The 57257-nt window shown below is 71.6% G+C and carries 46 protein-coding genes, 2 tRNA genes and 2 pseudogenes (2 of these 50 cut by a window edge); 20 read left to right on the top strand and 30 right to left on the bottom strand.

Annotated features, from left to right (window positions below; genetic code table 11):
• Positions 1–229, bottom strand: the start of a protein-coding gene (locus ACFQ7Q_RS09760; protein WP_383551816.1) for an ABC transporter permease. The gene continues 1397 nt to the left of window position 1, outside the view; the window shows 229 of its 1626 coding nt (coding positions 1–229); it begins with the start codon at positions 227–229; its stop codon lies off the left edge, out of view.
• A 1-nt stretch (position 230) separates the two neighbouring features.
• Positions 231–1250: an iron ABC transporter substrate-binding protein gene (locus ACFQ7Q_RS09755; protein WP_383551814.1), complete on the bottom strand. Its 1020-nt coding sequence runs from the start codon at positions 1248–1250 to the stop codon at positions 231–233.
• A gap of 225 nt (positions 1251–1475) precedes the next feature.
• Between ACFQ7Q_RS09755 and ACFQ7Q_RS09750 the strand changes: the two genes are divergently transcribed.
• Positions 1476–4064, top strand: a complete 2589-nt coding sequence (locus tag ACFQ7Q_RS09750) for a non-ribosomal peptide synthetase (protein WP_383551812.1) — start codon at positions 1476–1478, stop codon at positions 4062–4064.
• 228 nt (positions 4065–4292) lie between these two features.
• On the opposite strand, the gene ACFQ7Q_RS09745 is transcribed toward ACFQ7Q_RS09750, so the two are convergent.
• Positions 4293–4366, bottom strand: a tRNA-Pro gene (locus tag ACFQ7Q_RS09745).
• A 140-nt stretch (positions 4367–4506) separates the two neighbouring features.
• Between ACFQ7Q_RS09745 and ACFQ7Q_RS09740 the strand changes: the two genes are divergently transcribed.
• A complete protein-coding gene (locus tag ACFQ7Q_RS09740) occupies positions 4507–4977 on the top strand; it encodes a DUF309 domain-containing protein (RefSeq protein WP_383551810.1) in 471 nt (156 codons plus the stop codon).
• 15 nt (positions 4978–4992) lie between these two features.
• On the opposite strand, the gene ACFQ7Q_RS09735 is transcribed toward ACFQ7Q_RS09740, so the two are convergent.
• The 3 genes from ACFQ7Q_RS09735 to ACFQ7Q_RS09725 all read right to left on the bottom strand — a co-directional run bounded on the left by ACFQ7Q_RS09735 (position 4993) and on the right by ACFQ7Q_RS09725 (position 7335).
• Positions 4993–6243, bottom strand: a complete 1251-nt coding sequence (locus tag ACFQ7Q_RS09735; protein ID WP_383551808.1) for a cytochrome P450 — start codon at positions 6241–6243, stop codon at positions 4993–4995.
• Positions 6244–6316: 73 nt separating this feature from the next.
• A complete protein-coding gene (locus ACFQ7Q_RS09730) occupies positions 6317–6691 on the bottom strand; it encodes a DUF488 domain-containing protein (protein WP_383551806.1) in 375 nt (124 codons plus the stop codon).
• A 29-nt stretch (positions 6692–6720) separates the two neighbouring features.
• On the bottom strand, positions 6721–7335 hold the full coding sequence (locus ACFQ7Q_RS09725; RefSeq protein WP_383551804.1) for a TetR/AcrR family transcriptional regulator: 615 nt from the start codon (positions 7333–7335) through the stop codon (positions 6721–6723).
• A 149-nt stretch (positions 7336–7484) separates the two neighbouring features.
• On the opposite strand from ACFQ7Q_RS09725, the gene ACFQ7Q_RS09720 reads away from it, so the two are divergent.
• Together ACFQ7Q_RS09720 and ACFQ7Q_RS09715 are read left to right on the top strand one after the other, a co-directional pair.
• Entirely contained in the window at positions 7485–8453 is a 969-nt protein-coding gene (locus tag ACFQ7Q_RS09720; RefSeq protein ID WP_383551802.1) for a phosphatase PAP2 family protein, read from the top strand.
• Positions 8450–9667, top strand: a complete 1218-nt coding sequence (locus tag ACFQ7Q_RS09715; RefSeq protein WP_383551800.1) for a DMT family transporter — start codon at positions 8450–8452, stop codon at positions 9665–9667. The genes ACFQ7Q_RS09720 and ACFQ7Q_RS09715 overlap by 4 nt, the downstream gene beginning before the upstream one ends.
• A 7-nt stretch (positions 9668–9674) precedes the next feature.
• Here the strand turns inward: ACFQ7Q_RS09715 and ACFQ7Q_RS09710 are convergent, their stop codons facing one another.
• The gene (locus ACFQ7Q_RS09710; protein WP_383551798.1) at positions 9675–10292 is read right to left on the bottom strand and encodes a monooxygenase family protein; all 618 of its coding nucleotides are present in this window, start codon (positions 10290–10292) and stop codon (positions 9675–9677) included.
• 100 nt (positions 10293–10392) lie between these two features.
• On the opposite strand from ACFQ7Q_RS09710, the gene ACFQ7Q_RS09705 reads away from it, so the two are divergent.
• The 6 genes from ACFQ7Q_RS09705 to ACFQ7Q_RS09680 all read left to right on the top strand — a co-directional run bounded on the left by ACFQ7Q_RS09705 (position 10393) and on the right by ACFQ7Q_RS09680 (position 16243).
• Entirely contained in the window at positions 10393–11064 is a 672-nt protein-coding gene (locus tag ACFQ7Q_RS09705; protein WP_383551796.1) for a MerR family transcriptional regulator, read from the top strand.
• A gap of 53 nt (positions 11065–11117) precedes the next feature.
• Positions 11118–12125: an SPFH domain-containing protein gene (locus ACFQ7Q_RS09700; RefSeq protein ID WP_383551794.1), complete on the top strand. Its 1008-nt coding sequence runs from the start codon at positions 11118–11120 to the stop codon at positions 12123–12125.
• On the top strand, positions 12122–13015 hold the full coding sequence (locus ACFQ7Q_RS09695; RefSeq protein ID WP_383551792.1) for a hypothetical protein: 894 nt from the start codon (positions 12122–12124) through the stop codon (positions 13013–13015). The genes ACFQ7Q_RS09700 and ACFQ7Q_RS09695 overlap by 4 nt, the downstream gene beginning before the upstream one ends.
• A gap of 181 nt (positions 13016–13196) precedes the next feature.
• Positions 13197–14096 (top strand): GNAT family N-acetyltransferase, encoded by a 900-nt coding sequence (locus tag ACFQ7Q_RS09690; RefSeq protein WP_383551790.1) that lies wholly within the window; start codon positions 13197–13199, stop codon positions 14094–14096.
• A 166-nt stretch (positions 14097–14262) separates the two neighbouring features.
• Complete coding sequence (locus ACFQ7Q_RS09685; RefSeq protein ID WP_383551788.1) at positions 14263–15090, top strand: helix-turn-helix transcriptional regulator; 828 nt, start codon at positions 14263–14265, stop codon at positions 15088–15090.
• Between the two features lie 88 nt (positions 15091–15178).
• Positions 15179–16243 (top strand): methyltransferase, encoded by a 1065-nt coding sequence (locus ACFQ7Q_RS09680; protein ID WP_383551786.1) that lies wholly within the window; start codon positions 15179–15181, stop codon positions 16241–16243.
• A gap of 66 nt (positions 16244–16309) precedes the next feature.
• Here ACFQ7Q_RS09680 and ACFQ7Q_RS09675 read toward each other — a convergent pair.
• Positions 16310–16456 (bottom strand): annotated as a pseudogene (locus ACFQ7Q_RS09675) (IS5/IS1182 family transposase); the annotation flags it as partial.
• 576 nt (positions 16457–17032) lie between these two features.
• Here ACFQ7Q_RS09675 and ACFQ7Q_RS09670 point away from each other — a divergent pair.
• Positions 17033–18730, top strand: a complete 1698-nt coding sequence (locus ACFQ7Q_RS09670) for a S8 family serine peptidase (protein WP_383551841.1) — start codon at positions 17033–17035, stop codon at positions 18728–18730.
• A 204-nt stretch (positions 18731–18934) separates the two neighbouring features.
• Positions 18935–21940 carry an AAA family ATPase gene (locus tag ACFQ7Q_RS09665; protein WP_383551784.1) on the top strand — a complete coding sequence of 1002 codons (3006 nt, stop codon included), beginning with the start codon at positions 18935–18937 and terminating at the stop codon, positions 21938–21940.
• Between the two features lie 21 nt (positions 21941–21961).
• On the opposite strand, the gene ACFQ7Q_RS09660 is transcribed toward ACFQ7Q_RS09665, so the two are convergent.
• The gene (locus ACFQ7Q_RS09660) at positions 21962–22774 is read right to left on the bottom strand and encodes a caspase domain-containing protein (RefSeq protein ID WP_383551782.1); all 813 of its coding nucleotides are present in this window, start codon (positions 22772–22774) and stop codon (positions 21962–21964) included.
• A 106-nt stretch (positions 22775–22880) separates the two neighbouring features.
• Here ACFQ7Q_RS09660 and ACFQ7Q_RS09655 point away from each other — a divergent pair, with 106 nt between their 5' ends.
• The 4 genes from ACFQ7Q_RS09655 (at position 22881) to ACFQ7Q_RS09640 (ending at position 31627) form a co-directional block, all read left to right on the top strand.
• On the top strand, positions 22881–23777 hold the full coding sequence (locus tag ACFQ7Q_RS09655) for a DNA/RNA non-specific endonuclease (protein WP_383551780.1): 897 nt from the start codon (positions 22881–22883) through the stop codon (positions 23775–23777).
• 133 nt (positions 23778–23910) lie between these two features.
• Positions 23911–29520, top strand: a complete 5610-nt coding sequence (locus ACFQ7Q_RS09650) for a trypsin-like peptidase domain-containing protein (protein ID WP_383551778.1) — start codon at positions 23911–23913, stop codon at positions 29518–29520.
• A gap of 53 nt (positions 29521–29573) precedes the next feature.
• A complete protein-coding gene (locus tag ACFQ7Q_RS09645) occupies positions 29574–30635 on the top strand; it encodes a trypsin-like serine peptidase (protein ID WP_383551776.1) in 1062 nt (353 codons plus the stop codon).
• Between the two features lie 200 nt (positions 30636–30835).
• Complete coding sequence (locus ACFQ7Q_RS09640) at positions 30836–31627, top strand: hypothetical protein (RefSeq protein ID WP_383551774.1); 792 nt, start codon at positions 30836–30838, stop codon at positions 31625–31627.
• A gap of 22 nt (positions 31628–31649) precedes the next feature.
• Here ACFQ7Q_RS09640 and ACFQ7Q_RS09635 read toward each other — a convergent pair whose 3' ends face one another.
• The 11 genes and pseudogenes from ACFQ7Q_RS09635 to ACFQ7Q_RS09585 all read right to left on the bottom strand — a co-directional run bounded on the left by ACFQ7Q_RS09635 (position 31650) and on the right by ACFQ7Q_RS09585 (position 43711).
• Positions 31650–33470, bottom strand: coding sequence for an ABC transporter ATP-binding protein (locus ACFQ7Q_RS09635; RefSeq protein WP_383551772.1), 1821 nt, complete (start codon positions 33468–33470; stop codon positions 31650–31652).
• 79 nt (positions 33471–33549) lie between these two features.
• On the bottom strand, positions 33550–34872 hold the full coding sequence (locus tag ACFQ7Q_RS09630) for a cytochrome P450 (RefSeq protein ID WP_383551770.1): 1323 nt from the start codon (positions 34870–34872) through the stop codon (positions 33550–33552).
• 172 nt (positions 34873–35044) lie between these two features.
• A complete protein-coding gene (locus ACFQ7Q_RS09625) occupies positions 35045–35929 on the bottom strand; it encodes a geranyl diphosphate 2-C-methyltransferase (protein WP_383551768.1) in 885 nt (294 codons plus the stop codon).
• Between the two features lie 14 nt (positions 35930–35943).
• Positions 35944–37215, bottom strand: coding sequence for a family 2 encapsulin nanocompartment cargo protein terpene cyclase (locus ACFQ7Q_RS09620; protein ID WP_383551766.1), 1272 nt, complete (start codon positions 37213–37215; stop codon positions 35944–35946).
• A gap of 101 nt (positions 37216–37316) precedes the next feature.
• The gene (locus ACFQ7Q_RS09615) at positions 37317–38726 is read right to left on the bottom strand and encodes a family 2B encapsulin nanocompartment shell protein (RefSeq protein ID WP_383551764.1); all 1410 of its coding nucleotides are present in this window, start codon (positions 38724–38726) and stop codon (positions 37317–37319) included.
• A 257-nt stretch (positions 38727–38983) separates the two neighbouring features.
• Positions 38984–39400, bottom strand: a complete 417-nt coding sequence (locus tag ACFQ7Q_RS09610) for a universal stress protein (RefSeq protein ID WP_383551762.1) — start codon at positions 39398–39400, stop codon at positions 38984–38986.
• Between the two features lies 1 nt (position 39401).
• Complete coding sequence (locus tag ACFQ7Q_RS09605) at positions 39402–40910, bottom strand: APC family permease (protein WP_383551760.1); 1509 nt, start codon at positions 40908–40910, stop codon at positions 39402–39404.
• A gap of 97 nt (positions 40911–41007) precedes the next feature.
• The gene (locus ACFQ7Q_RS09600) at positions 41008–42228 is read right to left on the bottom strand and encodes a saccharopine dehydrogenase family protein (RefSeq protein WP_383551758.1); all 1221 of its coding nucleotides are present in this window, start codon (positions 42226–42228) and stop codon (positions 41008–41010) included.
• Positions 42229–42433: 205 nt separating this feature from the next.
• A pseudogene (locus tag ACFQ7Q_RS09595) lies at positions 42434–42655 on the bottom strand (LysR family transcriptional regulator); the annotation flags it as partial.
• A 69-nt stretch (positions 42656–42724) separates the two neighbouring features.
• Positions 42725–43543 carry a TSUP family transporter gene (locus ACFQ7Q_RS09590; RefSeq protein ID WP_383551756.1) on the bottom strand — a complete coding sequence of 273 codons (819 nt, stop codon included), beginning with the start codon at positions 43541–43543 and terminating at the stop codon, positions 42725–42727.
• A 94-nt stretch (positions 43544–43637) separates the two neighbouring features.
• Positions 43638–43711, bottom strand: a tRNA-Pro gene (locus ACFQ7Q_RS09585).
• 128 nt (positions 43712–43839) lie between these two features.
• Here ACFQ7Q_RS09585 and ACFQ7Q_RS09580 point away from each other — a divergent pair.
• The gene (locus tag ACFQ7Q_RS09580) at positions 43840–44526 is read left to right on the top strand and encodes a transketolase (RefSeq protein ID WP_383551754.1); all 687 of its coding nucleotides are present in this window, start codon (positions 43840–43842) and stop codon (positions 44524–44526) included.
• 19 nt (positions 44527–44545) lie between these two features.
• On the top strand, positions 44546–45439 hold the full coding sequence (locus ACFQ7Q_RS09575; protein WP_383551752.1) for a transketolase family protein: 894 nt from the start codon (positions 44546–44548) through the stop codon (positions 45437–45439).
• A 28-nt stretch (positions 45440–45467) separates the two neighbouring features.
• Here ACFQ7Q_RS09575 and ACFQ7Q_RS09570 read toward each other — a convergent pair whose 3' ends face one another.
• Positions 45468–45839: an MmcQ/YjbR family DNA-binding protein gene (locus ACFQ7Q_RS09570; RefSeq protein WP_383551750.1), complete on the bottom strand. Its 372-nt coding sequence runs from the start codon at positions 45837–45839 to the stop codon at positions 45468–45470.
• A gap of 537 nt (positions 45840–46376) precedes the next feature.
• Here ACFQ7Q_RS09570 and ACFQ7Q_RS09565 point away from each other — a divergent pair.
• Positions 46377–47576 (top strand): acyl-CoA dehydrogenase family protein, encoded by a 1200-nt coding sequence (locus tag ACFQ7Q_RS09565; protein WP_383551748.1) that lies wholly within the window; start codon positions 46377–46379, stop codon positions 47574–47576.
• Between the two features lie 79 nt (positions 47577–47655).
• Here ACFQ7Q_RS09565 and ACFQ7Q_RS09560 read toward each other — a convergent pair whose 3' ends face one another.
• The 5 genes from ACFQ7Q_RS09560 to ACFQ7Q_RS09540 are packed head-to-tail and all read right to left on the bottom strand — an operon-like array spanning position 47656 to position 51522.
• Entirely contained in the window at positions 47656–48225 is a 570-nt protein-coding gene (locus ACFQ7Q_RS09560) for a GAF domain-containing protein (RefSeq protein WP_383551746.1), read from the bottom strand.
• Positions 48222–48845 (bottom strand): ATP/GTP-binding protein, encoded by a 624-nt coding sequence (locus ACFQ7Q_RS09555; RefSeq protein WP_383551744.1) that lies wholly within the window; start codon positions 48843–48845, stop codon positions 48222–48224. The genes ACFQ7Q_RS09560 and ACFQ7Q_RS09555 overlap by 4 nt, the downstream gene beginning before the upstream one ends.
• On the bottom strand, positions 48823–49194 hold the full coding sequence (locus ACFQ7Q_RS09550) for a DUF742 domain-containing protein (RefSeq protein WP_383551839.1): 372 nt from the start codon (positions 49192–49194) through the stop codon (positions 48823–48825). The genes ACFQ7Q_RS09555 and ACFQ7Q_RS09550 overlap by 23 nt, the downstream gene beginning before the upstream one ends.
• A 2-nt stretch (positions 49195–49196) precedes the next feature.
• Positions 49197–49631, bottom strand: a complete 435-nt coding sequence (locus ACFQ7Q_RS09545) for a roadblock/LC7 domain-containing protein (protein WP_383551742.1) — start codon at positions 49629–49631, stop codon at positions 49197–49199.
• Between the two features lie 7 nt (positions 49632–49638).
• Entirely contained in the window at positions 49639–51522 is a 1884-nt protein-coding gene (locus ACFQ7Q_RS09540; RefSeq protein ID WP_383551740.1) for an ATP-binding protein, read from the bottom strand.
• Positions 51523–52140: 618 nt separating this feature from the next.
• Between ACFQ7Q_RS09540 and ACFQ7Q_RS09535 the strand changes: the two genes are divergently transcribed.
• Positions 52141–53472, top strand: a complete 1332-nt coding sequence (locus ACFQ7Q_RS09535; protein WP_383551738.1) for a flavin-containing monooxygenase — start codon at positions 52141–52143, stop codon at positions 53470–53472.
• Between the two features lie 127 nt (positions 53473–53599).
• Here ACFQ7Q_RS09535 and ACFQ7Q_RS09530 read toward each other — a convergent pair whose 3' ends face one another.
• From ACFQ7Q_RS09530 to ACFQ7Q_RS09515, 4 genes are all read right to left on the bottom strand, one after another.
• Entirely contained in the window at positions 53600–54751 is a 1152-nt protein-coding gene (locus ACFQ7Q_RS09530) for a tryptophan dimethylallyltransferase family protein (RefSeq protein ID WP_383551736.1), read from the bottom strand.
• 220 nt (positions 54752–54971) lie between these two features.
• Positions 54972–56327, bottom strand: a complete 1356-nt coding sequence (locus tag ACFQ7Q_RS09525) for a cytochrome P450 (protein ID WP_383551734.1) — start codon at positions 56325–56327, stop codon at positions 54972–54974.
• 9 nt (positions 56328–56336) lie between these two features.
• On the bottom strand, positions 56337–56930 hold the full coding sequence (locus ACFQ7Q_RS09520; protein ID WP_383551732.1) for an ATP/GTP-binding protein: 594 nt from the start codon (positions 56928–56930) through the stop codon (positions 56337–56339).
• On the bottom strand, positions 56905–57257 hold the 3' portion of the coding sequence (locus ACFQ7Q_RS09515; RefSeq protein ID WP_383551731.1) for a DUF742 domain-containing protein. 25 nt of this gene lie beyond the right edge of the window; the window shows 353 of its 378 coding nt (coding positions 26–378); the start codon falls outside the window, past its right edge; it ends in the stop codon at positions 56905–56907. The genes ACFQ7Q_RS09520 and ACFQ7Q_RS09515 overlap by 26 nt, the downstream gene beginning before the upstream one ends.

Here is a 57257-nt window from a genome sequence, read left to right as displayed (position 1 = left end):
AGGTGGGGCCGCGTTCGAGGGCGCGCACGGCGAGGTAGCCGAGGGGCAGGACGGCGAGGGCAGCCGCCAGGCAGGCGGGGACGAGCAGGACCCACGAGGGTCTCGCGGCGTTGTCGATGCGGCCTTCGGCCTGCTTCCGTTCGTTGGCGCGCTTCCGCCCGGCGGGCGCGGGGGCGCTCGCCGAGCGGGTGTCGTGACGCTTCCGGACGGGGGAATCCGGTGAGGTCACGTCAGACCAGTCCGGCTTCCTGGAGCATGGCCAGGGTTTCCTTCAGCGAGTCGAGCTTACCGAGGTCGATCTTCGGCGGCTGGAGTGTCTCCAGCGGCGGCACGCCCGCGGCGGTCTTCACCCCGGCGGCCAGCGGGTACTCCTTGGTCTCCTGCGCGAAGTACGTCTGGGATTCGGCGGAGAGGAGGAAGTCGACGGCCTTCTGCGCGTACGCGGCCTGCTTCTCGTCGGCGCCCTTGAGGATGCCGACGCCGGCGACGTTGACGAGGCCGCCCGGGTCGCCCTCGGGCAGGTAGTGGATCTTGGCCTTCATCTTGTCGGCGCCCTTCTCGGCCACCTGCTCGTACCAGTAGTAGTGGTTGAGCAGGCCGAGGGAGACCTCGCCCTTGTCGACGGCTTCGAGGACCTTGAGGTTGCCCTCGTACACCTTGGGCTCGTTCGCCTTGAGGCCCTTCAGCCAGGTGCGGGTTGCCTCGTCGCCCTCCAGGACGCGCATGCCGGTGACGAACGCCTGGAAGGAGGCATTGGTCGGTACGAAACCGATCTTGCCCTTCCACTCGGGCTTCACGAGCTCGTGGACGCTGTTCGGCGGCGTCGGGACCTGGCTGGGGTCGTACCCGAGGACACGCACGCGCCCGCTGACGCCGGTCCAGTCGCCGGCCGAACCGCGGTAGGCGGTGTCGACCTTGTCCAGAGTGGCCTTCGGCAGCGGCGCAAGGCGCTGCTCCTTGGAGAGCGCGCCGAGGGCGCCGGCGTCCTGGGAGAGGAAGAGACCGGCCTCGGTCTTCTCGCCCTCCTCCAGGAGCTGGGCGGAGAGCTCGGCGCTGTCGCCGTAGCGGACCTCGACGTTGGTACCGAGGTGCTTCTCGAGCTTCTCGATGAGCGGCTTCACGAGGTTCTCGTTGCGGCCGGAGTAGATGACCAGTCCGGCCGGTTCGTCGCTTCCGCAGCTCGCGAGCGCGGGGACGAGGAGGGCTGCCGCGGTGAGCGCGGTGAGCGTGCGAGCCAAGGGGCGGCGCATGGTGAGGTGATGCCTTCCTGCCGTGCCGGTCGCGGCCGTCGCGTAGGGCGACGGGTCTCGCGACGAGCGACGAAGTGCTACCGGGAGAACCTGTGAATACGGCATTGATAAGGTAAAGCTAACCTAATGGTCAAGGCAGGCTTTGGTAACGGCCCGGTCGCGAATGGGCATCCGATACCAACACCCCCCCTTCTCGATTAGGAAAGCCTTACCTACGATGCGCCCGTGACGCTCCTCCCTGCCCCGCCCGCCGGTGGCCACACCCTCCCCCTCGCCGACGGCCTCGCGCTGCACGGCGACCGCACCGCCCTGGTCACCGCGGAGGGCGTGGTCTCCTACGGCGAGCTGGCCCGGCGGGTCGCCGTTACCGCCCAACGGCTCGGCCCGGGGCGCCGCCTCGTGCTCCTGCCCGGCGCCAACACGGTCGGCGCGGTCGTCGTCCACCTGGCCGCGCTCTCGGCGGGGCACCCGGTCCTGCTCGTACCCGGCGACCATCCGGAGGCCGTGGAGGCCCTGACCGCCGCTTACGATCCCGACATCGTCGTCCACCCGGGCTCCGGCTCCGGCGAGTGGCGGATCGAGGAGCGGCGGACCGGCTCCGCACACGACCACCACCCCGATCTCGCCCTGCTGCTGAGCACCTCCGGCTCGACAGGCTCCCCCAAACTCGTCCGGCTCTCCTACGAGAACCTCCAGGCGAACGCCGAGTCGATCGCCACGTACCTGGGCATCCGTGACACCGACCGGGCCGCGACGACCCTGCCCATGCACTACTGCTACGGCCTGTCCGTCATCCACAGCCACCTGCTGCGCGGCGCCGGACTCGTCCTCACCGAACTCTCGGTCGCCGACACCTGCTTCTGGGACCTCTTCCGCACCGCCCGCGGCACCACCCTCGCCGGAGTCCCGTACACCTTCGATCTGCTCGACCGGGTCGGCTTCGCCGAGATGGAGCTGCCGCACCTGCGGTACGTCACCCAGGCCGGCGGCCGCCTTGCCCCCGAACGCGTCACCCACTACGCCGAACTGGGGCAGCGACGCGGCTGGGACCTCTTCGTCATGTACGGCCAGACCGAGGCGACCGCCCGCATGGCCTACCTGCCACCGGAGCTCGCGACCGCGCATCCGGCAGCGATCGGCGTTCCGGTTCCCGGCGGTTCGTTCTCCCTCGAAGCCGTCGACGAGACCTCCGGGGCCGAGGAGGGCGTCGGCGAACTCGTGTACTCCGGACCGAACGTCATGCTGGGATACGCGCACACACCCGACGACCTCGCTCTCGGGCGCACCGTCGATACCCTGCGCACGGGCGACTTGGCCCGACGCACCGACGAGGGCCTGTACGAGATCGTCGGCCGCCGCAGCCGGTTCCTGAAGATCCTCGGCCTGCGGATCGACCCCCAGCAGGTCGAGACTACGCTCGCGGAGCGCCACGACCTCAGCGCGCTGTGCGCGGGGGACGACGAGGGGCTCGCTCTCGCCGTCGTGCGCAAGGCAGGGTGGGACGAGCGGCGGATCCGAAGACGCGTCGCGGACGAGTTCGGCCTGCCGTCGCGCGCGATACGCGTCCACCTGCTGCCCGAACTTCCCCGCCTGCCCACAGGAAAGCCCGACTACCAGGCCGTCCGCACCGCGGGCCGGCAGGACGACGCCGGAGTCCTGCCCGGTGGCGCGGGCGCCGACGACCTGTGCGCTCTCTACGCCCGGATCCTGGACCGTACGGATGTGACACCCGACAGCACCTTCGTGGGACTCGGCGGCGACTCCCTGTCCTACGTCGAGATGTCACTCCACCTCGAGGAACGCCTCGGCCATCTGCCCACGAGCTGGCACACCACACCGATCAGCGAGCTGCGGGGCCCCGAGCGGAAGACCTGGGGCCTCGGCAGGTCCCTGGAGACCAGCGTCGCCCTGCGCGCGGTCGCGATCGTGTGCATCGTCTGCTCGCATGTGCGGCTCTTCGAGCTCCGCGGCGGTGCTCATCTGCTGCTCGCGGTGGCCGGTTTCAATTTCGCCCGTTTCCTGCTCTCCTCCGCCGAGCGACGCGAACGCGTCCGCCGCACCGGACGGAGCATCGCACGCATCGCACTGCCATGCATGGCCTGGACCGCCTTCGCGATCCTGATCGGCGCCGACTACGACCTGAGCAACCTCCTCCTGCTGCACAACGCTCTCTTCCCGCAGGACATGGGGCCGGGTCTGCACCTGTGGTTCGTGGAAGCACTCGTGTACATCCTGCTCGCGACGCTCGCACTCCTCGCCCTGCCCGCCGTCGACCGGGCGGAACGACGCTTCCCGTACGGCCTTCCCCTCACCCTCGCCGCACTCGGCCTGCTCACGCGCTACGAGCTGGTCGGCCTCCCCGAGCGGTCCCAGATCACCGACGCGGTGACCGTCTTCTGGCTGTTCGCCCTCGGCTGGGCGGCCGCGAAGGCCCACACGACGCCCCATCGACTGCTCGTCACCCTCGGCGCACTCGCCACCGTCCCCGGCTTCTTCCCCGGCGAACCCCGACGCGAGGCGTTCGTCCTCATCGGGTTCGTACTGCTGGTGTGGTTCCCTACCCTTCCCAGCCACCACCTGGTCAACCGGGCGGCGGGGCTCCTCGCCGCCGCCTCGCTCTCCATCTATCTGACGCACTGGCAGATCTACCCGATCCTGGACGACGTCTCCGAACCCCTGTCGCTGGTCACGGCCCTCCTCTTCGGCATCGCCTACGCCAAGGGTGCGGACCATCTCACCCGGAAGCTGCCTGCGCTGCCCCGCCTGGCAATGTTGCGCACGCGATGGTCCGGCTTCCCCCGGAAGCGCTCCTGACTCCCCCAGCGGAACCTGCACTCCTCCGTGCCCAAGATCACCGCCGTGGGCGCGGCCCTCTCGGCTTACCTCAGCGTGCTCCGCGCGCCGCGCTCCCTGCCCAGTCCGATCCTGGTCGCCCGCTGAAGCGGTCAAGGCGAGCACTGGTCGCCGAATGGTCCCCGGGAATGATCAAGGGGCCGTTTCAGATGACTCTGAAACGGCCCCTCTATCTACGACTCTCACGAGTCGGGACGACAGGATTTGAACCTGCGACCCCTTGACCCCCAGTCAAGTGCGCTACCAAGCTGCGCCACGTCCCGGTGCCCGTCCGGCCTCCGGTTTCTCCCCGGTGGCGGCGTGCAAGAGAACATTACCTCACTTCGCGAGTCCGGTGGACGCGGCCGCGCCCGATGGTCGGTGGCATACCCGCAGGCCGGGCCGCCGGAGGGAGAATGGGCGGGTGGACAGGACGCCGAGGGACCGGGACGAGGAAGGGCGGGCGCGCAGTGCGCGGCCGCGGGACGGCCTGGGGCGGCCGTTGCCCTACGAGGTCGAGGGGGTGCCGCGGCAGCCCGAAGGGGTGGTACGGACGCCCGCGCAGACGCTCCGTGAGGCGCAGCGACTGCTGGACGCGGGGATGCCCTTCCACGCCCACGAGGTCTTCGAGGACGCCTGGAAGACCGGCCCCGCCGAGGAGCGGGACCTGTGGCAGGGGCTCGCCCAGCTGGCCGTGGGGCTGACCCATTCCGCGCGGGGCAACGGGTCAGGCGGGGCTCGGCTGTTGCTGCGCGGCGCCGACCGGATCTCCGGGCAGCCCGATCCGTACGGCATCGGCATCGGTGGACTCGTGCGGTGGGCGCGGGAGTTGGCGGAACGGGCGGACGACGTGACCGATGCGGCGGCCGAGGCGCCGCGCCTTCTTGCCGAGTAGCGCGGCGCCCGGTCGTCACCAGGTGAGGTGCAGCTCCAGGGGTGAGCGGTGGATCAGCGTCGGCCGCATCTCCACGTCCTGGTCCTTCGCCAGCCGCAGTCCGGGGAAGCGGCGGACGAAGAGCTCCAGGGTGAGGCGGAGTTGGGTGCGGGCGAGCTGGGAGCCCGGGCAGCCGTGGGCCCCGTGTCCGAAGCCGACGTGGCGGGTGGGTGCCGCCGGGCGGGTGATGTCGAAGACGTCGGCGTCCTCGTGGCGTGCCTCGTCGCGGTTGGCGGAGCCGTAGGCGACGAAGACGGTGGCACCCGCGGGGAGTTCGGTGCCGGCCAGGATGACGGGCCGGGTCGTCGTGCGGCGGAACCCCTGGACGGCGGTGTCGAAGCGGGCGGCCTCCTCCACCGCGCCGGGTATGAGTTCGGGCCGGGCGCGGAGCAGCTCCCACTGGTCGCGCCGGCGCAGCAGGTGGAAGAGCGCGGTGCCGATCAGGGCCGTGGTGGTGAGGTGTCCGGCGATGAGGAGGTTCTGCAGGTTGGCGACGAGTTCGTTGCGCTGGTCGTCCGTGAGTTCGCGAGGCCCGGGTCCGAGACCGGTGTCCGGGGCCAGGGCGGCGACCATCGCCGAACAGAGGTCGTCGCGCGGCCGGGCGCGCCGCTCGCGGGCGTAGCGGTCGAGGAGGCGCTGGAGCGCGACCACGTCCTCGGCCGCCGCGATCTGTTCGTCCTCGGCCATCGGCCGGAAGAGGAGCTGCTCGGCGCGGTGTCCTCCGTGCACCGCGACGGGCACGTCCTCGGGCTCGAAGCCGATGAGCCGGCCGATGACTGCGCCGGGCAGCCTGCGGGCGTAGGAGGACATCAGCTCGGTGTGTCCGTCGGCGGCGAAGCCGTCGACGAGGGCGGTGGCGACCTCGGCGGCGTACGGCGCGAGGGCCGACACCCGGGCCGCCGAGAGACCGCTGTTGATCGGGGCGCGGTGGCGGCGGTGGGCGGCGCCGTCGGTGGAGACGACGGTGGGCCGGTTGCCGTAGCCGCGGGCGAGGACGCCGAAGACGGCGGCCGGGGGGACGACGTCGGGTCGCAGCGCCTGGGCGGAGGAGAAGTCCTCCGGGCGCAGCAGCACCTCACGGACGTCGGCGTCCCTGGCGACCAGCCAGGCGTCCAGTTCGGGGACGAAGGTCAGACCCGCGGTCTGTCGCGCACGTGCGTAGAGGGGGTACGGGTCGCGCTGCAGCGCGTCGAGCAGCTCGTGACGTGCGAACGTCGTTGGGTCCACGCGGCGCCTCCGGGACGGGAAGGTGCGGAACTCGGTGCGGTCTACACATGGTGACCGGCGCCGCGGGCTCTGGCTATGCCCCGGAGGCGTTCAGCGCGCGCAGGAGTACGGATGTGTGGCTGACGGACGGGTCCTTGGCGGCGGTGAGAAGGGTGACGGCGCCCTCGGCGGCGAGGGCGCGCAGCCGGTCGAGGGCCTCGGCGGCGGCGGGTTCGGCCAGTTCGGCCTCGTACCGCCGACAGAACTCCCCGTACTCGCCGTCCTGGCCGTGGTACCAGCGCCGCAGTTCGGTGGAGGGCGTGAGCGCCTTGGGCCACTCGTCGATGCGGGCGTCGGTCTTGGCGAGGCCGCGCGGCCAGAGGCGGTCGACGAGGACCCGTACACCGTCGTCGGGTGAAGGGGCCTCGTAGATCCGGCGGACGCGGATGTCGGGGGCAGCGGCAGGCATGGCTCCAGGGTGCCGGAGGCCGCCGACGGTCACATCTCGACGCGCCCCGCCGGCAGCAACGCCGGCAGCAGGACGGAGTCGACGAAGACGCGCATCGTCGAGGCGTCGGCGAAGCGCTCCTCGAAGAGCCGCTCGATGCGGAGCATCCCGAGGAAGCAGGGGGCGACGAAGCCGATGGCCGGGTTGTCCGCGTCGATCTCGCCGCGCTCCACCGCCCGCTTCAGGATCGTGTCGAGCGCCGCGACCTCCGGGCTGATGACGGTCTCGCGGAGCGCCTCGCGCAGGTCCGGGTACTGGACGTACGCCTGGCTGACGGCCTCCATCAGCTCGGCGTCATGGTCGCGGCGGGTCGCGGCCAGGTGGGCCGCCTCCCGGAGATCGCCGGCGAGCGATCCGGTGTCGATGCCGGTGAAGAAGACGCAGCGCTGTTTGGCGAGAGCGGCCGTGACGAGCTGCGGCTTGCTCCCCCACTGGCGGTAGAGGGTCGCCTTGCCGCACTTGGTGCGAGCCGCGACGCCCTCCATGGTCACCGCGTCGTAGCCGCCCTCCCGGAGCAGACGGAGAACGGCCTCGTAGAGCTCGCGCTCCCGCTCCGGAGTGATCTTCCCGCGGCGGGCGGCGGCGGTCGCGGCCTGTGTGGACATCCCATTCCTCCCGGACAGCTCTCTGCACATACGAGAGTAGGGGGTGCACAATCGAGACGCAAACGTATCGAGACGCTTGCGTCTCGATGAATTCGGATCTAGGCTTCCCCCGTTTGCTGCCGAAATGACGGAAAAAAGGGGCCGGGCCCATGGCTGCCGGGATACGCGGAACACGTCCCACAGGACCGGGGCGGACCGCTACCCGGAACACCCCGAGACCACCGCTGGTGCGCGAGCTGCTGCTCGTCACGGCGCTGTTCCTCGTCTACAAGTTCGGCCGGCTGTTCGCGAACGGCCACGAACTGCGCGCCTTCCACAACGCCGACCGGATATGGAGCGCGGAGCGGGCCGTCCATCTGCCCGGCGAGGGTTCCGTGCAGGCGCTGCTCATGCACGGCGAGCCGCTCGTCCGGGCCGCGAACACCTACTACGCGGCCGTGCACTTCCCGGCCACGATCGCCTTCCTCGCCTGGCTCTACTGGCGCCGCCCCGCGCACTACCTCTGGTCCCGCCGCGTCCTGGCGCTCCTGACCGCCGCCGCGCTCGCGCTGCATCTGCTGATGCCGCTGGCGCCGCCCCGGATGCTCGCCGCGACCGGCCTCGTCGACACCGCACGGGTCTACGGCCCGTCGGTGTACGGAGCGAGTCCCGAGACGGACTCGATGGCCAACCAGTTCGCCGCGATGCCGTCGCTGCACTTCGGCTGGGCGGTGATGGTCGCGATCGGCCTGATCGTCGCCACCCGCGGCCGGTGGCGCTGGCTGTGGCTGCTCCACCCCCTGCTGACACTCCTGGTCATCGTCGGCACGGCCAACCACTACTGGTTCGACGCCCTCGCCGCCGCGGCGCTGCTCGGCCTCGCGCTCGCGGCCGTACGGGCGCCGGGTACCGGCCCGGGCCGCCCGGTCCCACTCCGGCGCGCCACCGCACCGGCTGAGCGCGCGCTGCTCGCCACGGCCGCTGCGCCAGCCACGGCAGCCACGGCGACCGTGCCAGCCGCCCGCACCGCGCCCTCCGCGTCGGTCGGCCCTGCCGCGCGCACCACGCCCTTTGCGCCGACCGGTCCCGCCGCTCGTACCGGTCCCGCCGCGCCCCGTCCGGTGGAGGCGCTGCGATGACCGCCCCCGACGGCGTCGTCCTCGCCGTACTCCTGTCCCTCGTCTCGGCCGCCGGGTACGCCCTCGCCGCGGTCGCCCAGTCCCGGCTCGCCGCCTCCGCCTCGTCCGACGGGGGAAGCGGCGCGCTGCGCGCCCTCCTCGCCCGCGGCCAGTGGTGGTGGGCCGTCGGCCTGAACGCCGCCGGGGCGCTGGCCCACGTGGCCGCCCTGCACTACGGCCCGCTGACGCTCGTTCAACCGCTGGGCGCGCTCACCCTGGTGGCGGCCCTGCCGCTGGGGGCGTACTGCGCCCGGCGTCGGGTGACGCGGGCGGAGTGGCGCGGTGCGTTCTGGACGCTGGCGGGCCTGGTCGGCCTGATCTCGGTCACGGGCCCCGCGACACCGGGCGACGCCCTGAGCCTGAACGAGGCACTGATCGTGGCGGCGACGACGGCGCTGCTGATCGTGGCGCTCGCCAGGGGAGGACGGAACGGCGCGGACTCTCGGGCCGCAACGTCACGCCGGGGGCGGGGACTCGGGCATGCGACGGCCTCCGGGATCGCCTCGGGAGTGGCCTCCGCCCTGACTCAGACGCTGACCGCGGCGCTCGCGCTGGAACTGCCGGGCGGGGCGACGGCCTGGTGGCAGACGGCTCTGATCGCGGTGCTGATATCCGCCTTCGCGGTAGGCGGTCTGCTGCTCTCGCAGGCCGCCTACCGCGGCGGACTCGCCGCGCCGCTGGCCGTGGTGAACCTCTCCAACCCGGCCGCCGCATCGGTCATCGGCGTCGCGCTGCTCGGCGAGACGTTCCGCGCGGGCGTGTGGGGCTGGCTGATCGCGGCCGCCGCGTCCGTGGTGGCGGCGCGCGGCGTGGTCCTGCTGACGACGGGCGCGGGAACGACCCTCGCGACGCCGACTCCCCCGCAGGGCCCGGTGAGCCAGGCACGCGCTCAGGCCCCGTCGACGGCCACCGCGCCCCAGATGCCCACCCGGACGCCGAAGCCCGCGCCGGCCCCCACGACCCAGGGCCTGATGCCGAAGCCCGCACAGGCCCCCGCGGCCCAGGCGCCCGCACCCACCCCCGCCCCGGTCACCGCCCCCGTCGCCGCATCCGAGACGTCGCCCCTGTCCCCCATCACCGCACCCGGGCAACCGCTGCCCCCGCCCCGTACCGACGAGCCCGCGACCGTACCCGCACCCACCGCGCCCACCGCGCCCGCGCCCCTCGCGGGCTGACGGCGCCTCACTCCTTCGACGGCGGGCGGTCCTCCGTCACCTGGGCCGCGAAGATCGGCTCGGTGGACGGCTGGTACCCGCCCTTCTCCCCCGGCACGGCCGGTTCCAGCCCGAAGAGCGCGCCGACGCCCATCGGCGGCATGTCCCCGTAGAGCGCGTGATACGCGCCGGGCCGGACCGAGTACATCTCGTGCCAGATCCCGACGGCACCGTTGCTCGCGAAGTACCGCCGCCAGTACGCGCTCTGAGCGGGGCGGTGCCGCCGGGCGGACGCGGCGGCGTACGCGCGGATGTCGCCCGCCTTCCGCCAGTACTGGACGATGGTGACCTCTCCGAACGAGGGCCCGAGGAGCATCCGGTAGCCGAGGAAGCCGCTCTCCGGATCGGCGCGGAGCTCCTTGATCATGCCGGGCATGGCCATGAACAGGGGCAGCCAGCCCCGGACCGAGCGCCAGCGGTTGACCCTGGCGCCGATGAGGAAGACGGCCACCGGTTCGCCGTTCGCGGCCATGAAGCGGCCCCGGCGCACCCGGCGCCGCTCGGCGCGGCTCTCGGCGCCGCCACGGTTCCACTCCGGCGCGGTGACGAGCCGCAGTCCGTGTGTGAAGTCGGACCCCATTGCCATGGTTCACCCACCTCCCGTTATTGGATAGCTGAACTATCCTTGGAGGGGAGAGTAGAACTCCCGGGTAACCGTGTCGAGATGATGGGAACGGTGAAAATCTTTGCGCCTCTCCGAGCTGAGCGACCGCGGCGGCGTGTCCGTGGCCACCGTGAAGTACTACCTCCGCGAAGGACTCCTGCCGCCCGGGACGCCGGTCACCGCCCGGCAGTCGGAGTACGGCGAGGTGCATCTGCGCAGGCTGCGGCTGGTGCGGGCGCTCCTCACGGTGGGCGGGATGACGATCCAGCAGGCCAGGGACGTCCTCGCGGTGGCGGACGACCCCGCCTTCGGCCGCCATGAGCGCGTCGGCATCGCCGCGTACATGCTCGGCCCCCAGATCTCACCGCCCGACGCCTCCGATCCCGAGCGTGCGCTCTGGGACGAGGTCTTCGCCGAGATGCGCGACCTGCTCACCGAGATGGGCTGGTACGTGAACGAGGAGGCGCCGGCGCTCGCCGCGCTGACCCGGGCGGTCGTGACGCTCCGCTCGCTGGGATACCGGGGCCGCGTCGACGACATCCGGCGGTACGCCGAGGTGATGCACCCGATCGCCGCCGAGGAGTACACGGTGATGGAGGGGTACCCGCTCCTGGAGGAGGCGATCGAGGCGGCCGTCGCGTACACGATGCTCTACGAACCGATCCTGCTGTCCCTGCGCCGACTGGCGCACGAGGACGTCTCGGCGCATCTGTACGGGATCTCGCCGCCGAACCCTCCACTTTCGTCACCTTGACGAAAAAAGCCGGAGAGCCCTATCGTCAGCATGACGACAAGGGGGAGTTCTCCATGGCCGACATCACCCGCCGCGCCGGCTGGCGCCATCTGCGGTCCGCACCCACCGCGCACATCCGCCACCACCGTCGCGGACGCCTCGTCCACGACGGCACGGGGCTCAGCTTCTGGTACCGCTCCCTGTCCGCCGCGCTCTCCGAGGTTCCGGTGAACGACCGGGAGTTGGCCATGGCCTTCCACGCGCGGACCGCCGACTTCCAGGACGTGAGCGTGCAGTCCACCGTCACGTACCGGATCGGCGAGCCGGAAGCCGCCGCCACCCGGCTCGACTTCTCGATCGATCCGGACACGGGCGCCTGGCGCGGCGCGCCGCTGGAGCAGATCGCGACGCTCCTGACCGAGACGGCGCAGCAGCACGCTCTCGACGTCCTGGCCCGCACCCCGCTCGCCGCGGCGCTCGTCGACGGGGTGGCAGCGGTACGGGACCGGATCGCGGACGGGCTCGCGGCCGAGCCACGGCTGCCGGCCACCGGTATCGAGGTGGTGGCGGTACGGGTGGTTGCGATCCGTCCGGAGCCGGAGGTCGAGCGGGCGCTGCGGACGCCCGCGCGTGAGCAGATCCAGCAGGAGGCCGACCGGGCCACCTACGAGCGGCGGGCCGTGGCGGTCGAACGCGAGCGGACGATCGCCGAGAACGAGCTCGCCAGCAAGATCGAACTGGCCCGCCAGGAGGAGCGGCTCGTCGACCAGCGCGGCACCAACGCACGCCGCGAGGCGGAGGAGAGCGCCGCCGCCGACTCCGTACGGGCGGAGGCGGAGGCGCTGCGGAAGGTCCGGCTCGCACGGGCCGAGGCGGAGGCGGCCCGCGAGGTCGGCGAGGCGCGGGCGGCGGCACAGGCGGCCTGGCTCCGGGTGCACGGGGAGGTCGACGCGGCGACGCTGCACGCGCTCGCGGTCACCCGGGCGGCGGAGAACCTGCCCCGGATCGAGCAGCTGACGCTCTCGCCCGACGTGCTGACCGGTCTCCTCGCGAGGCTCGGTGGCGGCGGGACCTCGTCGTGAGCCTGGCGCCGCGCGCGGTGCTCGTGCACCGCACGACGGAGTACGAGGCGCTGCTCGCCCGCCACGGTACGCACGGGCAGGCCGCGTTCTTCCTCTCCAGCCGGGGCCGGGGCATCGACGACGTGCGGGAGCGGCACGAGCGGAACCGGCGGTCGCTCGCGGAGGTGGCGGCGGCGGTGCCTCTGCAGTGGCGTCAGGCCCGGGTGGAGCGGGCGGACCTGGACCGCTTCCTGTTCGGCCCCGAGGACGTGGTCGTCGTGGTGGGGCAGGACGGGCTGGTCGCCAACGTCGCGAAGTACCTGGACGGCCAGCCCGTCATCGGGATCGACACCGACCCCGGGCGGAACGCTGGCGTCCTGGTACGTCACCGGGCGTCGGACGCGCGGGCGTTGCTGGCGGCGGTGGATCGGACGGGGGCGGACGAGCTGACGATGGTGGAGGCCGTCACCGACGACACACAGCGGCTCCTCGCCCTCAACGAGATCTATCTAGGCCCGCCCGGCCATCAGACCGCCCGCTACACGCTCACCGTCGAGGACCCGGAACCGGCGACCGAGCCGCAGGCGTCGTCGGGTGTCCTGGTCGGTACGGGCACGGGCGCGACGGGCTGGCTCCGCTCGCTCTGGCAGCAGAGCTCCAGCCCCCTGCCGCTGCCTGTCCCGACGGACGCGCGCCTCGCCTGGTTCGTCCGCGAGGCCTGGCCGTCCCCCACGACCGGCACGACGCGGGTGGAGGGCGTGCTGAGCGCCGGGCAGTCCCTCCGCCTGACGGTGGAGTCGGACCGCCTGGTCGCCTTCGGCGACGGGATGGAGTCGGACGCACTGGAACTGACGTGGGGCCAGACGGTACGGGTGGGGGTGGCGCGCACGGCGCTGCGGTTGGTGGGGTGAGCCGAGGCGACCAGCCCGGCGCGGAGTGACCCGGCGCGGTCCGGCAGGGGCGGCTGTGCGCGTCGTGGCGGGAAATGGTCGGCGCTTGATCTCCGGCCCCGTCGTGCTCGCTAGGATCGGGCCGCTTCGTCCGGTTCGCCCCCCACCGCCCCGTGCTTCACCGGCAGTCGAAGGAACACCCATGCCCTCCCCCGCCCCCGACACCCTCCTCATCGCCCCGGCCACCCTCCAGGACTGGGAGATCGTACGTACCTGGGCGGCGGCGGAGGGGTGGAACCCGGGGGCTTCCGACGCACCGGCGTTCTTCGCTCAGGACCCGGAGGGGTTCTTTCTCGGCCGGATCGACGGGGAGCCCGTCTCCGCCGTCTCGGTGGTCAACTACAGCGACCGGTACGCCTTCCTGGGCTTCTACCTCGTCCGTCCCGACCTGCGCGGTTTCGGCCACGGACTGGCGACCTGGCGCGCCGCGCTGGCGCACGCAGGCGAGCGGACGGTCGGCCTCGACGGGGTGCCGGACCAGCAGGACAACTACCGCCGCTCCGGCTTCTCCCTCGCGTACCGCACGGCCCGGTACGTCGGTGAACCCGCCCCGGCCGCCCCTCCCGTCGTCGGTGAGCCCGTCGGATCCGGCGCCCCCACGTCGGACGTGGTCCCCGCCTCCCAGGTCGACCCGGCCGCCCTCGCCGCGTACGACAGCGCCTGCCACCCCGCCGACCGCCCGCGCTTCCTCACGATGTGGCTGACCACTCCGGGCCATCGCGCGCTCGCCCGGATCACCGACGGCCGCCTCACCGGATACGGCGTGGTGCGGCCCGCCGAGGACGAGGCGCGCATCGGGCCCCTGTTCGCGGACACCCCCGCCGACGCGGCGGCTCTGCTGGACGCGCTGTCGCAGGAGGCGCGGGCCTTCGGTTCACCACGCATCGCGATCGACATTCCCGAGGTCAACCCCGTCGCCGCCCGGCTCGCCGAGGAGCGGGGTCTCGAGCCCACCTTCGAGACGGCGCGCATGTACACGGGCGCGGTCCGCCCGGTGGCGCGGGAACGCGTCTTCGGCGTGACGACCCTCGAACTGGGTTAGGTCCTGTCCGGCGGATCAGGCCTGCGCCCCGGCACCCCGGCACGCATCGGACCACCGCTCACCAGCACGCACAAGGCACAGCCCGGCGAAGCCGGTCCGATCCGTCGGGCGAACCCACGGAACTTTCGTACAAGACAGGACCTCTGAAGTCGGCGACGGTAGAGCCATGCGCAGACACGAAGTGGGGGTCACCCTCATGGATCGCGATGCCGAGAACGGCTGGGAGGTCGCCCATCCCCTCGGCGGCACATCCCTCGACGGCGTCCGGATGGCCGGATTCCGCAACCGCATCGCCGCCGGGCTGGATATGCGGGTGCTCCCCCAGCCCACGGTGGTCGTCGTCATCGAGCTTGGGGGCAACCCGTTCTCGGTGGAGTGTGCCACGGGGCATCAGCCCATGAGGAGCCTCGTCGCCTCGTTGTCGCCCGGCCCGGCCCGCATCCGTGGCGAGCGTGTCGAGTGCGTCGAAGTGTGCTTGTCACCCCGGGCCGCCTATGCACTGCTGGGCGTCTCCCCGCGCGAACTGGACGGGTCTGTCACCGCCCTCGAAAACCTGTGGGGGCGGCACGAGCGACGCCTCCGCGAGCAGTTGACCGACGCCACGACGTGGCAGGAACGCCTCGCGCTGACGAACGAGTTCCTCACGAAGCGGGCTGAAGGGGCACCGACGATGTCGCCCGAGGTCGCCGCCGCCTGGGACACGATCGTGGCCCGTCGAGGCCGGATACGGGTCGGTGACCTCGCCGCGTCCTCCGGATGGAGCCGCAAGCGGCTGTGGTCCAGGTTCAGCGCCCAGATCGGCCTCACCCCCAAGCGTGCCGCCATGCTGGTCCGCTTCGACCACGCTGCCCGGGCGCTCCGCGCGGGCGAGAGCGCCGGCGACGTCGCCCTGGCGTGCGGATACGCCGACCAGCCCCATCTCCATCGCGACGTGCTGGCCCTCGCCGGGTGCACGCCGGGCGCTCTGGCCGGCAGGACCACGTCCGCCCGCTGACCCGTGCCCCCACCAAGGAGACCGGCCACCCGCACGAGGGCCATGCCGGTTCATGCACGTACCACCACACGAAGATTGGAAAGCACCTGTGGCGAACACCGATGTCCGAGCGGCAGGCATGGCCGACCGCGATCTGATCGTCCGGCTCGCGTTCGGGAGCATGGCCGCGCAGACCCTGCGCGCCGCGGTCCGTTTGAGGGTGGTTGAGCTGGTGGGCGATACGCCACGCCGGGCCGCCGATGTGGCCGTCGACGCCGGAGCCGAACCCCAGCCCATGACGCGGCTGCTGCGCGCCCTGACCGGGCTCGGCCTGCTGCGGGAACACGCCCCCGATTCCTTCTCCGTGACCCCCGCGGGCGCACTCCTCGCCCCCGGTCGACCCGACTCGCTCACGTCGTTCGTGGAGATGTTCACCGATCCGGCGATCGTACGCGCCTGGGAGCACCTGGACGGCAGTGTCCGCACCGGCGACGTCGCGTTCGACGCCGTCTTCGGCACGGACTTCTTCAGCCACCTCGCCCAGCACCCCGAGTTGTCCGCGGAGTTCAACGCGGCGATGAGCCAAGCCGTCTCGGAGACCGCCGCCGCGCTGCCCCACGCCTTCGACTTCGGCCGGTTCACCACGGTCACGGACGTCGGTGGGGGCGACGGAACCCTTCTGGCCGGTGTCCTCACCGCGCATCCGGGCCTCACCGGTGTGGTCTTCGACACGGCGGAGGGTCTGGCCGAGGCGCCGAAGACGATGGCCCGGCACGGGTTGAACGGACGATGCTCCCTGATCGCCGGGGATTTCTTCCGTTCGGTTCCCGAGGGCTCGGATCTCTATCTGATGAAGAGCGTCCTGCACGACTGGACGGACGACCAGGTGGTCACGATCCTGAGCCACTGCCGCGAGGTGCTGCCGCCCGGTGGCCTCGTCCTGATCGTGGAACCCGTGCTTCCCGAAGTCGTCGACACCAGCGCGGATGCCGACGTCACCGACGGCGGAGTCACCTATCTGAGCGACCTCAACATGCTGGTGAACGTGGGCGGCAGGGAGCGTACCCGCAAGGACTTCGAGGAGGTGTGCCGCCGTGCGGGCCTGTCCCTCACATCGGTCACCCCGCTCACGGAGGCCGCACCGTTCTCCCTCATCGAGGTCGTGGCCGCCTGACGGCAGGCTGCGCGCCGCAGGTTCCCGTCACCTCGAATCCGGTGGGCCGGCCGCCGCAGCCACCCCGTCGATTCCGGTGGGCCGGCCGCCGCGGCCACCGCGTCGCTCGCGGTGGGCCCTCTGGTTCTTCTGCTCGGGGATGGTGTGCTTGATCCGGCGTTGTCGCAGGTAGCGCCGGTCACGGCGGAAGGAGTGGGGCGATCGGCGGGGCCGGGGAGCGGCGTCCGCCTTCTGCTCGTCGACCCCACCAACGTCGCCCGCGCCCGACCGCGTTCGCACCGCGGTGATGCCCTCCCGCGAGGGCGCCTCCCTGCCGTCCCCGTACGCCCCCCTCACCCTCCCCCCACCCCCCTCGGGGGGTGACAAGGGTTTTCCCCGTATCGGGTTCATCTCGGCTTTCCCTACTGTCTGCCGCACCGGCAGATCCCATCCCCCGAACCACGCCCCCCGCAGGTGATCAGGTCGCCTGTCAGGTGCATGAGGGGACGAGGGTGGTGTCCGCCGGTGACGGCCTTGACCCGGGCCGTCGCGCCGGTGGCGGCGCACGGGCCCCCCAAGCCCAGGGACCGGCGGACCGCAACCCCACGTCGCACCCCGTTCCCGCGCCGCCGCCACTGCTCCGCACCTACGTCGTGCTCGAAAGGGAACACCTTGAACAGTTCCAGGCGGAGAGTCATATCCGTCGTGGTCGCGAGTGCCGCCATCGTCGGCGCCGCTGCCACCTCCACCGGGGCGTTCGCCGCCGCCCCGGCCGCTGTGACCCCGAAGCCGGCTCCGGCTTCGCAGACGATGACCGCGCTCCCCAGCGCCCCGGTCGAGAAGGTCATCGTCACCTACAAGTCCAAGACCGCCGAGGCCGGTTCGAACGCCGCCGCCAAGAGCGACGCCGCCGCCAAGGGCGCCGAGACGGGCGAGAGCCTCTCCTTCGAGCGCCGCCTCGCCGGCGGTGCCGCGCTGGTCGACCTGGGCGACAGCGCCACGAAGCAGGACGTCACCGAGGTCATGGACGCCTTCCGCGCCGACCCCTCGGTCGCCTCGGTGGAGCCCGACATCCGCGCGTACGCGATGGCGGTCACCCCGAACGACACGGACTACGGCAAGCAGTGGGACCTCTTCGAGGCCACCGGCGGCATGAACGTTCCGCCCGCCTGGGACAAGACGACCGGCTCCGGTGTCACCGTCGCCGTGATCGACACCGGCTACGCGGCCCACTCGGACCTGGCGACCAACGTCGTCGCCGGCTACGACTTCATCTCCACCTCCGCCGACGCCCGCGACGGCAACGGCCGTGACGCGGACGCCAAGGACGAGGGCGACTGGAACGCGACCGACAACGAGTGCGGTGTCGGCTCCAAGGCCTCCAACTCCTCCTGGCACGGCACCCACGTGGCCGGCACCATCGGCGCGGTCACCAACAACACCAAGGGCATCGCGGGCATCGCGTACAACGCGAAGATCCAGCCCGTGCGCGTCCTCGGCAAGTGCGGCGGTTCCTCCGCGGACATCGCCGACGCCATCACCTGGGCGTCCGGCGGCACCGTGCCGGGCGTCGCCGCCAACGCGACCCCGGCGAAGGTCATCAACCTGAGCCTGGGCGGCGCCAGCTCCACCTGCCCGAGCGTCTACCAGAACGCGATCAACGGCGCCGTCTCGCGCGGTACCACCGTCGTCGTCGCCGCGGGCAACAGCAACGCCAACGCGTCCGGCTTCACGCCCGCGAACTGCTCGAACGTCATCACCGTGGCGTCGACCAGCCGTGAGGGCAACCGTTCGTACTACTCGAACTTCGGCTCCATCGTGGACGTGGCGGCCCCGGGCGGCGAGACCCGCCGCGCGACCGACACCCCCGGCACCGTCACCACCCCCGAGAACGGCATCTACTCCACGCTGAACTCGGGCGCGACGACCCAGTCGGCCGAGAACTACAAGCCCTACCAGGGCACCTCGATGGCCGCGCCGCACATCGCCGGCCTGGCCGCCCTGCTGAAGTCGGCGAAGACCGGCCTCACCCCGGCCGAGATCGAGTCCGCGATCAAGACCAACGCCCGTCCGCTGCCCGGCACCTGCACCGGCGGCTGCGGCACCGGCATCGCCGACTCCGCGAAGACCGTGGACGCCGTCACCACCACCACGCCGCCGGCCGGCAACGTCTTCACCAACGCGACCGACGTGACGATCTCCGACAACACCACCGTGTCGTCCTCGATCGCCGTCACCGGCCGCACCGGCAATGCCCCCGCCGCCCTCAAGGTCGGCGTGGACATCAAGCACACCTGGCGCGGGGACCTGGTCATCGACCTGATCGCCCCCGACGGCACGGTGCGCAACCTGAAGGCGTCCAGCGGCTCCGACAGCGCCGACAACGTCGTGACCACGTACACGGTCGACGCGTCGAGCGAGGTCGCCAACGGAACCTGGAAGCTGCAGGTCCGCGACGTGGCGTCGGGTGACACCGGCTACATCGACTCGTGGAACCTCACCTTCTAGTTCCCACCTGAACCACCCCCCACATCAGCATCATTGCTGGTCAGCGACGCGCTCGTGGTCTACACCACGGGCGCGTCCTGGCGTGGTCATCGAGGCCGGCTGTCCGAATGCCGGACAAGGGGCCTGGACTGCGCGCGTACGCTCCGTATTCTCTGCCCCACGGGGCTCACGGGCAGGGCCCGAGGGCCGGAGGGTGGTGGACACGTGACGACAGCGCCGCACCTCCCCCTGCGCCCCGCGGGCGTGGGAGGTCCTCCGGCACCGGTGGGCCGGGAGGAACTGCTCTCCCGGCTCGAACGCGTGCTGCACACCCGGGGACGCGCCCTGCTCACCGGACCCGCGGGCGTCGGCAAGACCGAGGTGGCCCTGGCGGAGGCGGCCCGCGCCGAGTCCCGCGGCGAAACGGTCCTGTGGCTGCCGACACTTCCGGCCGACCGCGACATCCCGGGCGCGGTGGCGGCCGCGCTCGTGGCCTCGGTCGCCTCGACGATGACCTGGCCGGGGATGACTGCCTCCGGCACGATGCCCCCCGCCGGCCCGACGGCACCCTCCGCCGCGACCGGCCAGACCGGCCCCGCGAGCCCCCGTGAGATCCCCGCGCCCCGCGCCGAGCCCGCCTCCGACGGCGGTCCCACGGGCGGCGACACCCTCGGACCCACCCACGACCCGGGCGCCTTCCGCACGGCCGTCGGCCCGGTCACCACCTCGGGGGTCTTCGACGGACTGCCCGGGCCACAGCGGACCGCCGTCGCGATGCTCTGCCGCGAGGCGCCGCTGCACGACGGCGGATGGGACCCGATCGCCCTGCGTCTCGGCATCGCCCAGATCCTGCGCGCCCTCACCGCCCGCGGCCCCGCCCTGCTCGTCGTCGACGGTGTGCAGCACATCGACGCGGACAGCGCCGACCTGCTGCGCTTCGCCCTCCATCTCGCCCCGCCCGCGCTGCGGGTCGTCGCGGTCGAGACCCCGGAGGCGTACGGCTCCGAGGACGTCCACGACACCCATCTGTGGGTGCCGTCGGAGGCCGACATCCTGCTCGTTCCCGCGCTGCACGCCGACGAGATCGCCGCGTTGCTCATCCACCACCGGCTGCCGTCCCGGATGGCGGGGCGCATCCACAAGGCGAGCGGCGGCAACCCCCGCCTCGCGCTCGCGGTGGGCCGTTCGCTGGCCGACGCCCGCACCCCCGTGCACCACGCCGAGGCGCTCACGCTCTCCGGCCGGGCCCGCGACCTGGCCCGGCAGCTCCTCGGCACCGCGCCGCCGAACGTCCGCGAGACGCTGCTGTTCGCCGCGCTCGCGCTGCGTCCGACGGCGGCGCTGATACGCCGGGCCGGGCGGCCGAACGCGGAGGCCGACCTCGCGGCCGCCGAGCGTGCCGACCTGGTCTCCCTCGCCGAGGACGGCACGGTCGCCTTCACGGCCGGGCTGCTCCCCTCCACCCTGGTCCACGACGCCTGCTGGGCCGAGCGCAGCGCCGGGCATGCCGCGCTCGCCGGGGTCGTCGACGACTCCGTCGAAGCGGTACGGCACCGGGCGCTGGCCACCGACATCCCCGACGAGGCCCTCGCCGCCGAGGTCGCCGCGGCCGCCGATCTCGCCCGGCGCCGGGGCAACAGCGCGCTCGCCGCCGAACTGGCCCTGCTCGCGGCCGAGTCGACCCCGGTCCAGCACGGCGCTCAGCGGATCACGCGACTCGTCGACGCGGCGGAGGAGGCTGCCCGGGCCGCCCGGGCCGACCTCGCGATGCGGGCGGCGACCGACCTGTTGGCACGGGACGCGGCCCCTTCCGACCGGGTGCGCGCCAGGCTCGCCGTCCTCGACACGGCCGGCCAGGGCCTCACCGGGCTCGACGAGATGTACGTACACGCGATGGAGGATTCCGAGGGCGACACCGCGCTGCGGTCGGGCGTGCTGCTCCGACTGGCCGTCAAGTACGTGCTGGCGGACGGCGATCCGCTGCGCTCGCGGGCCGCGGCCGTCGAATCGGCCGCGCAGGCCGCCTCGGTGGGCGACCCCCGGACGGCCGCCCAGGCCCTGACCGTACAGGCGCGGATGGACCGGGCACTGGGGGCTTCGGACGCGGAGTCGGTGCTCGCCCAGGCCCGCGGTCTGGAGATGGCCGAGCGCCCGCTCGGGATCCGCAACGCCGCCCAGATCCTGACGATCCGTCACGCTCTTTTCGACGACCGGCTGATCGACGCCCGTGATCAGCTGAACGCCCTTCTCCCGCTGGTGCAGCGGCGCGGTTCGGTGGAGGACACCATCGAGCTGTTCTCGACGCTCGCCGCGATCGAGTCCCGGATCGGGGCGTGCCCGGCGGCGCTCGTCCATGCCGGTCAGTCCCTGGCGCTGACCCTGGAGGCGGGTCTCTCCCCCGGCCCCGCCTGGTACACGCTGGCGCTCGCGGAGACGGCCGGCGGCAGCTTCGGGCGGGCGGCGAGCTACGCCCGGCGCAGCGTCCAGGCGTCAGAGGAGGAGGGTGACCGGGTCTTCCTCTCCCGCAGCCTCTACGCGCTGGGCCGCGTCCAGTTGGTCAACGGCGACGTCGCCTCGGCCCTGGAGACCCTGCGGCGGGTGCAGGCGAACGAACGGGCCCAGTCGACCGTCGACCCGTCGATGCTGCGCTGGCACGAGGAGCTGGCCGAGGCGCTGCTCGCCAACGACGCGGCGCGGGAGGCGGCGGAGCTGCTGGCCGAGGTACGTCCGGTCGCCGAGCGGCTCGGCCGTACGACCGTTCTCCTCGGCTGCGACCGGGCGTACGCGCAGTACCTGGCGGCGTGCGGGAAGACGGACGAGGCGGCGGAGCTGCTCGCCCGCACCGCCGAGCGGTTCGCCGAGGCCGGGCTGCCGCTGGAGCACGGGCGGGCGCTGATCGCGCTGGCCCGCGTGGAGCGGCGGCGCCGTCGCCGGTCGGCGGCGCACGGCGCACTCCAGTCGGCGGCGGTGGTGTTCGAGCGCGCCGGCGCGGCCCCCTGGCTGGCCCTGACGAGCGAGACGCCCTCGGGCGAGGACGCCCCGTCGGCGCTCTCGTCGCTGACGGACGCGGAGCTGCGGCTGGCCCATCTGGTGGGACAGGGGGCGAGCAACCAGGAGGCGGCGGCCAAGCTGTATCTGAGCGTGAAGACGGTCGAGGCGCGCCTCACCCGGATCTACCAGAAGCTGGACGTCCGCTCGCGGGCGCAGCTGGCGACCGCGCTCCGCGGCTGACGCGCGTCGGAGGGCCGACCGTCACACGGTGAACGGCTTCTGGCCCAGGAACTCGGACGTGGGGCTTCCCGTCGTGTAGAGGTTCGGGCTCTGCGAGGCGGGCAGCTTGCCCTGGATCGCGCGGTGGAAGGGCCGGTATCCGCCGCGGAAGGCGCCCTCGTCCCAGACGCCGAGCAGCGCCTCGGTGAAGGCTCCGTTGACCGGGCCGTCGGAGGCGACCTGATTGTCCTGGCAGGCCGAGATGAGGATCGCGGGCGGTCCCGCCGTCTCTCCGTCGGGGGACGCCTTCCGGAGGGAGCGCTGCAGCTCCTCGAAGAACTCCCGGTCCCGCTCGAAGATCTCCTGCTGCTTCGGTACGGGCATCAGCCGGACGCCGGTCTCGGGAAGGGATGCGCCGGGCAGCTCGATGGCGCTGCCGCTGTGGCAGCAGTCGAGCAGGGCGAAGATCCGGACGCCGTCGGCGAAGCCCCTGAACTCCTGGTGCAGCTCGTCGTCGAGGAACTGCCGGTCGTACAGGACGAGGGTCTCGTCGAGCTGGTCCGGTTCGTCGTCAGGCCCGGTGACGTCGGGCATCTGTCCGCCGTGCCCCGAGTAGGTGAAGAGCAGGATGTCGTCGGGGGCGAGCTTGGCCGCCGCCTGGCGCAGCGCGGCGGTGACGTTGTCGACGGTGCAGTCGGCGGTGAGCAGGACGGTGTCGGAGAAGCCCGCGGCGCGGGCGATCCTGGCCATGTCGTGGGCATCGTTCTCGCAGGCCACGAGGGCGCCGTCCCAGCCGTCGTAGGCGTCGGGGTCGACCTTGTTGAGGCCTATGTGGATGGACAGTCCGGCTGGCATGGGGTGCCTCCTTGGGGGGTGAGGGAGGGAGGCTCCGGGGGCGGCTGATCGAGTGGCCTGCGGCCCGGTGCCGAGCGCGACCCTTCATGCGCGGTACTTACATCGTATGAAACAGACCGATCCCCCGTCCTCTCCACCGCCTCCCCGTGCGGGTGGACCCCGCCGAGACTCGCTCGCCGACCGGACCGGATACGACGAGAAGTTCCTCGGTCCCGTCGTGCCGCTCCCCCTGCCCGTCCGCTCCTCGGTGGAGACGTTGACGCTGCCGTACACCCACTTCACCGTGGTCTTCCGGCCGGACCGCCGGCTCGCCGCCTCGACCGCGGTCTGCATCGAGGGCGCGCAACTGGCCGAGGACGTACCCCGGGACGACGTATGGGAGTTCGATCCGCGGCTGCCCGAGGAGCATCAGGCCGGCAACGACATCTACCGGAACAACAGTCTGGACCGCGGGCATCTGGTGCGCCGGCTCGATCCGGTGTGGGGCACGCCGGCGGTGGCGGGCCGGGCCAACACCGACACGTTCCACTACACGAACGCCGCCCCGCAGTCGGACGTCTTCAACCAGGGAAAGCAGCTCTGGCAGGGCCTGGAGAACTATCTGCTCGACCATGCGGCCGAGTTCGACCGGAGGCTGACGGTGCTCACCGGTCCGGTGCTGCACGACTCGGACCCGCCCTACCGGGGTGTGCAGGTGCCGCTGCGCTTCTGGAAGGTGGCCGCGTTCATGCAGGACGGGGCGCTGGCCTCGACCGCGTACGTCCTCGACCAGAGTCCCGATCTGAGCCGGGACGCCGAGCGCGCGCTCGCCGGGGCGAAAGCGGGCGCGCCGCCGCCGCTCGGCCCGTTCCGGACGTACCAGGTGCCGGTCTCGGACGTCGCGGAGATCACCGAGCTGGAGTTCGGGCCGCTGCCCGACGTCGATCTGATGCCGGCGACGCGGGCGCCGGAGGACCGCTGGCGGCGTCTCGAGTCGTTCGACGACATCTCCATGCAGGGCTGACCCGGCCGCCGCTCCGTCGGCGGATCGCCCGTTTGCCACGGTCCCTGCCTGGTGAAACGATTGTTCTGGCAGGTTTCAGTCAGTCAGTCAGTCCGTCCCCGGCTTACCGGAGGGACGGCCGGGCAGGTGCCGTATGCCGCTCAGCGAAACGGAATGGGGACTCGTCACGAGCTGGGTGCGGGAGTACCTTCTCGACACCCCCGATCCCCTCGCCCGACTGCGGCACAGCGGTCTCTCGCAGGACTTCGTCGCGGATCTGGAGCTCACTCCGGACCGCGACGAGAACGCGCGGCTGGTCGTCAGGGCGGCGCGCCGGGACGTCGCCCACCAGCGTCGGCTGCTCGACGTGCTGGCCGGACTCGACGGCCTCACCGGGGCGGGCAACGCCGAGGCGAGGATCCTGCTGACGCGACTGCGGGAGGACGAGGCGGTGCTGCACTCCGCCGAGGACCCCTTCCGCACCCTCGTCCTCGCCAACGGGACCGAGGTGTTCATCGACCGTCACGAGCTGCGCGAGAAGCTCCGCGCCTTCGTCGCCGACCCGGAGCAGACGGTCCTGGTCGTGGACGGCGAGCCCGACAGCGGGCGCTCGTACTCGTACCACCTCATCAGGCATCTGGGACAGCACTGCGGCTTCCGTCCGGTACGGGTCACGCTCTCGCGCACCTCGACGGCCGCGCGCCTGGTGGAGCGGCTCGACGACTTCGTGGCGCCTCCCGGTGCGGACCGAATGCCGTTGAATCCCACACAGTTGAACGATCCACTGCCCGCGATCGACGACGCGGTGCACCGGATCGTCAGCCGGGCGACCGCGGCGGAGGAGCAGTTCTGGCTGGTCCTCGACGAGTGCGACAAGCTCGATCCGAACGCGGACGTCTGGGACTGCATCGGCAAACTGGCGCTCGCCGTCTATGAGCACACACCGGTACGGAAGGCGGCCGTGCCCCGCCTCGTGCTGCTCGGCTACTCCCCCACGATGCGTCAACTCCCTTACGACATACGCAAGAACGAGTGCCGCGACACGGCCCGTGCGGTCGGGGAGGACGATCTGCGGGAGTTCTTCCGGGAGTTCTTCACCCAGGAGCGCCCCGCGTCGGACGCCACCGCGATACCGGCCCTGGTGGACGTGGCGGTGACCGAGGTCCTCCGGGCGGTCGACACGCCCGGCTCCGTCGACAGTTACATGCGCCGGGTGTGCACGGCGGTGGAGGAGACGGTACGGCTCTCCCGCTCGCTCACCCCCGGCGGCGACCTCACCGGGGTGCTCCACCGGGCCATGCGGGACACGACCGGGTCGCCGCCGCCCGCACCCCCCGAACTGCGCACCGCCTACCGGGAGGCGGCCTGCCTGCTCGACGCGTTCGACCCCACCCGGCTGCGGCTGCCCGACGAGAGCCGGGCCACCGGGCGGGCCGCCCTGGCCCTCGTCGACGACTGCACCGCCCTGCCCTCGCATCCGTCCCCGTCCTGGACCCTGAAGCCGGAGATCCGGGAGCTGGCGCTGAGCGGACTCGCGGGCCCGGAGGCAGCCCGGCGCGCCCTGGAGGCCAACATCGGACTCGTCCCGGAAGGGCCGGGCCCCGAGCGCGCCGCGCTCGCCCTCCTGTCCGGGGTCGCACCAGGTCTGTCCCCGGCCGCTCCGGACGTGTCCCCGGCCGCTCCGGACGTGTCCCCGAACGCTCCGAACGTGTCTCCGGGCGCTCCGGACCCGTCGAGCGCGGCACCCGCCCCGTCCGGCGCCGCAACCGGCGTGTCCGCGGCGGTCGCTCCTGAGCCGTACCGCCCCGCTCCCGACAGGTCCGGGACGGCGCCCGGCCTCTCCGCCGTCGCTCCGGACGTGTCAGCCGAGCCTCCCGCGGTGTCCGCGGTCGCTCGGGAACTGTCCGGGGCGCCTTCGGGCCTGTCCGGCGCGGCGTCCGGCCCGCGTGACACCCCTGCCGACGCGCCCGCGGTCGCTGCCGACCCGTACGGCTCCCCTCCCGCCCCCGGCCGGCCGCACGACGTCGAAGCGCTCGCGGACACGCTTCAGGCCGTGCTGTGGCTGAGCCGGGTCCCCGGCACCACCGGCCTGCCCGACGTCGACGACATACAGCACCGGCTGGAGCGGGCGCGTCTGCTCCAGCCGCTGGAGCGGCTGATCCAGGACACCGTCCACGGGCGGCAGCGCGAACTCGACTCCCTGCGCGCCTACATCGCCCTGCCCGCCGAGCCGGCGGAGCCACCCGTCCTCATCCACGGCGTGGGCGGCGTCGGCAAGAGCACGCTGCTCGCCAAGTTCCTCGTGGAGAGCCTCCGCGATGCGTCCGCCGGATTCCCCTTCGTCTTCGTCGACTTCGAGCGGCCGACGCTCTCCATCCACGAACCCGCCACCATGATCGCCGAGTTCGCCCGCCAGCTCGGCATCCAGTACCCCCGCCACCGTGCCGCGTTCGACGCGCTCGCGGACGAGTGCGAGGAGACCGCGGCCTCCCAGCGGGGCGAACGGAACCAGATGGACGAGCTGTTCCAGCTGTCCACCACCCGCGCGACCCTCGGCCGCGACTACTCCGCCGGGTTCCACTCCCGGGCCAGCGCCCGCGAACAGGAGCTCGCACGGCAGGTCGCCGAACTCGTCGCCGAGGCCGTGCGCGGCCCGGCGGGCACCGTGGACCCCCCGCTGGTGATCGCCCTCGACTCCTTCGAGGAGGCGCAGTACCGGGGTTCGCCGGTCATCGGCCGCATGTGGGCGATCTGGACCGCCCTGCGCGCCGCCTATCCCCGGCTGCGGTACATCGTCTCCGGGCGGGCCCCCATCGACCACCCCGCCAGGGTCCTCACCCCCCGCACCATGGAACTCGGCGAACTGGACCAGCAGGCCGCCGTGGACCTGCTGATGGCCTCCGGCGTGGAGGACGAGGCGGTCGCCCAGGACCTCGCCGACCGGGTCGGCGGCCATCCGCTCAGCCTGAAGCTGGCGGCACGTACCGCCGTGATCCTGGGAGCGCGGTCCGAGTCGCTCGGCGACCTCCTGTCGAGCCTGCCCTCGCGCAAGCGCTGGTTCCACCACCAGGTCGACCAGATGCTCATCCAGGGCACGCTGTACGACCGCATCCTCAAGCACATCGCGGACGACGCGGTCCGCACCCTGGTCCAGGCGGGTCTGGCCCTGCGGGTCATCACCCCGGACCTGATCCAGGACGTCCTCGCCGAGCCCGCCGGGCTTCACGTCTCCTCGCCCCAGGAGGCCCGCTCCCTCTTCGGACGGCTGGTCTCGCGGGCCGACCTGATGGAGTCGGCGGGGCCGCAGGCCGTACGGCACCGCATGGACCTGCGCTCGATCATGCTGCGGCTGTCCGACAGCGCGCGTACGGATCTGATGCGGGCCGTCGACCACCGCGCGGTGGAGTTCTACTCCGCCCGCGAAGGCCCCGTCGCTCGCGCGGAGGAGATCTACCACCGGCTCCGTCTCGGCCAGAACCCCCGTGCGGTGGAACGGCGTTGGGAGTCGGGCGTCTCCGGACACCTGGTCGGAGCGGACCGGGACATGCCCGCCCGTTCGGCCGCCTTCCTGCTCGGGAAGATCGGCGGACACGTGCCGGACCGGATCATGGCCGAGGCCGACCAGGAGGACTGGGAGCGGATCGCCGCCCGGGAGGTGGAGGACCTGCTCACGCAGGGGTACGTGGAGGCCGCGTCGGAGCGGCTGGCGGAGCGCCGGCCCTGGACGCCGTGCACCAGGCTGCACGGGCTCCTGGTGGAGACGCTGGCCAGATCCGGACGGCTGGCCGAGGCACGGCAGACGGCCGAGGCGGCCGTGGACCGGGCAGAGGAGGCCGGGTGCTCGGAGACGCAGCTGGAGCTGCTCCAGGTCTCGGCCCGTCTCGCCCAGGACGAAGGCGACTTCGCGGACGCCGACCGCGATCTGCAGGAGGCGGAGGACCTGGCGGCCGGCCTCGGCCTCGCCCATGAGTCGATGGGCGTCCTGGTGGCCAGGTCGCGGCTGGCGGTGCTCTCCGACGAGGGTTCCGCCGAGACGGACGCCCGCCTCGCCGGCGCCCTGCGCGGGATGCCGGACGCGGAACTGGCCCGGCAGCCGGCCCTGGCCCGGGCCGCGGCCGCCACGGCGTCCCGGGTCGATCCGCAGCTCCTGGAGCACACCCTGCGGCTCGTGGGTCTCCCGGCCGACGACGAGGCGGTGGTCGACGCCCTCGCCCGCTGGATCGAGACCGCCATGATCGACGAGCCCCAGCTGCGCGAACCCCTGACGCGGATCCTGGAATCGGCGGCGGGAGGCTCGCCCCAGGAGCCCTCGGCCGGTGGTGCGGTGCCCCGCGCCGTGGGCTCGCCGGACCTTCCCTCGCCCGGCGGGCCGTACGCGACGGTGGAGCAGGCCCTGTGGGAGGCGCACCGGCGCGGCACACTGGACAGCCTGGCGTGGCGGGCGCTCATGCTCCGCGACCGGAGCGGCGATCTGGTCGAGGGGGTGGCGGCCGCCATGGACGCGGGTTCCCCTGCACGCGGCCCGCTCACGGAACCCGGCACGGGCGGCGGGAGCGGTCCGGGGCTGTGGTCGCAGCTGCCGCCGGGCGCGGCCGAAGCGGCGGTGCGCACGGATCCGTACCTCTCCGCAGAGGACGTCGTACGGGTTCGCAACGCCGCACTGGAGGCGGGGCTCGCCGAGAACACCGTACGGCCGCTGCTCTTCGCGGGCACGACCGCGCACTTCCGGGCGAGCCTGCCCACGATGGACACCCCGCTGCGGCAGCTCCACTCCGACCTGCACACGATGAACCAGGTGGAGCGGCTGATCGACGGGACGGTGCCGCTGGAGATCTGGCTGCGCAACGCCATCGCCCAGACCGTCGAGGCGGGGCCGCTGACCGTGCTCCAGCGCGCGCTGGACGACGTGGCGCGCGACGCCGCCGGGGAGCCGGACCTGCCGCCGGAGATGATGCCCGGCGAGACCAAGGAGGAGATCATCTTCCGGGACGACACCGTGCCGTTCGAGTTCCTGCACGGTGGCGTCCTGGCCGGCGCCTCGGTCGCGCGCCTGAAGGTCCCGCCGTACGAGTCCGGCCGTCCCCAGCAGCCCGCCTACCCGCATGCGGGTACCGGCTGGATCATCGCGCCGGGGCTGCTGATCACCAACCATCATGTGGTGAACGCCCGTACCCGCTCGCCCGGTTCACGGCCGCAGGTGGCCGAGGAGGATCTCCGGCTCCAGGTGGCCAACTCCCGTTCGCGCTTCGACTACGGCGCCGACGAGTCGGAGACCGAGGAGGTGACGGCGGGCGCCCTGCTCGCATGGGACGAGGCGCTCGACTTCGCGGTCCTGCGGCTCTCGGAAGGGCTCCCGCCCCGGCCGATTCTGCGGATCGCGACCGCGCCGCTGTTGTTGAACGGTACGGAACCGGTCGCGGTGAACATCATCCAGCACCCCGGCGGACAGCCCAAGCGGGTCGCGCTGCGCAACAACCTGGTCTTCCAGGCGGACGAGCGCGACGTCCGCTACTTCACCGACACCCGCAGCGGTTCCTCCGGTTCACCGGTCTTCACCGACGACTGGACGGTGGTGGCGCTCCATCGCGGCACCCGCCGGATGGAGGAGGTCGACTTCCAGGGCAGGAAGACGGCGTTCGTGAACGTCGGCACGCAGATGAGCCGGATTCTGGCCCATCTGCGAGAGAACAGCGTGGAGTTGTACGAGGAGATCACCCGAGCGCAGTCGGCCACGGTCCCACGGGACCACGAGTGGGCCGCGTGAGAACTGCCGTATGAGGCTTGCCTCGTGAGGAACTGAGGAGGAGGTGGCGGGAGATGGGGTACGGATCACCGGTCGCGACCGAGCCCGAGCGGGTCTTCGACGATCTGCGGGGCGTCGCCGCACGGGTGCGCGGGCACCTGGAGGCGGAGATCTCCGAGTCGGTGGAGGAGCTGCCGCCGGACGAGGCTCCGGCGGGCCAGATCTCCCGCTTCGCGCAGGAGGAACGGGCCCGGGTCCTGGAGGCCGGTGTCACCGGTCTGGAGAAGCTGGCCGGTGGCCGCGCGGACGAGATCGACGAGGACGAGTACTTCGGTGTGGAGGCGATCGTCCTCCTGGAGGGCCGGCCCGCGATCCTGGTACAGGGGCAGGACTTCGCGGCGCAGGACGGCGACTGGTCCGTGCTCGACGCCGGCCGGGCGGCGATCCGCGACTCGATCGCGCGCGTGGGCCGCGTCGAGGTGACCGGCCACCCGAGCCTGGACTGGGTCGGGACGGCCTTCCTGGTCGGTCCGCGGACGGTGATGACCAACCGGCACGTGGCCGTGGAGTTCAGCCGCGCCGAGGGCGCCGGCTGGTCCTTCCAGCAGGGCATGTCCGCGCGCGTCGACCCGGGCGAGGAGCTGTCCGCGACCCCGGAGCCGGTCGGCGGCCCGCCCCCGTACGAGATCACCGAGGTGATCGGGATCCACCCGGACGTCGACATGGCGCTGCTCCGGGTCGCCCCGCCCGACGGAGGCGCGCTCCCCACCCCGCTCGCGGTCGCCGCCGACGCACCCGCGAACGTTCCCGGCCGACCGGTGTACGTGATCGGCTACCCGGCCTGGGACGGCCGCCGCAACGAACCCGAGTCGATGCGCCGGATCTTCATGGACGTCTACAACGTGAAGCGGCTCCAGCCGGGCACGGCGACGGAGTTCACCCCCGGCGGTCAGGTGATGAAGCACGACTGCTCGACCCTGGGCGGCAACAGCGGCTCCCCGGTCTTCGACCTGACGGACCACCGCGTCCTCGGCCTGCACTTCGGCGGCCGCTACCGCCTCGGCAACTTCGCCGTACCGCTCTGGGAGCTGGTCGACGATCCCCTGCTGGCCCGGGCGGACGTCAACTGGGTCTGAAACGCGCCCCCGCACGATCTGCCGCGACTCGACACAAGCCCGTCGCAGCCACCCGGCGAATCCCCACAGGAGCCTCACACAGGCTGCGCACAGCCTTTCGAGGGCTTCGTTAGCGTTGCGTGGCGCTCGATCCCGTTCGCGAACGCGACCGAACCGCGGCCCGGTGGGGCCGGCGGCATGTCAACTCAGGAAGACCCGAGATGGACTACTGCTCCTCGTGTCGCCGGCATCTCAACGGCGCCCTGGTGTGCCCCGGGTGCGGCGCCTACGCCCCGGACATCGCCCCGATCACCGACCACGGCCGCTTCGTCCCGGCCTCGACCACGGCGGCGGTGGGTGGCGACCGCGACGAGGGCTCGTGGCAGGACCCGTCCGGGGATCCCATGGGTGAACTGCCCTCGTCCGAAGGGCGGGCGGCGCGGCGCCGCCAGCGCGCACGCTGGCGCAAGAGCAGGCGCCGGGCCGTGGTGGCGACCGCGTTCGCCCTGGTGGGCGGCGGCCTGACCGTATCCGCGATGGACCGGCAGGGCGGCGAGCGGGCACAGGCGGCCACGGCGCCGGAGGACCCGGGCACGGACATCGGCGAGGAGGCGGCACAGTACCCGCTCCCCACGTCGATACCGCCCGCGCCGCAGGACACCGCGCCCACCCCTTCCACACAGCCGGCCGCACCCGACCTCCCGCGGCAACAGCACAGCACGGCCTCCCTCCGCACCACTCCGCCGAACAGCCTGCCGGAGACCGCCTCCGCACCTCCCACGGCGGCGAAGCCGGCCACACAGCGGCGGAGCGGCTCCCCGGACACCGGCCCCTCGGACGCGAGCCCCGCGCAGACGCAAGCGCCCGCGGCCCCGGACGCGACCGACGGCTCCGGCGACGCCGCGGCGGACTCGGGAGCGTCGCAGCCGAGCGCCGCGCCGACCACGCCGGCGGCTCCGGCGGCGACGAGGCCGTCGGAGCTCTGCCTGCTCGTGGTGTGCCTGAACCTCTAGCCCTCGCGCCCCGGGCGCGGTGTCAGAGCAGGTCGGCCGCCCGGACGGCGGTGTCGTCGAGGAAGCCGCCCGACTGGTGCTGCCACAGCTTCGCGTAGGCGCCGTCCGTCGCGAGCAGTTCCTGGTGCGTGCCCTGCTCGACGATCCGGCCCCGGTCGAGGACGACCAGCTGGTCCATGGTGGCGACCGTGCTCAGACGGTGTGCCACCACGAACGCCGTGCGGCCCTCCATGAGCCGCCACAGCGCGTCCTGGACGAGGAGCTCGCTCTCCGAGTCCAGCGCGCTGGTCGCCTCGTCCAGGAGCAGGATCGGCGCGTCCCGCAGGATCGCCCTGGCGAGGGCGACGCGTTGGCGCTGCCCGCCGGACAGCTTCACGCCACGTTCGCCGACCATGGTGTCGAAGCCCTCCGGAAGCGCGTCGGCGAACTCGGTCACGTGCGCCGCCTCGGCCGCTCGGCGGATATCGGCGTCGGTGGCGTCCGGCCGGGCGAAGGCGATGTTGTCCCGCAGGGTGCGGTGGAACATGGCCGGATCCTGCGGCACATAGGCGATCAGACTGCGCAGGTCGGCCTGGCACAGTCTGCTGATGTCCTGTCCGCCGATCAGGATGCGGCCGGCGTCGATGTCCGTCATCCGCAGCAGCAGCCGGGTGAGCGTGGTCTTGCCCCCGCCGGAGCGGCCGACGAGTCCGACCTTGGCCCCGCCGGGGACGGCGAGGTCGAGACCCTCGAAGAGCGGCTGTGCCCCCGCGTGGGAGAAGGTCACCTGCTCGAACCGCACGTCGACGGACTTCTCCGACTGCAGCGGCTCCGGATGCACCGGGTCGAGCACGGTCGACGGCGTCAGCAGCAGTTCGGTGAACTGCGCCGCCTCCGTCATCGAGCTCTCCATACGGCGGTAGATCTGGTTGAACTCGAACATGATCCGCGTCGCGTTCGCGTAGTAGGTGAAGGTGACGATGATCGCCTCCACGCCGTGGTTCCCCGCGCCGAGAGCGATGGCGAGCAGCAGACCGAGCGTGTTGGTCAGTACGGACATCGGCGCGACCAGGGTGTCGATGCGCAGGTTGCCGTAGTCCCACGAACGCAGCGTGAGGCGCCGCGACTCCGCGACGCGGGACCGGTGTTCGGCGGCCTCACGCTCCTCGGCGGCGAACGCCCGGACCGTGTCCATGTTCATCAGGCTGTCCGCGACGTGACCCGACACCCGGGCGATCGCCTCCTCCCGCTGGGCGACGAGCGCCTGACGGCGGCGGATCAGGGGCGTCACGCACAGCGCCGCCAGTGTGATCATCGCCAGGAGGCCGACCACGAGCAGCGGCTCGTACTGCCACAGCACCACCGAGGCGAAGACCAGCGGCACGAAGCTGCCCATGACCGAGAACGTCAGCGTGTCGACGAACTCCTCGAAGCGGGAGGCGAAGCTCAGCACCCGCTTGGTCAGCGATCCGGCGAAGTTGTCGTGGAAGAACGCGGCGTCCTTGGCGAAGAGTTCGTCCATGCCGATGACGTACAGCTGCTCGATGCCACGGGCGTCGAGACGGTTCAGACAGTGCAGCCCGATGCGCCAGAGCAGCTCGGCGAGGAGCAGCACACCGGCGAAGCCGAGGACGTACGGCAGCATCGAACCGATGCCGGTGCGGCCGCCGCCGACGATCCGGCCGACGAGCTTCGCGACGACCAGCGGCGCGATGTAGAAGATTCCGATGTTGCCCAGTGCGGGGAGCAGCATGGCGGGCAGCGTCAGCCATCGGAGGCGGGCCAACTCCCGCCCGTAGTAACGAAGTGCGAGGAGCACCGGACCTTTGCCCGGTGAACCTTTGCGCGATTCAGGCAATCCCATCCCAACCCTGCTTTGTCGGACCTGTAGGACAGGATCCGCAGTGTCCCGTGAGGGCACCCGCGCGGTCCAAGCGTTTTTTCTAGCCATCCACCGTCGCGGGAGTGGGGCCGTCGGGGCGGACCGTGATGCCGTACACCGTCCTGGTCGGGGTGGAGCGGAAGCGCGGGGTGTGGGCGGGCAGCAGGTGTTCGAGGAGGACGGTGGACTCGCGGAGGGCGAACTGCAGGCCGAGACAGGCCCGGGGCCCGATGCCGAACGGCAGGTAGCTTCCCGGGGCATCGGGGCGCCTGCCGGGGGTGGTGAAGCGCGCCGGGTCGAACAGCTCGGGGTCTTCCCAGAGTCCGGGGTCCCGGTGCGTGAGGTAGGGGCAGACGAACAGGTCGGTGCCGGCCTCGATCTCGTATCCGGCGAGGAGGTCGTCCTCCGCCGCGCAGCGCGGCAGCATCCATGCGGACGGGTACAGGCGCAGGGTTTCGCTGACGAGCGCCTGGACGGCCTGCCGCCGTTCGGGTGAACCGTCGGCGCCCGCGGCGAGTGCCTGCTCCCGCGCGTGCGGGTATCGGTCAAGCAGAAGGTAGAGCCAGGTCAGCGTGGTGGCGGTGGTCTCGTGACCGGCGACGAGGAGGGTGACGAGCTCGTCGCGGATCAGCCGGTCGGTGTACTCGGGGCGCGTTCCGGCCGCCTCGACGAGGAGGTGGAGCAGGCCGGGGCCGTCGGGTCCGGCCTCGCCGTCGCGGGCGGCGGCGATGGCGCGGCTCGCCACGGCGTCGATCCTCGCGAGCTCGTCGGCGACGGCGCCCTGAGCCGCGGCGGTGTCGGCGGGCAGGCTGGGCAGCGCGGCCACCACGGCGGGTACGGCGGCCAGTTCGCGCTCCGTACCGGGGTCGAGGGGATGGCCGGTCAGGGACCGCCAGATGGTGTCCAGGGCGAAGCGGCGCATCTCTTCGCCGAGGTCGAAGACCTGCCCGGTACGGGCGTACGCGTCCCAGCGCGCCGCGGCGGTCCGGGCTGCGTCGGTGATCCGCTGCTCGTAGCGGCGCATTCCCCGGCCGGTGAACTGGGCCTGCAGCAGTCGTCGTTGGCGCTGCCAGGCGTCGCCCGTCGCGGCCAGGACACCGTCGCCGATGAGCAGTCGGGCGCGGTGCGAGCGTTTCACGTACCGGTCGGGACGGAGCGCGAGCACGTGCTGCACGGCCTCGGGGGCGGTGATCAGGACGGTGGGGCGGGGGCCGAGCCGGAACGCGGCGACGCCGCCGAGGCGTTCGCGCGCCTCGACGAAGAGGTCGACGAGTTCCCCGCCCCCGGCCTGCCACTTCGCGACCAGGGCGGGATCCAGTTCGGGTACCTGGCGAGCCGGGGAGGGAGGGCTCGGGAGGGAGGACGGGCGGGCGGGGGTGGCCACGGTCTGCTCCTGTTCGGCGACGGCGCGTCGTCACGCACTGTAGGGGTGCGGGCGCGGGAGGCGACAGACCGCCTCGGCGCCTGCGCGCGGGCTCCGGGCTCTGGCACCGGCCGTGCCGAAGGGGCCGGGTCCCGGCGGGCCCGACCCCTTCGGTCAGCGGTGCGGCGGTCCGTCAGACGCGGTCGGCCGCGATCAGGACGTACTGGAACGAGCCGTCCTTGTACGAGTTGATGAACGCCTCCTCGATGCCGGTGACCAGGGAGGAGGTGGCGCGCAGCTCCCAGTACGGAAGCGTCGCGGGGGTCAGGTCGACGACGGCCTGCGGGACGAGACGGTTGTCGGCCATCGCGCGCAGGTACTCACGACGGGAGTGGATGTTGCACTCGAAGTGCGCGTTGATCTGGGAGACCCACTTCGAGGGCTGGCCGTACCGCGGGTTCCAGCAGCCGGTGATGGTCACATAGCGTCCGCCGACCTCGAGGACACGGGAGTGCTCGGCGAAGAGGTCCTCCAGGTCGACGTACATGCTCGACTCGTTGTTCCACGAGGCGGCGGCCTGGCCGGTCTCGAAAGGCGTGTCGAGCATGTTGCACACGCGGGCGTTCACATGGTCCTTGATGCCGAGTTCCTCGGCGCGCCGGTTGGCGAACTCGGCCTGCTTGGCCGACAGCGTGACGCCCTCGACCTTGGACCCGAATCGCTGATGCGCCATGACCATCGAGCCGCCCCGGCCACAGCCGGCGTCGACGAGCGTGTCCTCGCTCCCGATGGAGCCGAGGTGGTCCAGGAGGACCTCGGCCTGCGCCGACTCCAGACGGTGGAGCTCGGCGATCAGCTTCTTCTCGTACTCGCTGTCCTCGACGTCCCCGAGGGCGGTGTGGTCGACGTCGCCGATGCCGTAGTGGTGGTGGTAAAGGCCGTCCACATCGCCGAGGCGCAGGTTCACCGGCCTGGCCTCGTTGTTCCAGTAACGGGCGATGTCACTCTGATAGGGCGTCGCCGGTCCCGGGACGAAGGCGGAGGTGCCGTTGACGGTGGTGAAGTCGGTGCTGGTCACAGATGATTCCGTTCTTACCAGAAATCGGGCAGGCTGTATCGATAGGTGTTGGTCTGGTGCCAGTAGTGGTTGCCGTCGACCCACACGGCGACTCCGCGCAGGAAGCGCAGCACGCTCGGGACGGGGCAGGCGGCGGCCAGGGCGGCGGCTTCGGCTTCGAAGCCGTGCATGAGGTCGTTGTGGACCTCGACCGCCTTCAGGTACGCCTCCCGCTCGGAGAGCTCCTCGCGTTCGGCGAGCACCACGGGCAGGTTCAGGTGCCGGCCGGGGCTGGCGAGTTCCTTGGTGTACGAGTACAGGTCGTTGACGATGGTGGTGGCGTTGCCGGCGAGCGCGAGGACGCGCTGCATGGCCGGCTGCGCGTGGAGGTCCGCGGGCAGTTCGTAGCCGCCGACGGTGTCCGTGATGGTGGGGCAGGGGCGGAAGTTGTTGAACTGCCGCATCGCCAGGTACTCCCACACCTCGGGCACGTGGTCCGTCTGGGCCCAGGCGCCTTCGGCGAGGTATCCCATGTGCAGCCGGGCCATGTCGTGCCGGAACCGGTCCGCCTGGGAGGGGGTGGACTGCTGGACGAAGTACTCCATGGCGGAGCGGTAGGCGCGCCGAGGGGCGTCCGCGTGGAGCGACTCCTCCCACCGCGGCTGGTACTCCTTCGTCGTGTGCAAGGGGTCGAGGGCGGTGTGCGCGAGCAGCAGGCGCCCGCCGAGGCCGATGGGCGAGCCGCCGTGGTCCTCGCAGTAGCAGTCGTCGACCGCGTTCTCGGCGACCATCAGCCGAGTGGCGATCATCAGGTGCTCGACGGTCGGGGCGTCGGGATGGCAGGCGACCATGTAGCGGCCGACGGAGAAGCCGTCGAACTCGCCTTCCCAGTCGTCGGGGTACAGATCGACCTCGTCCAGTGCCCAGGCCTTGATCCTGCGGCTGACCTCCTCCACGCGCACCGGGTCCGGCTCCGGGACGGGGTGGTGGTACAGGCCCGGGATCGGCGTGCCTTCCACCGGAGCCTCGGGCGCCGGTGGCGCCGTAGGCTCCTCGCGCCGCCCCAGATACAGGCTCGACGTGCCCAGACCGGTGGGGCCGCGAAGGATCCGGTCCAACTCGGGGGTGGGTGAGGCGGGTGGGGTGACGACGTCGGCGGCGGCCTCGGCTTCGACGGCGGCCCCGGCCTCTGCGACGGGTCCGAGACCGGTGGCCAGGGTGCGGGCGTGTTCGATGATGTGGGCCCCGAAGCCGGTGGCGGCGGCAGGCAGGCTCGACTGCAGAGGGGACAGCCCCGGATCGGGCATCCGTAGCTCCTTGGTGAGGTGGGTGGGGGGTGCCCGGGGCACGGGCCGCTCGCCCTGCCCCGGTTCCCGGTCCGGGCCGTCGCGGCACGCGGACGGGTGCTCTAGTCGTGCCTGCGGGCGATCTGCACGTTCTCCAGCACGCCGAGCGCGTTGGGCACGAGGATGGCTGCCGAGTAGTAGGTGGTGACCAGGTACGAGATGATCGACCGCTCGTCGATGCCCATGAAGCGCACCGACAGGCCCGGCTCGTACTCCTCCGGAAGCCCGGTCTGGCGCAGGCCGATGACGCCCTGGTTGTCCTCACCGGTTCGCATGGCGAGGATCGAGCTCGTGTTCTCCCGGCTGATGGGGATCTTGTTGCAGGGCAGGATCGGCACCCCGCGCCAGGCCAGGACCTGCTGCCCGTCGAGGTCGACGTTGTCCGGGTAGATCCCGCGGGCGTTGAGCTCGCGCCCGATGGCCGCGATGGTCCGGGGGTGGGCGAGGAAGAGCTTGGTGCCGCGACGGCGGCAGAGCAGCTCGTCGAGGTCGTCCGGGGTGGGCGGGCCGGAGTGGGGCTGGATCCGCTGCTTGAAGTCGGCGTTGTGGAGCAGACCGAACTCCCGGTTGTTGATCAGCTCGTGCTCCTGGCGCTCGCGCAGCGCCTCGATGGTGAGCCTGAGCTGCTCCTCGGTCTGGTTCATCGGCCCGTTGTAGAGGTCGGCGACCCTCGTGTGGACCTTCAGGACCGTCTGGGCGACGGAGAGTTCGTACTCCCGCGGCTTGAGTTCGTAGTCGACGAAGGCGCCGGGCAGCGCGACTTCGCCGACGTGGCCGGCGGACATCGCGATCTCGGCCTCGCCGTGGCGGTTCTGCCGCTGATGGGGCAGTGAGCTGAACCGCTGGATGTGGGCGTGCAGGCTCGGCGCCGTGGACATCACGGCGTCGAAGTCGGCGCGTGTCAGGGTGAGCAGGGTGCCGGCGGTCTCGGCGGTGGCGGTGAAGTCCCACGTGCCCTGGCCGTCCAGGAGGGTGTGGTCACCGAACCGGTCGCCGTCGGCGAGGACGGCGACGGCGACCTCGTCGCCGTACTTGCCGGCGGAGATCTGGTTGATGCGTCCATGGGCGATCAGATGGATCTGTCGGGCGGGCGTACCGCGCTCGACCAGCACCTCGCCCGCGCGGAAGTCGCGCTGGGCGCACCGGTCGGCGAGTGCGGTGAGGACATCCAGGTCGTCGAACCCGCGCAGCAGGGCCAGTTCGCCGAGCTCCCGGGGGATCACCCGGACGTCGGCACCGTCCTGGACGAAGTCGATGCGACCGTCGCCGACCGTGTAGCTCAGCCGCCGGTTCACCCGATAGGCGCCGCCCTTGGTCTCGACCCAGGGGAGCATCCGCAGCAGCCAGCGGGAGGTGATCTCCTGCATCTGCGGAGCGGACTTGGTGGTGGTGGCGAGGTTACGGGCAGCCGCGGTGCCGAGGGACTGCCGACTCGGCTCCTGTTGCGCTTCCGCCCTGGTCTCAACGGTCATCGGGCGAGCTCTCCTTGGCAGGGGGTGGCGATCGGCGTACGCGCGCCGACCACGAAGAGGAAGAAAGGGGGACGAACCTCTGGGAATCCGTCCAGATCCCGGGGAACAGTAACGCCCGGTACGCCCGGCTCGCCCCATGCGGCCTCGGGTATTACCTCAAAACAGTGATCTTGCTCGGCGGGGTGTTTACGGGGCCGAACGACGACATCCGGACCGCTTGGCCGAGAGCACACGCACCCCCCTGCGATCCGGAGCGCTCACTCCTCGGGAGGGACGCAGAGGACCGGGACCGTGGACATGTGGAGGAGCTTGTGGGGGGTCGAACCGAGAAGGGCACCGCGCATCGGGCTCTCGCCCCAGCTCCCGACCACGATGACGCGGGCGGCGTGGCGGTTCGCCGCGTCGATCAGGGCCTGGGCCGGCTTCTCGTCGATCACCTCGACGACGGTCGGTACGCCCGCCCGGTCGGCCTCCGCGACCGCGTGCTCCAGGCCGGTGCGGCCGGCCTGGCGGATGGCCTCGTGGTGGGACGCGTACTCCTCGCCCGTGGGGCCGGGGGCCGCCGCGCCGTAGACCAGGACGAGTCGCTCGTCGAAGGCGGCGGCCACCTCGACCGCGATGCGCAACGCGCGGGCCGCGCCGGGGGATTCGTCGTAGCCCAGGACGACCGTCATCTCAGGACTCCTTGCCGTGGCCGTGGCCGTGGACCAGGTCGGGGTCGACCACGCTCGGGCGCTCCCGCCAGTACGCGGGGGCCCGCAGCCGCCATACGAACATGATGACCACACCGGTGATGGCGATGCCGATGCCGATGACGAGCGGAGGGCCGAGTCCGAACCACGAGGTGCCGCTGTAGGAGTTCTCCGGGTCGGCCATGTCGGAGACCGACCGCACCAGGAGCCAGGTCAGCAGTCCGGCACCGACCAGGGGCCCGAGCCCGATCAGCAGGAAGTTGTGGACGCTCTCGAAGAGATGGCGACGGTAGTAGACGGCGCAGGCCAGGCCCGTGAGCGCGTAGTAGAAGGAGATCAGCAGCGACAGCGCGGTGAGTGAGTCGAAGAGGGCGTTCTCGCTGATCTGGCTCACCACGAGGTACCAGGCGATGGCGATGCCGGCGACCCACCACGTACTGACGTCGGGGGTGCGGAAGCGCGGGCTGATGTGGCTGTAGTGCGCGGGCAGCGCCCGGCGGCGCGCCATGGACAGCGCGGTGCGCGAGGCCGGGATGATGGTGGTCTGGGTCGAGGCGATGGCGGAGGTGGAGACGGCGAGCAGCAGGACCCAGTCCCAGCCGCCGAGTACGTCCCCGGCGAGCTGGGCGAAGATGAACTCCTCCTCGCCGGCGTTCTCCGACAGGAACGTCGGACCGGCGTACGCCACGACCGCGAAGCCCACGGACACGTAGGTCACCAGGAGGATGACGGTCGACCAGAGCCCCGCCTTGCCGGGCGCGCTGGCGGAGTCCTCGACCTCTTCGGTGAGATTGACCGCCGATTCCCAGCCCCAGTAGATGAAGACGCCGAGCAGCAGCCCGCCCGTCAGCGCCGCGCCACCGGCGCCGAACGGATTCAGCCAGCTGAACTCGGGTTCCACCGATGGGTACTTGCTCGTGCCGTTGTAGACGGCGTAGAGCGCCACGCCCACGAAGATCAGCAGGCAGGCGACCTGCGCCAGGATGAGGACGTTCTGCACCTTGGCCGACAGTTCGGTGCCGATGACGCACACGGCCGTCATCACCAGGATGAGCAGCACGGTGAGCAGTTGGCGTACGAAGGTGTTGTCCACCCAGCTGTCGAGGCCGAAGGCGAGCAGGGCGAAGCTGACGGCCACGTCGGCGAGCGAGCCGACGACCAGGACTCCGGTCATCGCGATGGCCCAGCCGCCGAGCCATCCGGCCCAGGGGCCCATGGCACGCGTGACCCAGGAGAAGGTCGTACCGCAGTCCTGGTCCACCTTGTTCAGGTAGTAGAACGCGGATGCGATCAGCAGCATCGGCACGAAGGACGCGAACATCACGCCCGGCGCGTAGATGCCGGCCAGCGCGACGATGGGGCCGATGACGGCCGCGAGCGAGTATGCGGGGGAGGTGGAGTTGAGCCCGATGACGAGCGCATCGACGAAACCGATCGCGTTGGCCTTCAGACCCACGGGGCGCCCTGTGGGCGCGGCATCCTCGGCGGCCATGTTCCCTCGCTCCCGACGAGCCGGCCAGAACGGCGAGACCGACGCCTTCATCGTAGGGAGGCTCCACCCGACGTGCATGTGCAGACCGCCGCACGGGTCACTGCTCGCGCATCCCCCATGGCGCCTGGTACTCCGTGAGGAGGTCGAGGAAGGGTTGCGGTGGCATCGCCTCGGGGCCGAGTACGCCACGGCCCTGCCAGGCCCCGGTCGCGACGAGTTCGAGAGCGGCCACGGGATTGATCGCGGTCTGCCACACGACGGCCTGGGAGCCGTACTCACGCATCGACCACTGGTTGTCGACCACGTGGTAGAGGTACACCTCCCGGGGCCGTCCGTCCTTGGTCCCCTTCACCCACGTGCCCGCGCACGTCTTGCCGTGCATCCGGTCGCCCAGGGTCGCCGGGTCGGGCAGACAGGCGGCGACGACGTTCCGCGGCGAGACCGCGACCCTGCCCGAGGCACCCTCCACGCTCACCGGATCCGTGCGGTCGAGACCGAGTTTGTGAAGGGTGCGCAGGACGCCGATGAACTCGTCGCCGAGTCCGTACTTGAAGGTGACCCGACGGGCCTTCAGCCACCGTGGGACCAGCAGCACCTCTTCGTGCTCGACGTTCACGCACTCCACCGGCCCGATGCCCTCCGGGAAGTCGAAGACCTCCGGCTCGCTGAAGGGCGCGGTGGTGAACCAGCCCCGCCCCTCCTCGTAGACGACGGGCGGGTTCAGGCACTCCTCGATCGTCGTCCAGATGCTGAAGGACGGGGCGAAATCGTATCCGTCGACGACCAGGTCGGCGCCGTCACGGATGCCGATCTCCTCGATCTCGTCGAAGAGTTCGTCGGCCGCGTACCGGGCGAAGACGTCCGAGAGGCCCGGCTCCACGCCCATTCCCACGAGCGCGAGTCGGTCCGCCTCCTCCCATTCGGCCGTACGGGCGAACTGCTCGTCCCCGAGCTTCACACCGCACTCCTCGTACGGGCGTGAAGGGTGCGGCCGGGACAGGGACATGGCCATGTCGAGGTAGTGGGCGCGCCCGGCGAGCGCTGCCTCGAAGAGGGGCAGTACGAACCGGGGGTCGGTGGCGTTGAGCAGGACGTCGCAGCGGTGTTCCGCGAGGGCGGCCCGCACGGCGTCCGAGTCCGAGGCGTCGAGCCGGGCCGCTGTGAAGCGGCGCTCGTCCGCCCCGAGGGCGGCGACGGCCGACTCCGCCCGCGCCGGGTCGTAGTCGGCGACGACCATGTGCTCGAAGAAGGAACGGCGGGCCGCGATCCTGGTGATCGCCGTGCCCACACCTCCCGCCCCCACCATGAGGATGCGCATGGTGCAGCACTCCTTCGTTCCGCCTCCGGGCTCGGCCCGAGCGGCGAGAGGTCGGCATCGACGGACGAGGGTCGCGTCATCCCCGATGATGCCGCCTCGTCCGCACCCCGGCCACCAGCGGAAGACATGCGACCCCCCGATGGCCCAGCGCGTGCACGGCGGACGGAGCCGGGCCTTTCCGCCCCTCGGAAACGTGTCGATCCGATCAGGCGGCAAGGGTGGTGCTGAGCCGGTCGCGGCAGTGCGTGGGGGCCAGGCGTGCACCGGGTCCGGCGGTGAGGACGTCGCCGCGGACGGCGGCGAACATGCCCGCCTGGTCGTCGGTGACGACGACGCGGGCGTCACCGCGTGCGGCGAGGGTGATCCGACCGATCTCGTCCAGCGCGAGGACGTCGGGGCCGGCGACGCCGAGCGTCCCGCCGAGCGGCGTCCATTGCCGTGATCTCCTCGGCGGCAGGCTGCAACGCCCCCGCGTTCACAGGCTGTCCACTCCGCGCTAGCGACCGCCGAGCGCTGCGACGGTCTCCATCGCGTACAGGGCGCCGAGCGAGGTGGCCAGTGCGCCGAGGAGGAGACGGAGCAGGGTCTCCGGAAGGCGGGGCTGGAGGCGGGCGCCGAGATAGCCGCCGACGAGGCCGCCGAGGCCGCAGGACAGGCCGAGGAACCAGTCGGGGGCGATGCTGCCGGTCCGGGAGAGCGAGAGGAGGGCGAACGTGGAGGCGCCGACGAGCGAGGTGGCGAAGGTGGAGGCGAGCGCGGCGGGGGCGACCTTGGCGACCGGGATCCCGCGGCCGACGAGAACGGGGCCCAGGATCGAGCCTCCCCCGATGCCGTAGATCCCTCCCACCATCCCGACGGCGAGCGCCAGACCGGTGATCGTCCGTGGTGGCGGAGTGCGTCGCCCCTCTCGGGGAACTCCGGGGCGGACGGTGCGAAAGACGAGCCAGAGCCCCAGGGGCAGCATCAGGGCGGCGACCAGCAGCCGGAAGACGTGCGGACCGGGCAGGACGAAGACACGTACGACCGCGCCGACGACGACACCGGGAAGGGTGCCCAGCACCAGCAGACGTACCAGCGGCCCTCGCAGCGCGCCGTCCCGTCGGTAGCGCAGCAGAGCGCCGGGCCCGGCCACGATGTTGTAGAGCAGATTCGTCGGCGTGACGGCCGGATTGGGCACGGCGAACACGCTCAGCTGCACCGGAAGCAGGAACACCGCCCCGGACACGCCCACCGGCGCCGTCACCACGGCGATCAGCATCCCCACCACGAGGCCGGCGGCCCCCAGCTCCCACTCCACCGAACCCCCCAGCCTCATCGCCCTCGGCTTCACTGGAGCGGGTGCCCGAGAACGATCGAGGGGCCGCTTCAGATTGCTCTGAAACGGCCCCTCGATCTGCGACTTCGAAAAGTCGGGACGACAGGATTTGAACCTGCGACCCCTTGACCCCCAGTCAAGTGCGCTACCAAGCTGCGCCACGTCCCGGTGCCCGTCTGACCTGGGATTTCCCCCCGGCCGAACGCGCATGAGAACAATACCGCACTTCCCTGGGTGGTCACGAACCACTTTGCGCGCTTGACCTCGACCTCGCTTGAGGTTGCACGGTGAGTGCCATGACGATCACCGACATCGACCGGCTCCACGCCCTCATGGCGCTGATGACCGGCGACGAGAAGCACTCCCCCGCCGCCACCTCCACCCTCGACGCCCTCTGGGTGCTGTACGACCGGGTGCTCCGAGTGTCGCCCGAGACCGTCGAGGAGCCTGGGCGCGACCGGTTCCTGCTGTCGAAGGGGCACGGGCCCATGGCGTACTACGCCGTCCTCGCCGCCAAGGGCTTCTTCCCCGAGGAGCTGCTCACCGGCTTCGGGTCGTACGACTCACCGCTCGGGCACCACCCCGACCGGACGCTCGTGCCCGGCGCCGAGATCGGCAGCGGGTCCCTGGGGCACGGACTGCCGATCGCCGTCGGGACCGCGCTCGGGCTGCGCGCGCAGGGGCTCGCCGAACCGCGGGTGTGGGTGCTCATCGGGGACGCCGAGCTCGACGAGGGCAGCAATCACGAGGCCATCGCCTACGCGGGACCCGCCGGTCTCGATCAGCTGCACACGCTCGTCATCGACAACAGCTCCGCGACCTACGGCTGGCCCGGTGGAATCGCCTCCCGCTTCGAGGCCGCCGGATGGTCCGCCGAGACCGTCGACGGACGCGATCACGACGCGCTGTACGCCGCCTTCACCGCGCCGCACCCGGGCCGGCCGCGCGCCGTCGTCGCCCGCGTCGAGCCCAAGAACGCCTGATCCCCCAAGGAGAACCCCCGTGGACACCATGCGAGACCGCTTCATCTCGACCACCGGCCGCCTGCTCGACGAGGACCCCCGCCTCGCGCTCGTCCTCGCCGAGATCAGCCGGGACGGATTCCGGCAGGCCGAGCGGCGCCACCCCGACCGGGTGATCAATGTCGGCATCCGCGAGCAGCTGCTGATCGGCGCGGGCGGCGGGCTCGCCCTCACCGGGATGCGCCCGATCATGCACACCTTCGCGAGCTTCCTGGTCGAGCGCCCCTTCGAACAGCTGAAGCTGGACTTCGGACATCAGGGCGTGAGCGGAATCCTGGTCAACGCCGGGGCGTCCTACGACTGGCCCGCCGGCGGATTCACGCACATGTCGCCCGGCGACGTGGCGCTGCTCGACACCCTCGACGGCTGGACGGTCCATGTTCCCGGCCACCCGGACGAGGCGGAGACGCTGCTGCGCCGGGCCGCCGCGGGCGACGATCTCGTCTACGTCCGGCTCTCGCTCCAGTCCAACGCCTCCCCGCGCCCCGTCTCCACCGGCTTCGACACCGTCCGCGAAGGGCGGGACGGGGTCGTCGTCGCGGTCGGACCCATGCTGGACAACGTCCTGGCCGCCACCGAGGGCCTCGACGTGACCGTCCTCTACGCCTCCACGATCCGCCCCTTCGACGCCGAGGCCCTGCGCCGGGCGGCCGCCGGCGCGCGCCCGGACGTCGTCCTGGTCGAGCCCTACCTCGCCGGCACGTCGACGGCGGCCGCCAACGACGCACTCGCCGCGCTCCCCCACCGCGTCCTCGGCCTGGGGGTCTCCCGGCGGGAGCTGCGCACGTACGGCAGCATCGACGAGCACCTGGCGGGCCAGGGCCTCGACCCGGCCGGACTGCGCGGCCGCGTCACGTCCTTCCTCGGCGGGTGAGCCAGGGCCCGCGACGCCGGCCGGCGGCTCAGCCCTCCTCGGGCGGTACCCCCACCTCCGGGTACTGCTGCAGGAGTCTGCGCGGAGCCGCCTGGCGCCAGGAGTCGGCGAGGATCGCGTGCAGTTCCCCCTCGTCGTCAAGGGCGCCGATCCGGACACGTACCCAGGCGTAGCCGTCGTCGTGGCCCTCCCGGATGAAGAACTTGGCGGGCTCGGACGCGATGAGCTCCTCCCGCTCCTCCTTGGGGCACTTCACGCCGATCACCTGATCGTCGTCGTCCAGCGAGGCGAAGATCTTCCCGCCCGGTCCCGCCCGGAAGGTGGGCATGCCCCAGGCGAGCTTCTCGACCGCCCCGGGCAGCGAGAGCGCGATTCTGCGTACGTCGTCGGCAGTGGCCATACGTCGACCGTACGACCCGCCACTGACACCGACCCCCTCGCCGGTGCCGCCCCGGGGCGCACGCGCGGGAGCGTGCGCCCGTCACTCCTCGTCACGAGCTCCCGCGCCTCCACGCACACCCGGGCGACTGGATAGCGCCTCGCCACACGGAGCGATCACACCCCGCCCCGCGGTTCCGCTTCCGCCCGCCCACGGGGATTCCTCCGGCATTCCGCCCCTGTGGTGAAGAGGTGGCCTATGAGGTGGACCGGTACCTCTCGATGCCATATGCCCAGCGATTCTTTGCCTTTGGCATGTGGCAGAAAGATGCCCACGGCGAATGCCGCTGAAGGCCTCCCGAACAGGCCGAGTCCACACGAAACACAGACAGATTCAATCGTCAACCACTCCGGTTTCAGACAAATTCCGTGGCGATATTGATCCGCCCGAGAAAGATCAACACCATGGAGTGTCGGCCTGTTCGGGACGGGGCCACCGCCGATGCACCACCTGCTCGAACAACCGAGCGAGCAGGCGTTTCGCAGGGGAGGTACTCGTATGGACAGCTACTTCAGCAGTCGCCTTCATCATCAGCTCAGGGAAACGGTCCGGAACTTCGCGGAGCGTGAGGTCCGGCCTCGAATAGCCGAGATGGAAGCGTCCCGGTCGGTGCACCACGAATTGTCCCGGCTGATCTGCGAGCAGGGTTGGCTCGGCGCCACAATCGGCCAGGAGTACGGCGGAATGGGCGCGGGCCACCTGGCAAAAACCATCATCATCGAGGAACTCTCCCGGATCAGCGGCGCGATGGGCGCCATGGTGCAGGCCTCCCAGCTGGGCACCGCGAAGATCCTCCACTTCGGCAGCGACGACCAGCGGAAGACCTGGCTCCCCGCCATCGCCGCGGGCGAGTGCCTGCCGACCATCGCGGTCACCGAACCCGAGTCGGGCGGCCACGTCCTCGGCATGACGGCGAGCGCGGTCCGCGACGGCGACGACTACGTCCTCAACGGCAGCAAGGTCTTCGTCGGGAACAGCCACGTCGGCGATCTGCACGGTGTGGTGGTCCGGACCGGGCCCGGGTCGAAGGGGCTCACGGCCTTCCTCGTCGAGTCCGACCGCCCGGGCTTCCGGCTCGGCCCCCAGCAACCGGCCATGGGGCTGCACGGCTTCAGCTTCGGTGAGCTCGTCTTCGAGGACTGCCGGGTCCCGGCCTCCAGCAGGCTCGGCGACGAGGGCGACGGCCTGTCCGTCGCGTACTCGTCGAGCGTGCTGTACGGCCGGGCCAACCTCACGGCCGTCTCCCTCGGCATCCACCAGGCGATCCTGGAGGAGACGACCCGGTTCTGCGCGGAGCGCATCCGCTACGGCAAGCCGCTGCACCACCTGCCCACGGTGAAGCTGAAGCTGGGTCAGATGCAGTCCCGGCTGATGACGGCCCGGCTCGCCGCGTACCACGCGGTGCATCTGCTCGACCAGGGGCTGTCCTGCGACACCGAGTTGATGAACGCGAAGCTGGTCAACGTGGAGTCGGCGATCGACTCCGGGCGCGACGCGATGGAGATCCACGCGGCCGCCGGTCTCTTCACGGACCGTCCGATCGAGCGCTACCTCCGCGACGCGCACCACATCTTCGCCCCCGCGGGCACCTCCGACATCCAGCTCCTGCGGCTGGCCGAGGTCGCACTCGGCCAGGACAAGGGCAGTTGGTCCGAGCGGCTCTCGGACCTGGTCAAGCTGGAACCCGCACACGCCTGACCGCGTGCACACGCACGTGCGCCCCGGGACGACGGCGAAGCCGTCCCGGGGCGCACGGGCGTGTCCTCCGAGGAGCGGGTCAGATCAGCCCGTCCTCGCGGCGGTGGATCTGTTCCACCAGCTCCGCCGCCAGCGTCTTGATCGTCTCCAGACCGGCCCGGCCCCACGGTCGTACGTCGGTGTCGACGACGCAGATCGTGCCCAGCGCGATGCCCGTACGGTCGATCAGCGGCGCGCCCATGTAGGAGCGGATGCCGATCTCGTCCACCACCGGGTTCCCCGCGAACCGGGGGTAGTCGCAGACGTCCTCCAGGACGAGCGCCTTGCGGCGCACCACCACGTGCGGGCAGTAGCCGTGGTCCCGGGCCATGTACCTGCCGACGTCGCCGCCGGCGGCCGCCGCGCCCAGGTCGCTGCCCGAGTGGGTGCCGGCCGGGGTGTGCAGCCCGGCGAAGAACTGACGGTTCTCGTCGATGAAGTTGACCATCGAGTACGGAGCACCGGTCACGTCCGCGAGCCGGTGGGCGAACTCGTCGAACGCCGGCTCCGGTCGCTCCCCCAGGCCCAGTTCGCGCAGCCGTCGCACACGCGCGGGCGCCTCCCGGTCGACGGGGGTCAGCAGCAGATGACCGGTCGGGTCGTAGGTCATGACGGTGCTCCGTAGCTCGGCACGGGGGCCGGGATGGTGGTGAGCAGATGCTGGACGAGGGTGAGGAGGGTACGGATGCCGGCGCTGGAGATCCGGGCGTCGCAGAGCACGACCGGCACCTCGGGCCTGAGGTCGAGCGCCGCCCGTACCTCCTCCGGGTCGTAGCGGTACGCGCCGTCGAACTCGTTGACCGCCACGACGAACCCGATGCCGCGCCGTTCGAAGAAGTCGACGGCGGAGAAGCAGTCCTGCAGGCGTCGGGTGTCGGCGAGGACGACCGCTCCGAGCGCGCCCTCGGAGAGCTCGTCCCACATGAACCAGAAGCGCTCCTGGCCCGGAGTGCCGAACAGGTACAGCACGTTCCGGTCGTCGAGCGTGATGCGCCCGAAGTCCATCGCGACCGTGGTCGTGGTCTTGGACTCCACGCCCTCCAGGCTGTCGGTCGCCGCGCTGACCTGGGTCAGCAGCTCTTCGGTACTCAGCGGTTCGATCTCGCTGACCGCGCCCACGAAGGTGGTCTTGCCCACGCCGAAGCCACCCGCCACCAGGATCTTGAGCGCGGTGGGGAACGGGTCGGTCGCGAAACTCTCGTGGCGCTCAGAGCCGTTGTCGTAGGCCATCGAGCACTGCCTCCAGCAAGGAACGGTCGGTTGGGTTGGCGTGGAAGCGGGGTGCCCGGGCGGTCAGCGCCCCGCAGTCCACGAGATCGGAGAGCAGAACCTTGGTGACGACCGCGGGGAGCCGTAAGTGCGCCGCGATCTCCGCCACCGAGGTGGGGCCGTCGCAGAGCCCGAGGGCCAGGCTGTGCTCGGGCCCCATGTGGGCCTGTGGTGTGGTGCCCGTCGCCATCACCATGGAGAGGAGGTCGAGCGCGGTGGTGGGCTGGGTCCGGCCGCCGATCACGGTGTACGGGCGGATCAGCCGGCCTGCCGCGTCATCGAGCCAGGGTCCCTCCTGAGGGGACGTCACGCTCACTGCCCCACGGTGCGCGCCGCGCCCGCCGCCTGTCTGGCGGGGGTGACCAGATACGGCCGGACGCTCTTGACCAACATCGCCATCTCGTAGCCCAGGACCGCGGCGTCCGCCTCGCGTCCGGCGAGCACCGCCAGACACGTGCCGGAACCGGCGGTGGTGACGAACAGCAGGGTGGAGTCGAGCTCGACCACCACCTGCCGCACCTCGCCGCCGTCGCCGAACCGGGCGCCGGCGCTGCGGCCGAGCGAGTACAGCCCGGAAGCCAGCGCGGCCATGTGGTCGGCGGCGTCGGTGTCGAGGCCGTGCACCGACTTCACCAGGCCGTCGGAGGAGAGCAGTACCGCGTTGCGGGTGTACGGGACCCGCTGGACCAGACCGCTCAGCAGCCAGTCGAGATCCGAGGAATGGCCGTTCGGCACATTGCTCGCCATGGTGCATCTACTCCTTGTGCGCGTCACCGGGACGCAGCGATTCATGGGCTGGGGGCTGGGATTCGGCGAGACCGATGCCGCGCTGGAAGGCGGCCATCAGACCCGGGTCGTGCAAGGCGTGCTCCTCGGGCATGCGGGCGGCGGGCTCGTCGCGCAGCTGCGGGACGATGTGCTCCTGCGCGCGCCGCTTGGGGAGGAGGGGTCGGCCGGGCGCTTCCGCGCGCGGGGCCGGGGCGATCGTGCCGGGGTTGGCGCGCCCGGTGTGATCTCCCCGTACGGGGAGGGGAGCTCCGTCGTGCGTGGGTGCGGCCGGGGCGGGTGCGCCCACGTTGGGCTGCTGGAGCGAAATGGCCGGTGCGGAGGTGGTGTACGTCAACGGCCGGTGCGGGGGTTCGGCCGCGGGCTCCGGCGCGTGGGCCGGCGTCCGTACGGGGGCGTGCGCGGACGCGTGGACGGGCGCGGGCGTCTGCGGTGGTACAGGCGCCGGTGCCGGCGTCCCGTTGCCGTGAGTCCCGGTCGGGGCCGGGGCGGCGGGGGCCGCGCGGACCGACGGGGCCGCGGTCGGCTGAGACATCTGCGGCGTGTGGGACGGCCTGCCCGCGGGCACGGCTCCCGGCTGGTTCTCGGTCCGCGCGAGCCCCTCCGGGTCGGCGCCGAGGAGGCCCTGCGGCAGCACGAGGACGGCCTGGATGCCACCGTAGATGTTGGTCTGGAGGCGTACCGCGATGCCGTGGCGGCGGGCGAGCGCGGAGACCACGAAGAGGCCGATGCGGCCGTCCTGGAGCAGATGCGCGACGTTGACCTGGTCAGGGTCGGCGAGCAGGGCGTTCATCTTGTTCTGCTCGGTGATCGGCATGCCCAGGCCGCGGTCCTCGACCTCGATGGCGAGGCCGGCCGTGACGTACTGGGCCCGCAGCAGCACCGTGGTGTGCGGAGCGGAGAACAGCGTCGCGTTCTCCACCAGTTCGGCGAGCAGGTGGATGACGTCGGCCACGGCATGGCCCCGGAGCGTACCGTCGATCGGGGGGACGAGCTTCACCCGCGGGTACTGCTCCACCTCGGCGATGGAGGAGCGCAGCACCTCGGTCATGGTGACCGGATTCGACCACTGACGGCGGGAGATGGCGCCGCCGAGCACGGCGAGGTTCTCCGCGTGGCGGCGGATGCGGGTCGCCAGGTGGTCGACGTGGAACAGGCCCTTGAGCAGCTCGGGGTCCTCGACCTCGTTCTCCAGCTCGTCCAGGAGCTGGATCTCGCGGTGGACGAGGGACTGGAGGCGACGGGCGAGGTTGACGAAGACCTCGACCTTCTGCTCGTTGCCGACGCTGCTGGAGAGCCGGGATGCCTGCACGACGGCGGCCACGGCAGCCTCGTGGGAGCGGGTCAACTCCTGTGCGAGCAGGTCGAACTCGTCGCCGGAGGCCACGGCCGGCGGGGTGGCCGGGCGGGCCGGGGGGCCGTCGCCGCGGCGCAGCTGCTCGACGACCGCGCGCAGCTCGCTCTGGCCGCGGGCGCTGGAGCGGCGCAGGGCGTTGCAGCGGTCGAGCACGGACTTGGCCGCCCGGTCGGCGCCGAGCGCGGCCGCGGTCACGGAGGCGACCGTGAGGGCCGCGGCACCCGTCAGCGCAGCCCAGAGGCCGGCGGTGGGGGCGGCTCCGGTGGAGCGGATGGTGAAGATGACGGCTGCGGCGCCACCGAGTGCCACGGCGACGGCCGGAAGCACGGAGGTGCGCAGCAGTTGCGAGCGTATACGGGCCTCCGGCGGAGGCGGCACGGAATTCTGCGCGGGGTTGGGAGCCCCCGCGCCGGGAGCGGAACGGGCGCCTGACCGGCCGTGCCGCCCGCCCTCACGGCGTTCGGACCGCGCGGCGGGTGCGCGAAGTTGAGACATGAGTGTCCTTGGTACGTGCCCAGGAATCGGCGTACTTCTCTGTCACTACGGGGGTGTGTTCGACGTGGATGTGATGAGCCTACCGATGATCACCAAGCACACACTGTAGTCGTCAACCGTTCATGTGCGGTGCGCAGTTGGCAAACTTACCCGTAGAGCACGGCACTCTGGTATCACCCTTCGCACGACCGGCCGAGAATGTATGGCCGGATCTCGACAGAGACACCGGAATCGGCGGAACGGAAGGGGGTTCAGGCGCGTACACACCGCAGAACTCGGCGGAAAGGAGCCTTGACCGGAATCGGCGGACGGGAGCGCGCACGGGGAATGCGTGCGGCCCCCGTCAGACACCGGCCGGATTCCGTCGGCTGCTTTTCGGCCACGCTCTCGGGACCCGAATTCGCTTTCGCGTCGGTTCCGTTCGGGCGGACGGCGTGGTCGTCGGCGTGACTGTCCGTACGACCGGAACCACCTCACCCACCTGCGGGGACGGGGCGGCCGCCGGCCGAAGGGTGATCGGTATCGTGTGTCGCCCCGGGCTCCCGCACGGAGACAGCCGCGACATCCGTCGCGGTCGACGCCCGGTGCATGGACGGATGGTGTTCTGTGGAGGGTTCCTTGGGCGGGTCACATGCCGATGCCACCGCCGCGACCGTGTGCGTCATCGGTGCGGGTCTGTCGGGGCTGGCGACGGCGCACGCGCTCTCGGTCAGGGGAGTCGACTTCGTCTGTCTGGAGAAGTCGCCGGACGTCGGGGGGATCTGGCGCCAGCCGGGGGCCGGCGAGCGCGGTCCGGCCTATCGCTCGCTGCATCTGAACAGCGCCAAGCAGCTGACCGGCTATGCCGACTTCCCGATGCCGTCCGAGCTGCCCCTCTATCCCAGCCACAGCGACGTCGCCGCCTATCTCCGTGCCTTCGCCGAGTGGGCCGGCCTGCTGCCCCGGGTCGAACTGCGCACCGAGGTGCTCTCCGTGGAGCAGGAGGCGGACGGCGCCTGGACGGTCGTCAGCCGCGACGCGCACGGAGAGGTGACGCGGCGGCGCTTCGAGCAGGTGATCGTCGCCTCGGGCCACAACACGGAGGCGGCGCTGCCGGATTCGCTTCCGCCCGGAGCCGGCTCCTTCGCCGGAACGATTCTCCATTCGATGGACTACGGCGACGGCAGCGACTTCGCCGGACAGCGCGTGGTCGTCGTGGGCATGGGGGCGTCCGGCGTGGACATCGCCGCGGACCTCTCCCGGCACGCCGCCCGGACCGTGCTCTCCGTGCGCCGGGGGCTGCACATCGTGCCCAAGCAGCTCTTCGGCATGTCCGTGGACCTGATCGCCGACGCACCGTGGTTCAACGACATGTCCTTCGACGAGCGGCGGAGCTTCGTCGAGCAGGCCCTGTTCGTGGCGCGGGGCAGGCTGTCGGACTACGGCCTGCCCGAGCCCGACCACCCCGTCTTCTCCTCTGCCGTGACCATCTCGGACGAGATTCTCAGCCGGATACGGCACGGCGGGGTGGTCCCGAGGCCCGCCATCGAATCCCTGGACGGCGACACGGTGACCTTCACCGACGGAAGCACGGTGGAGGCGGACGCGATCGTCTACTGCACAGGCTTCCGCATGGCCTTCCCCTTCCTGCCCGCCGGATGTCCGACGGACCCCCGGCAGGGGGCCGTCGAGCTGTACAAGCGGGTCGTCGCCCCCGACCGGCCCGGCCTGTACTTCGTCGGTCTGATCCGTCCCGTGGGCTCCATCACCCGCCTCGTGGAGGCGCAGTCCCGTTGGGTGGCGCGGATCGTCGACGGCGATGTCGCCCTGCCGTCCGCCGAGGTCATGCGCGAGGAGATCGGCACCTACCTGAGCGGTATAGAGGAGCGCTACGGGCGGACCGAGGGCGCCTCCATCCAGGTGGACGTCGGCCCCTATCTGCGCGAACTGCGGGAGCTGCAGGACGCGTGAGTCCGCGATCGGGTGGGGTGAAGCTCCCGGTGGCGGACTGTCGGGAAGCTTCACCGGCCCGCGCCTGCGCGTGCCTGCCCGTGTCGGTGCGTGCCCGCGCCGGTGCGTGCGCGCGTGCCGGTGTCCGTCAGTGGACGGTCTCGACCTGCCGGGACGGTGCGGCCACGGGGGGCCTGACCGCGTAGGCCTCCGAGGAGATGTAGGCGGTGACCCGCGGCGGCCTGCCCTGCTGGTGGGCGAGTCCCAGGTAGGCGATGAGCCCCACACCGTCCCTCAACCGCCGGGAGGTCACGGCGGACAGTGAGCGCAGGAGCGGGGCGGGGTCGATGCCGTGCCGGCCGAGCACGGCCATCGCCCGGTCGAGGGCCTCGCCGTCGTGCCGCGCGTAGTCGCGGACCGGGATGTAGAGGGTGAAGCCGCTCGGGCGGCCGGTCGCCGTCTCGGTGAAGGCGTGGCAGGACTGGACGGGTCTGCGGTCCAGCCTCACGTCCCGGCCGTCCGTGGCCTCGAAGCCGGTGTCGTGGCCGGCCGCCATCCGGAAGAAGCCCGTGAGCTCCGGCTGTCCGGGTCCGCCGTCCACGCGGGACAGGCGCGCCGCCTCCGGTGCCGACAGGTCGTGGTGCGCGAGGTAGACCTTGACCCGGGGTTCCTCCCAGTCACCCAGGTCCAGGGCGAAGAACAGATGGCGATCGCCCTCGGGCAGCGTCGTGAACGCCTTTCGGTGACCGAGCCGGCGCAGGGCCTCCCGTACCGTGGCGGCGGAACGTTCCTGCCCGGAGGCCGCGGGGTTCAGATAGATCTTCATCCGGGGGATTCCGCCGGGCACCAGCTCCAGCGCGCACCAGAGGGCCAGAGGGCCCTGGGGGTTCGGCGGGAAGAACAGGTCCTCCAGCTCGTCCAGGCGCTTGGTGTCGAATCCCCACCGCCGCGCCATGTCGCGGACGACCCGCAGTCCCGTACGCCCGTTCTCCGCGAGGCTGTCGGCGCCGCATCCCGGTTCGAGCAGGACCCGCAGGGTCGGATCCGCGTCGGGCACGAAGGCGAGTGAGTACTCCACTGGCGTGTGGTCGTCGGAGAGGAAGGAGTCGTCGGGGGCCGGCAGGGCGAGCGGCCGCTCGGCGACGGGGCCCAGGACCGTGAGCAACGTCCGTGCGTACTCCGCGGAGTCGGCCCCGTTCAGCCCCGCGGCCTCGCACAGCCGCAGCACCTGTCTCGCCGCGTGGTCGCCGAGTGTCTCCCCGTCGGGCGGATTCGGGCCGCCGGGCGGGGAGGCGGCCACCGACCCGTCCGCCCCTGGCCGGCGCGCCCAAGAAGATACCCGCCTGGAGGGGCGGGTATCGAGGGGGCCCAACTCGGTGGGGCACTGCATCAGATCGGCGTCGGCGGATATGTGGTCCACGACACTCCTTGCCTCGTAAACAGGTGGATGGCGCGAGGCTCACTACCCCTGAGGCGAAAGGTTCATGCCGTGACGGATGAGGCGCTTGGAATGACGTGTGTCACTTGGTGAGCCAATTGAGGAACTGGCTCCACTTTCCTCCGCGTTCGCGCTTGGCGCCCGTCGCGGCCGCCGCTTCGGGGCGCTTCGGCGCTTCGGGACGCGCCTCGGGGACGGGCCCGCGGAAGGTCTCGGCCGGGGTGAACCGGGCGGGCAGGGTGGCAAGGCCACGGTTGAAGGGGCCGGGCCGCCAGACCAGGCTGTCCTCCGGGACGGCGAGTTCGACGTCGGGGAGCTGGTTCAGCAGGTTCTCGATGGCGGTCACCGTGATCTGCCGGGCGGGCTCCTTCGACGGGCAGGCGTGCGGGCCCGCGCTCCAGGCCAGATGGGCCCGGTTGCTGCCGGCCTGACGCGCCTCCCGCAGCGCGGGCCCGGTGTTGGCGGCCGCGAAGCTGACCAGGACGAGTTCGCCCGCGCTCAGCTTCTGCCCGGCGAACTCCATGTCGTGCGCGGGATAGTGCGGCGCCAGGTTCTGCATGGGCGGGTTCTCCCACAGCGTGTCGTCGATCGCCTCGTCGATCAGACCGCCCTTGTGGGCGTACGCGTCGTGGGTGAGGAGCCGGTGCAGGGTGTTGCCGATGAGATTGCGCAGGGGTTCGTTGCCCGCCACCAGCAGGAGTGCGAGCTGATGGACCATCTCCTCGTCCGTCAGCTGTGCCTGATGCTGCATCATCCACGAGGTGACGTCGTCGCCCGGCCTGGCCCGCTTGAGCGCCACCAGCTCGCCGACGGCGCCGAAGAGCACCTCGACCGCCTTCTCGGCGTTGACGCCGTCGAACATGCCGGTGATGCCGAACTGAACCCGGTCGCCGATGTCGGCGGGGCAGCCGAAGAGCTCGTTGAACACGAACAGCGGCAGTTGCTTGGCGTAGTCACCCAGGAGATCGGCGGATCCCCGCGTACCGAACTGCGAGATGAGGAAGTTGGAGACCTGTTCGGTGCTCCGGCTCAGCCTGCGCGAGTCGACACGGGCCATGCTGTCCGTGACGGCCTGCCGCAGCCGCAGGTGCTCGGCGCCGTCGCTGAACATGCAGTTGGGCCGGTACGCGAGCACCGGGACGACCGGGCTGTCCGGGCTGATCCGGCCCTCGGCGAGGTCCCGCCAGCGGCGGGCGTCCTTGCGGAAGGAGCCGGAGTCCTGCAGCAGCTGCAACGCCGTCGCGTAGTCGGTGACGAGCGTGGCCTCCACCCCCGGAGCGAGCTCCACGGGTGCGGTCGGGCCGAAGTGACGCAGGTAGGTGTAGTACGCCTGCGGATCGGCCGCGAACTCCGGCCCGTGCAGCGGCACCCGGCCGCCGACGCTGTGTGCGGGGCACCCGGGCGGGGGGACGGGGGCGGCCGTGGGTTGAGCGTCCATGTCTGCTTCCTAGTGAGCGCGGTCCAGCAGATGCCGGACGAGTGTGATCAGCGCGTCGGCGGACGACTGCTCGTCGCGCGCGTCGCAGGTGACGACCGGGGTGTCGTCGAGCAGGTCGAGCGCCTCACGCAGTGCCCGCACCTCCCGATCCGCCGTGCCGTCGAAACGGTTGACTGCGATGGCGTAGTCGAGGCCGTACTGCTCGATCAGGTCGATCACGGCGAAGGAGTCAGCCAGCCGCTCGGGATCGACCAGAACCAGCGCTCCGAGCGCGCCGCGCGCCATGTCCTCCCACATCTGCACGAAGCGCTGCTGGCCCGGCGTTCCGAACAGGTACAGCACGACACGGTCGCTGATGGTCAGTCGGCCGAAGTCCATGGCCACCGTGGTGGTGGTCTTGCTCCGGACCCCCTTGAGGTCGTCGAACGACTCCCCCGCGCGTGTCATCGTCTCCTCGGTGGACAGCGGAGGGATCTCCGATATCGCACCGATGAAGGTGGTCTTGCCGACGGCGAAGTGACCGACGACGAGGATCTTCACGGCGATCTGCGTCGCTCCGTCACGGACGTACGCCTGCTCACCCAAACTTGGTGCGTAGTCCATTCAGCACCTCCTCGAGGATGTCTCGGTCCGCGAGCGCGGCACGCTGCACGGGCGGACGGGTGATGAGGTAGCCGCCCTCGGTGAGCGCGGAGAGAAGGATCTTCACCACACCCATGGGCAGCCGTGTGTGCCCCGCGATCTCGGCGACCGAGAGATAGCCGGCGGTGCACAGGTCCAACAGGCCCTGCTCCTCCGGGGACAGGCGCGTCGGGCGCTGCTGCTCGTCACCGGCCGCGGTGACCAGGGTGATCAGGGACAGCTGCTCCTCGTCGGGCAGCCCGCGTCCCTTGGTGATGACGTACGGACGCACTAATTCCGCGGCCTCGG

It is taken from the genome of Streptomyces sp. NPDC056527 (genome assembly GCF_042794475.1).
GTDB lineage: Bacteria > Actinomycetota > Actinomycetes > Streptomycetales > Streptomycetaceae > Streptomyces.
This window is presented reverse-complemented; position numbering and strand designations above follow the sequence as displayed.

Coding starts and splice junctions, on each gene's coding strand:
- ACFQ7Q_RS09540 (WP_383551740.1), bottom strand. CDS start 51,522: ATGTCTCAACTTCGCGCACCCGCCGCGCGGTCCGAACGCCGTGAGGGC.
- ACFQ7Q_RS09545 (WP_383551742.1), bottom strand. CDS start 49,631: ATGGCGAGCAATGTGCCGAACGGCCATTCCTCGGATCTCGACTGGCTG.
- ACFQ7Q_RS09600 (WP_383551758.1), bottom strand. CDS start 42,228: ATGCGCATCCTCATGGTGGGGGCGGGAGGTGTGGGCACGGCGATCACC.
- ACFQ7Q_RS09725 (WP_383551804.1), bottom strand. CDS start 7,335: ATGTCCACACAGGCCGCGACCGCCGCCGCCCGCCGCGGGAAGATCACT.
- ACFQ7Q_RS09645 (WP_383551776.1), top strand. CDS start 29,574: ATGGGGTACGGATCACCGGTCGCGACCGAGCCCGAGCGGGTCTTCGAC.
- ACFQ7Q_RS09565 (WP_383551748.1), top strand. CDS start 46,377: ATGGACAGCTACTTCAGCAGTCGCCTTCATCATCAGCTCAGGGAAACG.
- ACFQ7Q_RS09555 (WP_383551744.1), bottom strand. CDS start 48,845: ATGGCCTACGACAACGGCTCTGAGCGCCACGAGAGTTTCGCGACCGAC.
- ACFQ7Q_RS09615 (WP_383551764.1), bottom strand. CDS start 38,726: ATGACCGTTGAGACCAGGGCGGAAGCGCAACAGGAGCCGAGTCGGCAG.
- ACFQ7Q_RS09620 (WP_383551766.1), bottom strand. CDS start 37,215: ATGCCCGATCCGGGGCTGTCCCCTCTGCAGTCGAGCCTGCCTGCCGCC.
- ACFQ7Q_RS09580 (WP_383551754.1), top strand. CDS start 43,840: ATGACGATCACCGACATCGACCGGCTCCACGCCCTCATGGCGCTGATG.
- ACFQ7Q_RS09560 (WP_383551746.1), bottom strand. CDS start 48,225: ATGACCTACGACCCGACCGGTCATCTGCTGCTGACCCCCGTCGACCGG.
- ACFQ7Q_RS09715 (WP_383551800.1), top strand. CDS start 8,450: ATGACCGCCCCCGACGGCGTCGTCCTCGCCGTACTCCTGTCCCTCGTC.
- ACFQ7Q_RS09755 (WP_383551814.1), bottom strand. CDS start 1,250: ATGCGCCGCCCCTTGGCTCGCACGCTCACCGCGCTCACCGCGGCAGCC.
- ACFQ7Q_RS09520 (WP_383551732.1), bottom strand. CDS start 56,930: ATGGACTACGCACCAAGTTTGGGTGAGCAGGCGTACGTCCGTGACGGA.
- ACFQ7Q_RS09685 (WP_383551788.1), top strand. CDS start 14,263: ATGCGCAGACACGAAGTGGGGGTCACCCTCATGGATCGCGATGCCGAG.
- ACFQ7Q_RS09605 (WP_383551760.1), bottom strand. CDS start 40,910: ATGGCCGCCGAGGATGCCGCGCCCACAGGGCGCCCCGTGGGTCTGAAG.
- ACFQ7Q_RS09525 (WP_383551734.1), bottom strand. CDS start 56,327: ATGGACGCTCAACCCACGGCCGCCCCCGTCCCCCCGCCCGGGTGCCCC.
- ACFQ7Q_RS09670 (WP_383551841.1), top strand. CDS start 17,033: ATGACCGCGCTCCCCAGCGCCCCGGTCGAGAAGGTCATCGTCACCTAC.
- ACFQ7Q_RS09650 (WP_383551778.1), top strand. CDS start 23,911: ATGCCGCTCAGCGAAACGGAATGGGGACTCGTCACGAGCTGGGTGCGG.
- ACFQ7Q_RS09720 (WP_383551802.1), top strand. CDS start 7,485: ATGGCTGCCGGGATACGCGGAACACGTCCCACAGGACCGGGGCGGACC.
- ACFQ7Q_RS09710 (WP_383551798.1), bottom strand. CDS start 10,292: ATGGCAATGGGGTCCGACTTCACACACGGACTGCGGCTCGTCACCGCG.
- ACFQ7Q_RS09610 (WP_383551762.1), bottom strand. CDS start 39,400: ATGACGGTCGTCCTGGGCTACGACGAATCCCCCGGCGCGGCCCGCGCG.
- ACFQ7Q_RS09590 (WP_383551756.1), bottom strand. CDS start 43,543: ATGAGGCTGGGGGGTTCGGTGGAGTGGGAGCTGGGGGCCGCCGGCCTC.
- ACFQ7Q_RS09730 (WP_383551806.1), bottom strand. CDS start 6,691: ATGCCTGCCGCTGCCCCCGACATCCGCGTCCGCCGGATCTACGAGGCC.
- ACFQ7Q_RS09690 (WP_383551790.1), top strand. CDS start 13,197: ATGCCCTCCCCCGCCCCCGACACCCTCCTCATCGCCCCGGCCACCCTC.
- ACFQ7Q_RS09570 (WP_383551750.1), bottom strand. CDS start 45,839: ATGGCCACTGCCGACGACGTACGCAGAATCGCGCTCTCGCTGCCCGGG.
- ACFQ7Q_RS09700 (WP_383551794.1), top strand. CDS start 11,118: ATGGCCGACATCACCCGCCGCGCCGGCTGGCGCCATCTGCGGTCCGCA.
- ACFQ7Q_RS09655 (WP_383551780.1), top strand. CDS start 22,881: ATGAAACAGACCGATCCCCCGTCCTCTCCACCGCCTCCCCGTGCGGGT.
- ACFQ7Q_RS09640 (WP_383551774.1), top strand. CDS start 30,836: ATGGACTACTGCTCCTCGTGTCGCCGGCATCTCAACGGCGCCCTGGTG.
- ACFQ7Q_RS09635 (WP_383551772.1), bottom strand. CDS start 33,470: ATGGGATTGCCTGAATCGCGCAAAGGTTCACCGGGCAAAGGTCCGGTG.
- ACFQ7Q_RS09660 (WP_383551782.1), bottom strand. CDS start 22,774: ATGCCAGCCGGACTGTCCATCCACATAGGCCTCAACAAGGTCGACCCC.